The organism is Nonomuraea sp. NPDC002799 (genome assembly GCF_053592075.1).
Genome location: NZ_JBSFVA010000052.1, coordinates 1 through 56,667 on the forward strand (window position 1 = coordinate 1; position 56,667 = coordinate 56,667).

At 71.4% G+C, this 56,667-nt stretch carries 50 protein-coding genes and 1 pseudogene (1 of these 51 only partly in view); 25 read left to right on the forward strand and 26 right to left on the reverse strand.

Going from position 1 to position 56,667, the window contains the following annotated elements; all coding sequences use genetic code 11:
- Positions 1-713: 713 nt before the first annotated feature.
- Positions 714-1,157 (reverse strand): MarR family winged helix-turn-helix transcriptional regulator, encoded by a 444-nt coding sequence (locus ACWD0F_RS47070; protein WP_449888920.1) that lies wholly within the window; start codon positions 1,155-1,157, stop codon positions 714-716.
- Positions 1,158-1,251: 94 nt separating this feature from the next.
- On the opposite strand from ACWD0F_RS47070, the gene ACWD0F_RS47075 reads away from it, so the two are divergent.
- Positions 1,252-1,635: a PPOX class F420-dependent oxidoreductase gene (locus ACWD0F_RS47075; protein WP_449888922.1), complete on the forward strand. Its 384-nt coding sequence runs from the start codon at positions 1,252-1,254 to the stop codon at positions 1,633-1,635.
- An 18-nt stretch (positions 1,636-1,653) separates the two neighbouring features.
- Positions 1,654-2,061, forward strand: a complete 408-nt coding sequence (locus ACWD0F_RS47080) for a hypothetical protein (protein WP_449888924.1) — start codon at positions 1,654-1,656, stop codon at positions 2,059-2,061.
- Positions 2,062-2,105: 44 nt separating this feature from the next.
- Here ACWD0F_RS47080 and ACWD0F_RS47085 read toward each other — a convergent pair whose 3' ends face one another.
- Positions 2,106-2,261 carry a hypothetical protein gene (locus ACWD0F_RS47085; RefSeq protein WP_449888926.1) on the reverse strand — a complete coding sequence of 52 codons (156 nt, stop codon included), beginning with the start codon at positions 2,259-2,261 and terminating at the stop codon, positions 2,106-2,108.
- 124 nt (positions 2,262-2,385) lie between these two features.
- Between ACWD0F_RS47085 and ACWD0F_RS47090 the strand changes: the two genes are divergently transcribed.
- Positions 2,386-4,011, forward strand: a complete 1,626-nt coding sequence (locus tag ACWD0F_RS47090; RefSeq protein WP_449888927.1) for a glycosyltransferase family 39 protein — start codon at positions 2,386-2,388, stop codon at positions 4,009-4,011.
- Between the two features lie 90 nt (positions 4,012-4,101).
- Here ACWD0F_RS47090 and tyrS read toward each other — a convergent pair whose 3' ends face one another.
- Entirely contained in the window at positions 4,102-5,370 is a 1,269-nt protein-coding gene (tyrS, locus tag ACWD0F_RS47095; protein WP_449888928.1) for a tyrosine--tRNA ligase, read from the reverse strand.
- Positions 5,371-5,493: 123 nt separating this feature from the next.
- Between tyrS and ACWD0F_RS47100 the strand changes: the two genes are divergently transcribed.
- On the forward strand, positions 5,494-5,865 hold the full coding sequence (locus tag ACWD0F_RS47100; RefSeq protein ID WP_449888930.1) for a PH domain-containing protein: 372 nt from the start codon (positions 5,494-5,496) through the stop codon (positions 5,863-5,865).
- On the opposite strand, the gene ACWD0F_RS47105 is transcribed toward ACWD0F_RS47100, so the two are convergent.
- From ACWD0F_RS47105 to ACWD0F_RS47165, 13 genes are all read right to left on the reverse strand, one after another.
- The gene (locus ACWD0F_RS47105) at positions 5,805-6,539 is read right to left on the reverse strand and encodes a DNA-3-methyladenine glycosylase (RefSeq protein WP_449888932.1); all 735 of its coding nucleotides are present in this window, start codon (positions 6,537-6,539) and stop codon (positions 5,805-5,807) included. The genes ACWD0F_RS47100 and ACWD0F_RS47105 overlap by 61 nt on opposite strands.
- Complete coding sequence (argH, locus tag ACWD0F_RS47110; protein WP_449888934.1) at positions 6,521-7,942, reverse strand: argininosuccinate lyase; 1,422 nt, start codon at positions 7,940-7,942, stop codon at positions 6,521-6,523. Before argH ends, ACWD0F_RS47105 begins: the two co-directional genes overlap by 19 nt.
- Before the next feature lie 31 nt (positions 7,943-7,973).
- Positions 7,974-9,173 carry an argininosuccinate synthase gene (locus ACWD0F_RS47115; RefSeq protein ID WP_449888935.1) on the reverse strand — a complete coding sequence of 400 codons (1,200 nt, stop codon included), beginning with the start codon at positions 9,171-9,173 and terminating at the stop codon, positions 7,974-7,976.
- A gap of 63 nt (positions 9,174-9,236) precedes the next feature.
- The gene (locus ACWD0F_RS47120) at positions 9,237-9,743 is read right to left on the reverse strand and encodes an arginine repressor (protein WP_449888936.1); all 507 of its coding nucleotides are present in this window, start codon (positions 9,741-9,743) and stop codon (positions 9,237-9,239) included.
- Entirely contained in the window at positions 9,740-10,684 is a 945-nt protein-coding gene (argF, locus tag ACWD0F_RS47125) for an ornithine carbamoyltransferase (protein ID WP_449888938.1), read from the reverse strand. The genes ACWD0F_RS47120 and argF overlap by 4 nt, the downstream gene beginning before the upstream one ends.
- Complete coding sequence (locus ACWD0F_RS47130; protein ID WP_449888940.1) at positions 10,681-11,847, reverse strand: acetylornithine transaminase; 1,167 nt, start codon at positions 11,845-11,847, stop codon at positions 10,681-10,683. Before ACWD0F_RS47130 ends, argF begins: the two co-directional genes overlap by 4 nt.
- Positions 11,847-12,719, reverse strand: a complete 873-nt coding sequence (gene argB, locus ACWD0F_RS47135) for an acetylglutamate kinase (protein ID WP_449888942.1) — start codon at positions 12,717-12,719, stop codon at positions 11,847-11,849. Before argB ends, ACWD0F_RS47130 begins: the two co-directional genes overlap by 1 nt.
- On the reverse strand, positions 12,716-13,867 hold the full coding sequence (gene argJ / locus ACWD0F_RS47140) for a bifunctional glutamate N-acetyltransferase/amino-acid acetyltransferase ArgJ (protein WP_449888943.1): 1,152 nt from the start codon (positions 13,865-13,867) through the stop codon (positions 12,716-12,718). Before argJ ends, argB begins: the two co-directional genes overlap by 4 nt.
- Positions 13,864-14,901: an N-acetyl-gamma-glutamyl-phosphate reductase gene (gene argC / locus ACWD0F_RS47145; RefSeq protein WP_449889006.1), complete on the reverse strand. Its 1,038-nt coding sequence runs from the start codon at positions 14,899-14,901 to the stop codon at positions 13,864-13,866. Before argC ends, argJ begins: the two co-directional genes overlap by 4 nt.
- A 208-nt stretch (positions 14,902-15,109) precedes the next feature.
- Positions 15,110-17,149, reverse strand: a complete 2,040-nt coding sequence (locus ACWD0F_RS47150) for a bifunctional aldolase/short-chain dehydrogenase (RefSeq protein WP_449888945.1) — start codon at positions 17,147-17,149, stop codon at positions 15,110-15,112.
- Positions 17,150-17,155: 6 nt separating this feature from the next.
- Positions 17,156-18,313: an L-rhamnose isomerase gene (gene rhaI / locus ACWD0F_RS47155; protein WP_449888947.1), complete on the reverse strand. Its 1,158-nt coding sequence runs from the start codon at positions 18,311-18,313 to the stop codon at positions 17,156-17,158.
- Positions 18,314-18,323: 10 nt separating this feature from the next.
- Positions 18,324-18,641 (reverse strand): L-rhamnose mutarotase, encoded by a 318-nt coding sequence (locus tag ACWD0F_RS47160; protein WP_449888949.1) that lies wholly within the window; start codon positions 18,639-18,641, stop codon positions 18,324-18,326.
- Between the two features lie 119 nt (positions 18,642-18,760).
- Positions 18,761-20,704: a beta-galactosidase gene (locus ACWD0F_RS47165; RefSeq protein WP_449888951.1), complete on the reverse strand. Its 1,944-nt coding sequence runs from the start codon at positions 20,702-20,704 to the stop codon at positions 18,761-18,763.
- Between the two features lie 306 nt (positions 20,705-21,010).
- Here ACWD0F_RS47165 and ACWD0F_RS47170 point away from each other — a divergent pair, with 306 nt between their 5' ends.
- The 6 genes from ACWD0F_RS47170 (at position 21,011) to ACWD0F_RS47195 (ending at position 29,199) form a co-directional block, all read left to right on the forward strand.
- Positions 21,011-22,012, forward strand: a complete 1,002-nt coding sequence (locus ACWD0F_RS47170) for a LacI family DNA-binding transcriptional regulator (protein WP_449888953.1) — start codon at positions 21,011-21,013, stop codon at positions 22,010-22,012.
- Positions 22,009-23,418, forward strand: coding sequence for a rhamnulokinase (locus tag ACWD0F_RS47175; protein ID WP_449888955.1), 1,410 nt, complete (start codon positions 22,009-22,011; stop codon positions 23,416-23,418). The genes ACWD0F_RS47170 and ACWD0F_RS47175 overlap by 4 nt, the downstream gene beginning before the upstream one ends.
- 78 nt (positions 23,419-23,496) lie before the next feature.
- Positions 23,497-26,715: a formate dehydrogenase gene (gene fdh, locus ACWD0F_RS47180; RefSeq protein WP_449888957.1), complete on the forward strand. Its 3,219-nt coding sequence runs from the start codon at positions 23,497-23,499 to the stop codon at positions 26,713-26,715.
- 3 nt (positions 26,716-26,718) lie between these two features.
- On the forward strand, positions 26,719-27,537 hold the full coding sequence (locus tag ACWD0F_RS47185; RefSeq protein WP_449888959.1) for a 4Fe-4S dicluster domain-containing protein: 819 nt from the start codon (positions 26,719-26,721) through the stop codon (positions 27,535-27,537).
- Complete coding sequence (gene nrfD, locus ACWD0F_RS47190) at positions 27,534-28,535, forward strand: NrfD/PsrC family molybdoenzyme membrane anchor subunit (protein ID WP_449888961.1); 1,002 nt, start codon at positions 27,534-27,536, stop codon at positions 28,533-28,535. Before ACWD0F_RS47185 ends, nrfD begins: the two co-directional genes overlap by 4 nt.
- Positions 28,536-28,662: 127 nt before the next feature.
- Positions 28,663-29,199, forward strand: coding sequence for an NUDIX hydrolase family protein (locus tag ACWD0F_RS47195; protein ID WP_449888963.1), 537 nt, complete (start codon positions 28,663-28,665; stop codon positions 29,197-29,199).
- Positions 29,200-29,206: 7 nt separating this feature from the next.
- Here the strand turns inward: ACWD0F_RS47195 and ACWD0F_RS47200 are convergent, their stop codons facing one another.
- From ACWD0F_RS47200 to ACWD0F_RS47210, 3 genes are all read right to left on the reverse strand, one after another.
- Positions 29,207-29,725: a peptidoglycan recognition protein family protein gene (locus tag ACWD0F_RS47200; RefSeq protein ID WP_449888965.1), complete on the reverse strand. Its 519-nt coding sequence runs from the start codon at positions 29,723-29,725 to the stop codon at positions 29,207-29,209.
- 115 nt (positions 29,726-29,840) lie between these two features.
- On the reverse strand, positions 29,841-30,458 hold the full coding sequence (locus ACWD0F_RS47205) for a hypothetical protein (RefSeq protein WP_449888966.1): 618 nt from the start codon (positions 30,456-30,458) through the stop codon (positions 29,841-29,843).
- A 151-nt stretch (positions 30,459-30,609) separates the two neighbouring features.
- On the reverse strand, positions 30,610-31,494 hold the full coding sequence (locus ACWD0F_RS47210; protein WP_449888968.1) for a MurR/RpiR family transcriptional regulator: 885 nt from the start codon (positions 31,492-31,494) through the stop codon (positions 30,610-30,612).
- Positions 31,495-31,581: 87 nt separating this feature from the next.
- Between ACWD0F_RS47210 and ACWD0F_RS47215 the strand changes: the two genes are divergently transcribed.
- The 9 genes from ACWD0F_RS47215 to ACWD0F_RS47255 all read left to right on the forward strand — a co-directional run bounded on the left by ACWD0F_RS47215 (position 31,582) and on the right by ACWD0F_RS47255 (position 41,157).
- Complete coding sequence (locus tag ACWD0F_RS47215; RefSeq protein ID WP_449888970.1) at positions 31,582-33,123, forward strand: ABC transporter substrate-binding protein; 1,542 nt, start codon at positions 31,582-31,584, stop codon at positions 33,121-33,123.
- Positions 33,123-34,091, forward strand: a complete 969-nt coding sequence (locus ACWD0F_RS47220) for an ABC transporter permease (RefSeq protein WP_449888972.1) — start codon at positions 33,123-33,125, stop codon at positions 34,089-34,091. Before ACWD0F_RS47215 ends, ACWD0F_RS47220 begins: the two co-directional genes overlap by 1 nt.
- Positions 34,088-34,918: an ABC transporter permease gene (locus ACWD0F_RS47225; protein ID WP_449888974.1), complete on the forward strand. Its 831-nt coding sequence runs from the start codon at positions 34,088-34,090 to the stop codon at positions 34,916-34,918. Before ACWD0F_RS47220 ends, ACWD0F_RS47225 begins: the two co-directional genes overlap by 4 nt.
- Positions 34,915-35,814 carry an N-acetylmuramic acid 6-phosphate etherase gene (gene murQ, locus ACWD0F_RS47230; RefSeq protein WP_449888976.1) on the forward strand — a complete coding sequence of 300 codons (900 nt, stop codon included), beginning with the start codon at positions 34,915-34,917 and terminating at the stop codon, positions 35,812-35,814. Before ACWD0F_RS47225 ends, murQ begins: the two co-directional genes overlap by 4 nt.
- Positions 35,811-37,004, forward strand: coding sequence for an anhydro-N-acetylmuramic acid kinase (locus tag ACWD0F_RS47235; protein ID WP_449888978.1), 1,194 nt, complete (start codon positions 35,811-35,813; stop codon positions 37,002-37,004). Before murQ ends, ACWD0F_RS47235 begins: the two co-directional genes overlap by 4 nt.
- Positions 37,001-38,080 (forward strand): serine hydrolase domain-containing protein, encoded by a 1,080-nt coding sequence (locus tag ACWD0F_RS47240; RefSeq protein WP_449888980.1) that lies wholly within the window; start codon positions 37,001-37,003, stop codon positions 38,078-38,080. The genes ACWD0F_RS47235 and ACWD0F_RS47240 overlap by 4 nt, the downstream gene beginning before the upstream one ends.
- Positions 38,077-39,675, forward strand: coding sequence for an ABC transporter ATP-binding protein (locus ACWD0F_RS47245; protein ID WP_449888982.1), 1,599 nt, complete (start codon positions 38,077-38,079; stop codon positions 39,673-39,675). The genes ACWD0F_RS47240 and ACWD0F_RS47245 overlap by 4 nt, the downstream gene beginning before the upstream one ends.
- A gap of 37 nt (positions 39,676-39,712) precedes the next feature.
- Entirely contained in the window at positions 39,713-40,447 is a 735-nt protein-coding gene (locus ACWD0F_RS47250; RefSeq protein WP_449888983.1) for a carbon-nitrogen hydrolase family protein, read from the forward strand.
- Between the two features lie 71 nt (positions 40,448-40,518).
- A complete protein-coding gene (locus ACWD0F_RS47255) occupies positions 40,519-41,157 on the forward strand; it encodes a sensor domain-containing protein (RefSeq protein ID WP_449888985.1) in 639 nt (212 codons plus the stop codon).
- On the opposite strand, the gene ACWD0F_RS47260 is transcribed toward ACWD0F_RS47255, so the two are convergent.
- Entirely contained in the window at positions 41,142-44,897 is a 3,756-nt protein-coding gene (locus ACWD0F_RS47260) for a S8 family peptidase (protein ID WP_449888987.1), read from the reverse strand. The genes ACWD0F_RS47255 and ACWD0F_RS47260 overlap by 16 nt on opposite strands.
- 292 nt (positions 44,898-45,189) lie before the next feature.
- Here ACWD0F_RS47260 and ACWD0F_RS47265 point away from each other — a divergent pair, with 292 nt between their 5' ends.
- Positions 45,190-45,993: an alpha/beta hydrolase gene (locus ACWD0F_RS47265; RefSeq protein ID WP_449888989.1), complete on the forward strand. Its 804-nt coding sequence runs from the start codon at positions 45,190-45,192 to the stop codon at positions 45,991-45,993.
- On the opposite strand, the gene ACWD0F_RS47270 is transcribed toward ACWD0F_RS47265, so the two are convergent.
- Entirely contained in the window at positions 45,944-47,032 is a 1,089-nt protein-coding gene (locus ACWD0F_RS47270) for a hypothetical protein (protein WP_449888991.1), read from the reverse strand. The two genes, ACWD0F_RS47265 and ACWD0F_RS47270, sit on opposite strands and share 50 nt — an antisense overlap.
- Positions 47,029-48,018: a TOMM precursor leader peptide-binding protein gene (locus ACWD0F_RS47275; protein WP_449888993.1), complete on the reverse strand. Its 990-nt coding sequence runs from the start codon at positions 48,016-48,018 to the stop codon at positions 47,029-47,031. Before ACWD0F_RS47275 ends, ACWD0F_RS47270 begins: the two co-directional genes overlap by 4 nt.
- A gap of 528 nt (positions 48,019-48,546) precedes the next feature.
- On the opposite strand from ACWD0F_RS47275, the gene ACWD0F_RS47280 reads away from it, so the two are divergent.
- Positions 48,547-51,525 (forward strand): alpha-mannosidase, encoded by a 2,979-nt coding sequence (locus tag ACWD0F_RS47280; RefSeq protein ID WP_449888995.1) that lies wholly within the window; start codon positions 48,547-48,549, stop codon positions 51,523-51,525.
- A gap of 971 nt (positions 51,526-52,496) precedes the next feature.
- Here ACWD0F_RS47280 and ACWD0F_RS47285 read toward each other — a convergent pair.
- A complete protein-coding gene (locus tag ACWD0F_RS47285) occupies positions 52,497-53,153 on the reverse strand; it encodes a class I SAM-dependent methyltransferase (RefSeq protein ID WP_449888996.1) in 657 nt (218 codons plus the stop codon).
- A gap of 124 nt (positions 53,154-53,277) precedes the next feature.
- Here ACWD0F_RS47285 and ACWD0F_RS47290 point away from each other — a divergent pair, with 124 nt between their 5' ends.
- Entirely contained in the window at positions 53,278-53,883 is a 606-nt protein-coding gene (locus tag ACWD0F_RS47290) for a VOC family protein (RefSeq protein ID WP_449888997.1), read from the forward strand.
- 40 nt (positions 53,884-53,923) lie between these two features.
- On the opposite strand, the gene ACWD0F_RS47295 is transcribed toward ACWD0F_RS47290, so the two are convergent.
- The 3 genes from ACWD0F_RS47295 to ACWD0F_RS47305 form a co-directional block, all read right to left on the reverse strand.
- Positions 53,924-54,184 carry a hypothetical protein gene (locus ACWD0F_RS47295; RefSeq protein ID WP_449888999.1) on the reverse strand — a complete coding sequence of 87 codons (261 nt, stop codon included), beginning with the start codon at positions 54,182-54,184 and terminating at the stop codon, positions 53,924-53,926.
- A gap of 185 nt (positions 54,185-54,369) precedes the next feature.
- Positions 54,370-54,705, reverse strand: coding sequence for a hypothetical protein (locus ACWD0F_RS47300; RefSeq protein ID WP_449889001.1), 336 nt, complete (start codon positions 54,703-54,705; stop codon positions 54,370-54,372).
- Between the two features lies 1 nt (position 54,706).
- Complete coding sequence (locus tag ACWD0F_RS47305) at positions 54,707-54,961, reverse strand: hypothetical protein (RefSeq protein ID WP_449889003.1); 255 nt, start codon at positions 54,959-54,961, stop codon at positions 54,707-54,709.
- 221 nt (positions 54,962-55,182) lie between these two features.
- On the opposite strand from ACWD0F_RS47305, the pseudogene ACWD0F_RS47310 reads away from it, so the two are divergent.
- From ACWD0F_RS47310 to ACWD0F_RS47320, 3 genes and pseudogenes are all read left to right on the forward strand, one after another.
- Positions 55,183-55,392, forward strand: a pseudogene (locus tag ACWD0F_RS47310) (helix-turn-helix domain-containing protein); the annotation flags it as partial.
- Positions 55,393-55,569: 177 nt separating this feature from the next.
- Positions 55,570-56,523 (forward strand): hypothetical protein, encoded by a 954-nt coding sequence (locus ACWD0F_RS47315; RefSeq protein WP_449889008.1) that lies wholly within the window; start codon positions 55,570-55,572, stop codon positions 56,521-56,523.
- On the forward strand, positions 56,520-56,667 hold the beginning of the coding sequence (locus ACWD0F_RS47320) for an N-acetyltransferase family protein (RefSeq protein ID WP_449889005.1). The gene runs 389 nt beyond the window's last position; the window shows 148 of its 537 coding nt (coding positions 1-148); the start codon lies at positions 56,520-56,522; its stop codon lies beyond the right edge, outside the window. The genes ACWD0F_RS47315 and ACWD0F_RS47320 overlap by 4 nt, the downstream gene beginning before the upstream one ends.

Sequence of the window (56,667 nt, forward strand, 5' to 3'; positions counted from 1 at the left end):
AATGACGGGGTTTGTGCATCATGCACTGGCTTTTAACACACTGTTGAGTTCTCAAGAAACGGACGCGTACATCCTCACCAAGACCTTCAGGCCCTAGATCAGAGGCGCTATTCTCGTCTCGCTTATCTTAGCAGCTTCTCCGTTTTCCTGTCAAATCCGAGGATTTGCTGGATACTGGTGAATCTGGCTAAAATGTGTGTCCCGTTTCTGGGGCAACCCTCGTAACTTACCGTGCCATCTGGCTCTTGTCGAATCAACCGATTTTCCGGTGAGTCGAGGCGTGCCCGAAGACTACTCATGCACAGGCACGCCGAAGCGGTTGCGCCGAGTGGCTCGTTCATTCAAGGGGCTTGCCCTGGGGCCCGTCCGCCTGATCGGCGTCCGGCTCACTCCCGGGGCGAAGTGAAAGATTAGGTCGCGATCCGCGACACGTCAAATCAGGTCCCAGACGGGGACGTCAGGGCATCGTGATGGTGGCGCAGGAGCGCCTGCAGAGCGTCGATGAGAGGACATCGCGCCGGTGGAGTGGAGTACGGGCAGAGCCTCCATCGAAGCGGGAGCGAGGCGTCCCCGGGTCGAGCGGCGTCGGTGATGGAGTTGCGCCGGAGATCGGGCCTAGCCGACGATCACGTCCGTTTGGGGATCGGGGTCCATCTGGATCACGTCCGCTGGGGTCGGATCCGCCTGGGAGCGAGGTCGTACGAAGGTGGGTGTCACCACGTGGAGGTGGCGCGGGAGATGGCCTCGCCGCATCGGGCCAGGAGTGTGCGCAGCGCCTGCCGTTCGTCTTCGGTGAACTCGGCCGCGATGGAGCGTTCGATGATCACGGCTCTTTCGTCCGCCGCTTCCAGTGCCGTGCGTCCGGCTTGCGTGAGGCGGGTCTCCAGGACGCTGCGGTGCCAGGGGTGCGGTGAGCGTTCGACAAGTCCGCGTTCCTCCAGGTTCTTGAGCACCACGGTCATGGCCTGGGGCGTGACGAGACAAGTTCGGGCCAGGGCCGCGCCGGAGATTCCGGGGCTGCCGGCGAGGGCGAGCAGGGCCGCGTACTGGGGAACGGTCAGTCCCGTCGGCCTGACGGCAGCCTGTTTGGCGGTCATCAGCTCATGCTCGGCGCGCTTGATGTGCAGGCCGAGTCGTTCCTCTGCGGGCATTCCCATGTGAGAGATCGTACAAGTTGGTATGGGCATTCCAATGTTGATGGCCATCAAAGCTTTGATAGAGTGCGCCTATCTGCTCTGAAGGAGATGTGTGATGATTCCCGAAAGCCATCTGGACCTGCTCAGCCGGCCCTTGCACGCCCATCTGTCGACGATCGGGCTCGATGGGGCGCCCAACGTGAACCCGGTGTGGACGATCTGGGACGGGGAGTTCCTGCGGTTCACCACTACGACAGATCGTCGCAAGTGCCGGAACGTCATGGAAAATCCGCACGTAGCGGTCTCCATCAACGACCCCGAGCAGCCGTACCGTTATGTGGAGATCCGCGGTGTCGTCGAACGGGTGGAGCCGGATCCTTCGGGCGACTTCTTCGACGTGCTGGCCAACCGTTACGGCCTGAACTACGAGCGGCCCGTCGGCGACGCCGGGCGGCGGGTTGTGCTCGTGGTGAGACCGACACACACCACCCAGCAGTGACATGGAGGTGAGCCGGGGTTGGACGGCTCTGCGGCGCTGGGGATGAAGGAGCATTGCGGTTGGGCCGTGCTGGTGGCGTTGGGAGGCGTCCCTGACGCGCCCCGGGTGCTGCTGCGCGAGCGGGTGACGCTGCTCGACGATCCCGCGCTGCCGGATCAGCCGTACCACGCGGCCGTCGGGCTCGGGCTGGACGAGGCGGGCGGGCTGATCGCCCGGGTGGAGCGGTCCGCTCGTACGGCGGCGCGCGGGGCGGGGCTCGCGGTGAGCCGGTACGACTTCAGGGACTTGCGGCACACGGCGGCAGAGGTGCTGGGGCCAGGTGCGGCGGCACGGGTGGACGGGTTACGCGCGCAGGTCGGGGCACCGTGGACCCGCGACCACAAGAACGCCGCCCTGGGCGCGTTGCTGGTGCTGGCAGGTGGATGACGGAGTGAACGGGTGCCGCGTGCCCGGCCAGCGGGACGACGTAGTCACCGGGTGAGCAGATGCCGCGTGCCAGCCAGCGGGACGACGAAGTAACGGCGTGGGAGGGTGCCGCGTGCCGGCCATTGGGTGAAGAGGTGCCGCGACTCCCACGGCACCAGCCGGTGCCCGTGGTCGGCCAGTTCGTGCACCACGTCCGCCATGGCGGCATCTACATGGGACCAGCTCGTCAGGTCGGCGCGATAGGCACGCCCACAAGCGGGGCATAGAGATCGAACTCGATCGTATTCGCCATGCCCCCGGCCGTATGGCGCGTATTCTTCCCCGGTGACCACTGCCGCCACACTCGCTCCCCCGGTCCGTCCCGCCCAGCGTCCGCGCACATCGAGCCCTTGGTGGATGGCGCTGATCGCGGGCGCGGCGGCGTTCACGGGGACGGGCTCGGCCACCCTGAACGGCGACGAGCTGGCCACGATCAGCGCGGCCTCCCGCTCGCTGGCGGGAATGTGGGAGCTGGCCCGGCACATCGACGGACACTTCCTGCCGTACTACCTGTTCATGCACTTCTGGATGAAGGTCGGCACGGCGGAGTTGTGGTTGCGCCTGCCGTCGGCGATGGCGATCGGCGTGGCGGCCTGGCTGCTGGTCGACCTCGGAAGGCGGCTGCACAGCACCCGTGCCGGGGTCGTCGCCGCGGCGATCTTCACCATCCTGCCCTCGGTGTCCTACTACGGCGCCTTCGCCCGGTCGTACGCCTTCGCCGCCGCCGCGGTCGTCTTCGCGTTCTGGGCGCTGCACCGGGCGGTCGAGCGGCCTGACGGCAGGCGGTGGGTGGTCTACGGGGTGTCGGTGGCGCTGGTGTGCTCGACGCACCTGTTCGCGGTGCTCGTGTTGCCCGCGCACCTGTTCGCCCTGCTCATGCCAGGAGCGCCGTCGCGCCGTGAATCACCGTCAGGCCGGGCGGTGACGGCAGGTCGCGAGATGACGGCAGGTCACACGGTGGCGGCAGGTCACACGGTGGCGGCAGGTCACACGGTGGCGGCAGGTCACACGGTCACGGCAGGGCGTGAGGTGGTGACGCGCCTTGGGGTGTTGGTGCGGATGGTCGCCGCGCTCACCGCCGGCTGTGTGCCCGCCGTGGTGCTGGGGCTGATCGGGTTCGGCGAGCGGCATGCGATCAGCTGGATCCCGCAGCGGGGGCCGGAGGTGTGGCTGAAGTTCCCGAAGATGGCGGCGGGGTCGGCCGCGCTGGGGGTGTTGCTGTTCGCGATGGGAGTGGCCGGCGCCGTGTTGTTGTGGCGGGCGGCGCGCGGTGGCGCGGATCGGAGGCGGGCGCCGTGGGTTCTGGTGCTGCTGGGATGGCTGATCCTGCCGCCGGTGCTGCTCCTCGCCGTGTCGCAGCTCGTGACGCCTGTCTATGTCGACCGCTACCTGTTCGTGACGGCTCCGGCGCTGGCGCTGCTGGCGGGGGTGGCGGTGGCCTGCCTGCCCCGGCTCCAGGTGGTGGCGGCGGTGGTGGTCGTGCTGCTCGGGTGCGTTCTGTCGGTCCAGGATCACGTGGACGTACGCCAGGAGAACGGGCGTTTCGAGAACATCCCGTGGGCGCTGCGCGTGGTCAAGGCAGAGCGCGACGACGCGATCGTCTACGGCCAGAGCCCGGTGCGTACGGGCTTCGAGTACTACGCCGACTCCCTCATGCCCGTTGACGTGCTGAGAACCGGTGACGAGCCGTCGCCCGACGGCTTCGGCTACCCGGAGCGGTCCGACGTGGCCGCCGCGCTCAAGGGGCGCGACCGGGTGTGGGTGGTCTGGCGCGGGAGCAAGCAGTCGGGGCTGGCCGGCGGCGCGGTCGCCCGGGTCGGGGAGGTCGAGAAGGCGGGCTTCGAGCTCAGCTCGGCGAAGCACTCCGGTGATCTGCCGGGGCTCACGGTGGCGCTGTTCATCCGCAGGTGAGGCGAGGCCGTTCATCCGTAGGTGGGGCCAGGCCCTGGATGACGCGGAAATGGGCCCTCCCCGGGAAAGCGGGAAGGGCCCGTTCTTGGCTCAGGCGGTGACCTCGACGCCACCGATCGACTTCTTGCCGCGCCGCAACACCAGGAATCGCCCGTGCAGCAGGTCGCCGGCGGCCGGCACGTACGACTCGTCAGTGATCTTGACGTTGTTCAGGTACGCCCCGCCCTCCTTGACCGCCCGCCTGGCCGCCGACTTCGACTCGACCAGGCCGCTGTCGGCCAGCAGGTCCACGAACGACGCCCCGAGCGCGGGAACGGTGGCCTTGGGCACCTCGGCCAGCGCCGCGGCGAGGGTGGCTGCGGGCAGATCCTCCAGGGAGCCCTGCCCGAAGAGCGCCTTGGAGGCCGCGATGACGGCGTCCAGCTCCTGCTTGCCGTGCAGGAGCTCGGTGAGGTCTTCGGCCAGCGTCCGCTGCGCCTCGCGGGCGAAGGGGCGCTCGGCGACGGCCTTCTCCAGAGCCTCGATCTCCTCGCGGGTCCTGAACGTGAACACCTTGAGGTAGTGGATCACGTCACGGTCGTCGGAGTTGAGGAAGTACTGGTAGAAGGCGTAGGGCGAGGTCATCTCCGGGTCGAGCCAGAGTGCGCCGCCCGCCGTCTTGCCGAACTTGGTGCCGTCGGCCTTGGTGATCAGCGGGAGGGTGAGCGCGTGCACGTGCCCGCCCTCGGTGCGGCGGACCAGGTCCGTGCCCGCGGTGATGTTGCCCCACTGATCGCTGCCGCCGATCTGCAGGGTGCAGTCGTGGCGGCGGTACAGCTCCAGGTAGTCGTTGGCCTGCAGGATCTGGTAGCTGAACTCGGTGTAGCTCAGCCCCTCACCCTGCAGGCGGGCCGAGACCGCCTCCCTGGCCAGCATGCGGTTGACCGGGAAGTGCTTGCCGATGTCGCGCAGGAAGTCGATGGCGCTCAGCTCGCCGGTCCAGTCGAGGTTGCTGACCAAGCGGGCGGCGTTCGGCTCGGCGTCGAAGTCGAGGAAGCGGCCGACCTGGCCGCGCAGGCGTTCCACCCATTCGGCGACGACCTCGCCGGCGTTGAGCGACCGCTCGCTGTTGCGGCCGCTCGGGTCACCGATCAGGCCGGTCGCCCCGCCTACCAGCCCGATCGGGCGGTGCCCGGCGAGCTGCAGGCGGCGCAGGGTGAGCAGCGGCACGAAATGCCCGACGTGCAGCGAGGGGGCGGTGGGGTCGAAACCGGAATAGACCGTGATCGGTCCCTTGGCCATGGACGCGCGCAGGGCGTCGAGGTCGGTGGACTGAGCGATAAGCCCTCGCCACGCGAGGTCATCGAGAATGTCGGTCACGGTGCCGGCTTTCCAGTAGACGTTTCAGACGTTGAGTGATTACAGCGTGCCCGATCACGCGGGACGATCGCCACTTGGATACGCTCTGTCTCCATGTGGAGGGTCCGTCGCAAGCTGGCCGTTTTGAAGATCTTAGGGGCTGTGGTGTGCGCCGGGTTCGCCGTTTACTGGTGGCTCATCGGCGACGTGCGCGGCGTGATCCTGGCCGTCCCGGCGGCCGTGCTGATCGGCGCCATGGGGCTGCGTGACCTGATCGCCCCGGTACGACTCGCGGCCGACGAGGACGGCATCACCGTGGTGCACGGGTTCGCGGGGCGGCGGCGTGTGCCGTGGGAGGCGATCTGGGACGTCAAGGTCGACGTCCGCACGCGGTGGGGGCGGCGCAGCGAGATGCTGGAGATCGACACCGGCGACCATCTGCACATCTTCAGCGCTCACGACCTCGGCACCTCGCCGACGGAGGTGGCCGCGGTGTTGCGGCGCCGGGGCGCATGAGCGCGGTACGGCGACACGGTCGGGTCCCCGTCGATCCAGAACCGCCACGGTGTCTCCTTGGCCGTGGAGATGCCGGTGCGCGGCCCTGACCTGATCGTGGCGGGGTCGGCCGGCCGGCCTTCGAGCAGGGTGGCCGACTGGCGGGGGCGGCCCACGGGCGCGCCGTCCTGGATGGCGTCGAGGCCGTTGTGCTCGCGGAGCAGGCCGAGGGCCACCGCGAGCCGGGCGGGACCACGCGCCAGGTCACGGTCGGCGATCAGCTTGCCGGAGCGGCCGGATGAGCGGCGGGCTCGGGCCACGTCCAGGCCCGCCACCACCTCACCGGCCCGCAACAGCACGGCGGAGCCGCAGCCGTCGGGCAGGCACACCAGGTTCGCGCAGAAGTGCATGCCATAGGTGAAGTACACGTACAGGTGGCCCGGCGGGCCGAACATGACCGCGTTACGCGGCGTCTTGCCGCGATAGGTGTGCGCGGCCGGGTCCTCGCCAGGACCGCCGTACGCCTCGACCTCGGTCAGGCGCACGGCGACGGTCCCGTCCGCGCTCCCCGGCGCCGCCCTGTCCACGCCGCCGTGCACGAGGACGCGCCCGAGCAGGTCGGGCGCCACCTCGTGCGACGGCCGGTCGAAGAAGCTCCGCGGCAGCGCGGCGGAGCTCAGCTCCCGGCCGCCCATGCCGCCTGCGCGTCGACCGCCTCCCCGAGCGCGACGAGCTGGTCGCGCACGCGGTCGGGGGCGGTGCCGCCGTGGGCCTTGCGCGCGGCCAGGGCGCCGGGCACGTTGAGCACGTCGCGAACGTCGGGCGTCAGGTGCGGCGACACCTTGCTCAGCTCATCGTCGGTGAGCTCGCCGAGGTCCTTGTCGTTGACCTGGCACCACACCACGAGGTGGCCGACGGCCTCGTGCGCCTCGCGGAAGGCGACCCCGCGGCGGACGAGCAGCTCGGCCAGGTCGGTGGCGAGCGCGAAGCCGTCGGGGGCGGAGGCCTCCATGCGGGCGGTGTTGACGCGCATGGTGGCGACCAGGCCGGCCATCGCGGGCAGGACCAGCAGCAGCGTGTCGACCGAGTCGAAGACCGGCTCCTTGTCCTCCTGAAGGTCGCGGTTGTAGGTCAGCGGCAGGCCCTTGAGCGTGGTCAGCATCGCCATCAGGTTGCCGATCAGCCGGCCGGACTTGCCGCGCGCCAGCTCGGCCACGTCGGGGTTCTTCTTCTGGGGCATGATCGACGAGCCGGTGGAGTAGGCGTCGTCCATCTCGATCCAGCGGAACTCCTGCGAGGCCCACAGGACGATCTCCTCGCCCAGCCGCGACAGGTGCACGCCGATCATGGCCGCGTCGAACAGGAACTCCGCGGCGAAGTCACGGTCGGAGACGGCGTCCATGGAGTTGGGCGCGGCGGCGGAGAAGCCCAGCTCCTCGGCCACGGCCTGCGGGTCGAGCGGCAGCGAGGAGCCCGCCAGCGCGCCGGCGCCGAGCGGGGAGATCGCGGCGCGCTTGTCCCAGTCGGTGAGCCGGTCGACGTCGCGGGCGAAGGCGTGCACGTGGGCCAGGAGCTGGTGGCCGAACGAGACCGGCTGCGCGTGCTGCAGGTGGGTCATGCCGGGCGCGGCGGTCTCGGCGTGCTGCTCCGCCTGGGCCATCAGCGCCGTCTCCAGCTCGACCAGGCGCGAGACGACCGTGCGCGCGTGATCACGCAGGTAGAGGCGCAGGTCGGTGGCGATCTGGTCGTTGCGGCTGCGCCCGGCGCGCAGTTTGCCGCCGAGCGAGCCGAGCCGCTCCAGCAGTCCGCGCTCCAGCGCCGTGTGCACGTCCTCGTCGGCGACCGTCGGCCGGAACTCGCCCGCCTTGCAGGCCCGCTCCAGATCGTCGAGCGCGCCGATCATGCGCTCCAGCTCGTCGTCGCTCAGCAGCCCCGCCTTGTGCAGCACCCGGGCGTGCGCCCTGGACGCCGCCAGGTCGTAGGGCACGAGCCGCCAGTCGAAGTGCACGCTCACCGACAGCCGGGTCAGCGCGTCGGACGGGCCCCCTTCGAAACGTCCGCCCCACAGCCTCATCGGCTTGCCATCACTCACCGTCATCTCCTCCGTTTCCTCCGCGACCATAGTGCATTCAGTCCTTCTTGGCGTCGCGCGCGGCGGCGATCTTGGCCGGTAGGGAGAAAAGCTGGACGAAGCCCTTGGCCAGCGACTGGTCGAAGGTGTCGCCGGTGTCGTAGGTGGCCAGGGAGAAGTCGTACAGGGATTGCTCGGAGCGGCGGCCCGTGACGGTGGCCTTGCCGCCGTGCAGGGACATGCGGATGTCGCCGGAGACGTGCCGCTGCGCGTCGGCGATGAGCGCGTCGAGCGCGCTCCTGAGCGGGGAGAACCACAGGCCGTCGTAGACGAGCTCGCTCCAGCGCTGGTCGACGCCGCGCTTGAAGCGGGCCAGGTCGCGCTCGACGGTGACGTTCTCCAGCTCCATGTGCGCGGCGAGCAGCGCGATCGCGCCCGGCGCCTCGTAGACCTCGCGCGACTTGATGCCGACGAGGCGGTCCTCGACCATGTCGATCCGGCCGACGCCCTGGGCGCCGGCGCGCTTGTTGAGCTCGTCGATGATCTGGTACGGCGTCAGCGCCCGCCCGTCGACCTTGACCGGCACGCCCTGCTCGAAGGTGACGACGATCTCGTCGGGCTCGCGCGGCTGGGCCGGGTCGGCGGTGTAGGAGTAGACCTCCTCGGTGGGGCCGTTCCAGATGTCCTCCAGGAAGCCGGTCTCGACGGCGCGGCCCCACAGGTTCTGGTCGATGGAGAACGGGTTCTTCTTCGACGTCTCGATCGGCAGGCCCTTGGCCTCGGCGTACTCGATGGCCTTGTCGCGTGTCCAGGCGAAGTCGCGGGCGGGCGCGATGACCTGGAGGTCGGGGGCCAGCGCCGCCAGGCCGGCCTCGAAGCGGACCTGGTCGTTGCCCTTGCCGGTGCAGCCGTGGGAGACGAACGTGCCGCGGAACTGCTTGGCGGCCGACACCAGGTGCTTGACGATGAGAGGGCGCGACAATGAGGAGACCAGCGGGTAACGGTCCATGTAGAGGGCGTTGGCCCGCAGGGCCGGCACGCAGAAGTCGGCGGCGAACTCCTCCTTGGCGTCCACCACGACGGACTCGACGGCGCCGCAGTCGATGGCGCGCTTCTGGATGGCCTCCATGTCCTCGCCGCCCTGGCCGAGGTCGACGGCTACGCAGACGACCTCGGCGTTCATCTTCTCGGCGAGGTAAGGGATGGCGACCGAGGTATCAAGACCCCCGGAGTACGCGAGAACTACTCTTTCGGACATTTTTCTATCTCCATGGACGAAGTCGTGTGGTCGGCACCGAGCAGCCCGCTCCCGGGGAGCGGGCTAACTACGTCGGTCCGCCACTTTCAGCAGCGCCTCCGCGACGGCGTGGCCGCCCGCGGGGTCACGGCTGATGACGAGGATCGTGTCGTCGCCCGCCACCGTGCCGAGGATCGACTCCCAGTCGGCGTGGTCGATGGCGGAGGCCAGGAACTGGGCGGCGCCCGGCGGGGTTCGCACGATGACCAGGTTGGCCGACGCCTCGGCCGCGACCAGCAGCTCCTCGGCGATGCGGTGCAGCCGCGCCATGGGCGACTCGCCGGTGCCGAGCCTGGCGAGCGGGATCCGCCCGCCGCCCTCGCCCGGCAGCGCGTACACGAGCGAGCCGTCCTCGGCGCGCAGCTTGAGCGCGCCGAGTTCGTCGAGGTCGCGCGAGAGCGTGGCCTGGGTGACCTCGACGCCGCTCTCGGCGAGCAGCTTGGCCAGCTCGGGCTGGGAGCGCACGGCCTGGCGCAGCAGCAGGTCGGTGATCTTCGACTGCCGCGCGGCCTTGGTCATCGGGATGGTCATTCGATCGACACCAGCCAGTGCAGGAGCGCCTTCTGGGCGTGCAGCCGGTTCTCCGCCTGGTCCCACACGACGCTGCGCGGGCCGTCGAGCACGTCGGCGGTGATCTCGTACTCGCGGTAGGCGGGCAGGCAGTGCAGCACGATCGCGTCCGGCGCGGCGTGTTCGAGCAGCTCGGAGTTGACCTGGTACGGCATGAGCGCGGCCACCCGCTCCTCCTTGCCGTCCTGGCCCATCGAGACCCAGGTGTCGGTGGCGATCACGTGGGCGCCCTGGGCGGCGGCGGCCGGGTCGGTCAGCGCGACCACCGAGCCGCCGGTCCTGGCCGCGATGGCGGCGGCCTGGTCGAGGATGACGGCGTCGGGCTGGTAGCCGGCCGGGGCCGCGATCCGCACGTGCATGCCGGCCGTGGCGCAGCCGAGCAGGTAGGAACCGGCCATGTTGTTGGCGCCGTCGCCGAGGTAGGTGAGCGTGAGCCCGGCGGTCCTGCCCAGCTTCTCCTGGACGGTCTGCAGGTCGGCGAGGATCTGGCAGGGGTGGAACTCGTCGGTGAGCGCGTTGACGACCGGCACCCGCGAGTGGGCGGCCATCTCGTCGATGCGCTCCTGCCCGGTGGTCCGCCAGACGATGGCCGAGACCTGGCGGTCGAGGACCCTGGCCAGGTCCGCGGGCGGCTCGCCGCGGCCCATCAGGACCGAGACGTTGTCCACCACCAGCGGCAGGCCGCCGAGCTCGCCGATGCCGGTGTGGAAGGAGACGCGGGTGCGCGCGGACGGCTTGTCGAACAGGACCGCGACGGTCTGCGGCCCCTCGAAGGGGCGGTAGCCGTAGCGGTCCTTCTTCATGGCGGCGGCCAGATCGAGGACCTCCGCCTGCTCGGCGGGCGACAGGTCGTCGTCGCGCAGGAAATGCCTGGTGGGCGCCGAGTTCGCGCGCTGACTCACTTGCCGGCCTCCGTCAGGATCTTGGGGTAGGCGTCCACCAGCGCGTCGACCTCGTCGGCTGTCACGACGAGGGGCGGCGCGATGCGGATGGCGTCGGGCTGCAGGGCGTTGACCAGGAAGCCGGCCTCGGCGGCGGCCTTCTGGACTTCGGCCGAGCGCGGCTCGCGCAGCACGGTGGCCAGCCACAGGCCGCGCCCGCGCACGCCCTTCAGCAGCGGATGGCGGATCGACTCCAGGCCGGTGCGCAGCCGGGCGGAGACGGACTTGACGTGGTCGAGGTCGACGTTGGCGAGCACGGCCAGCGCGGCGGCGCACGAGACCGGGTTGCCGCCGAACGTCGAGCCGTGGTCGCCCTTGGCGAACAACGTGCCGGCGTCGCCGAATCCGACGCACGCACCGATCGGCAGGCCGCCGCCCAGGCCCTTGGCCAGGGTCAGGATGTCGGGGGTGACGCCGTCGGCCTGGTGGGCGAACCAGTGCCCGGTGCGGCCGATGGCGGACTGGATCTCGTCGGCCACGAGCAGCGCGCCGGTGTCGTCGCAGATCTCGCGGGCGGCCTCGAAGTAGCCCTCGGGCGGCGGCACCACGCCCGCCTCGCCCAGGGTGGGCTCCAGGAAGACCGCGATGCAGTCGCCGGTCACGGCCTCCTTGAGCGCGCCGGCGTCGCCGTAGGGGACGAAGCGCACCTCGACGGGGAACGGGCCGAACTGGTCGCGGATGGACGCCTTGCCCGTCAGGGACAGGGCGCCGATCGTGCGGCCGTGGAAGCCGTTCTCGGCGGCGACGAAGTAGGAGCGGCCCTCGCGCCGGCCGTACTTGAGCGCCAGCTTGTAGGCGGCCTCGTTGGCCTCGGTGCCGGAGTTGGCGAAGAAGATCTTGGCGGGGGCGTTCAGCAGGCCGAGGAGCTGCTCGGCGAGCAGCACTTCGGGCTCGTGCAGGAACAGGTTGCTGGTGTGGGCGATGGTGGCGACCTGCGCGGAGACGGCCTCGACCAGGGCGGGGTGGGCGTGACCGAGCGAGCTGGTCGCGATGCCGCCGATGAAGTCGAGATACTCCTTGCCGTCCACGTCCCAGACGCGGCTGCCCTCGCCTCGTGCCAGGGCGACCGGGGGGACGCCGTAGTTGGGCATGAAGGCTTTTTCGAATCTCTCGAACAGGCTCATCAGGGCATCACCATCGTTCCGATTCCCTCATTGGTGAAGATTTCCAGCAGGAGTGCGTGGGGCACCCGGCCGTCGAGCACGTGTGCCTGCGGGACGCCGCCCCGCACCGCCGTCAGGCAGGCCTCCATCTTGGGGACCATGCCGCTGGACAGCGTGGGCATCATCGTCTCAAGCGCGTCGGCGTCGAGATGGTCGATCACGTCCGTGTCGTCGGGCCAGTTCGCGTACAGGCCTTCGACGTCGGTGAGGACGATCAGTTTCTGCGCCTGGAGCGACACGGCGAGCGCGGCGGCCGCCGTGTCGGCGTTGACGTTGTAGATCTCGCCGTCGTCGCTCCTGGCCACGCTGGAGACGACGGGGATGCGGCCGTCGTCGATCAGGGCGCGCACCGCGCCGGGATCGACCTTCATGATCTCGCCGACCTGGCCGATGTCCACGGGCTCGCCGTCCACGACGGCGTGCTTGCGCACGGCGGTGAACAGGTGGGCGTCCTCGCCGGACATGCCGACCGCGAACGGGCCGTGCCGGTTGACCAGGCCCACGATGTCGCGGTTGACCTGGCCGGTGAGGACCATCCTGACGACCTGCATGGCCTCGGGCGTGGTGACCCGGAGCCCGGCGGTGAAGGTGGACTCGATGCCCGCCTTGTCCAGCGCGCTGCTGATCTGCGGGCCGCCGCCGTGCACGACCACCGGGCGCAGGCCCACGTGGTGCAGGAAGACGACGTCCTCGGCGAAGCCCTCCTTGAGGGCCTCCTCGGTCATCGCGTTGCCGCCGTACTTGATGACGACGGTCGCGCCGTGGAAGCGGGTCAGCCAGGGCAGCGCCTCGATGAGGACGCCGGCCTTGGTCTGGGCGGTGGACAACCTCATGAGGAGTAGGCCGAGTTCTCGTGGACGTATTCGGCCGTCAGGTCCGTGGTGTGGATGGTCGCGGTGTCGGGGCCCGCCGACAGGTCGATGGTGATCGTCACGTCCCTGGGGCGCATGTCCACCTTGGCGCGGTCGTCGCCGACGGCGCCGCCCCGGCAGATCCAGATGCCGTTGATGGCCACGTTGAGCCGGTCGGGCTCGAACACGGCGTCGGTGGTGCCGACGGCGGCCAGGACGCGGCCCCAGTTGGGGTCCTCGCCGTGGATGGCGCACTTGAGCAGGTTGGACCGGGCGACCGAACGGCCGACGGCGACGGCGTCCTTCTCGGAGGCGGCGCCGACGACCTCGATGGCGATGGCCTTGGTGGCGCCCTCGGCGTCGACGAGGAGCTGCCTGGCCAGGTCGGCGCAGACCTCGGTGACCTTCTGCCCGAACTCCGCGAGGTCCGGCTTGATCCCGGAGGCGCCGCTGGCGAGCAGCAGCACGGTGTCGTTGGTCGACATGCAGCCGTCGGTGTCGAGCCGGTCGAACGTGGCGGCCGTGGCACCGCGCAGCGCGGCGTCGAGCTCGTCGCTGGTCAGGTCGGCGTCGGTGGTGATCACGCAGAGCATCGTGGCCAGGGCCGGGGCCAGCATGCCCGCGCCCTTGGCCATGCCGCCGACCATGTAGCCGTCGGCGCGCTTGAAGGAGATCTTGGAGACCGTGTCGGTGGTGCGGATGGCGTCGGCCGCGGCCAGGCCGCCGTCGCGGGAGAGCTGGCCGGCGGCCGTCTCGACGCCGGACAGCAGCGCCTCCATGGGCAGCCGCTCGCCGATCAGCCCCGTGGAGCAGATCGCGACCTCGCCCGCGGAGTCCAGCAGCAGCTCGGCGGCCTTCTCGGCGGTGGCGTGGGTGTCCTGGAAGCCCTCGGGTCCTGTGCAGGCGTTGGCTCCGCCGGAGTTGAGCACCACCGCTCGCAGCCGCCCGCCCGCCAGGACCTGCTGCGACCACAACACGGGGGCGGCCTTCACGCGGTTGGCGGTGAAGACGCCCGCGGCGGCGCGGCTGGGCCCGTCGTTGACGACGACGGCCAGATCGCGGGCGCCACCGGACTTGATCCCGGCGGCGACACCCGCGGCTCTGAAGCCGAGAGGGGCGGTTACGCTCATGGTGCGACTCCTGTCAGGGGGAGGCCAAGCTCTTCCGGCAGGCCGAGGGCGAGGTTCACGCTCTGGATCGCGCCCCCGGCGGTGCCCTTGGTGAGGTTGTCGATGGCGATGACGGCGATCACGCGGCCCGCGCGCTCATCGAGCGTCACCTGCAGGGCGGCGGTGTTGGAGCCGTAGGTCATGGCGGTGGCGGGCCACAGGCCCTCCGGCAGGAGGTTGACGAAGGGCTCGTCCTTCAGCGCCACCTCGTACGCGGTGCGCAGCGACTCCTGGGTGACGCCTGGCGCGGCGGGGGCGCTGCAGGTGGCCAGGATGCCGCGGCTCATGGGGGCCAGCGTCGGGGTGAAGGAGACGCGGACCGGGGTCCGGGCGACGGCCGACAGGCCCTGCTCCATCTCGGGGGTGTGCCGGTGGACGCCGCCCACGCCGTACGCGCTGACCGAGCCCATGACCTCGCTGCCGAGCAGGCTGGTCTTGAGCGACCGGCCGGCGCCGCTGGTGCCGCTGGCGGCGACCACGACCACGTCGGGGCCGGTCAGCCCGGCGGCGAACGCGGGCGTCAGGGCCAGCAGGACCGAGGTCGGATAGCAGCCCGGAACCGCGATCCGGGTGGCGCCGGCCAGCAGCTCGCGCTGGCCGGGCAGCTCGGGCAGGCCGTAGGGCCAGGTGCCCGCGTGCTCGCCACCGTAGAACTCCTGCCAGGCGGCCGGGTCGGTGAGCCGGTGGTCGGCCCCGCAGTCGACCACGACCGTCTCCTCGCCGAGTTGCGCGGCGACCGCGGCCGAGTGGCCGTGCGGCAGGGCCAGGAAGACCACCTCGTGGCCGGCCAGGATCTCGGCGGTGGTGTCCTCGATGACGCGGTCGGCGAGTTGCGGCAGATGGGGCTGGTGGGCGCCGAGGCGGCTGCCCGCGCTGGAGGCGGCGGTGAGCGCGCCGATCTCGAACCGGGGATGGCCGAGCAGGAGGCGAAGGAGCTCACCTCCCGCGTAGCCGCTGGCTCCCGCGATCGCTGCTCTCATTCCACCCTCCTGCATGTTCATGCATAACAGCTTATGACCTTACTAGTCTGTGAAGATAATGCACTCCAGGGGATGGATATGCAACCCGAGAACCACATCGTGGAACCCCTGTTCCCCCTGTGGCCTCCGGCTGAACACCGCGCGGCGGCCTGAATGATCGGCGCCCGGAAACGCATGAGCGGGCCGCCACCCTCCGGGGTGACGGCCCGCTCACGGCCGGAACTCAGCGCAGGAAGGCGGCCGCCACCCCCGCGTCCACCGGGATGTGCAGCCCGGTGGTGTGGGTGAGGTCGCCCCCGGTGAGGGCGAAGACGGCGGCGGCCACGTGCTCGGGCAGCACCTCGCGCTTGAGCAGGGTGCGCTGGGCGTAGAACTCGCCGAGCTTGTCCTCCTCGACCCCGTACACGGCCGCGCGGTTGGCGCCCCAGCCGGAGGCGAAGATGCCGGAGCCGCGGACGACGCCGTCGGGGTTGATGCCGTTGACCCGGACGCCGTGCGCGCCCAGCTCGGCCGCGAGCAGCCGGACCTGGTGCGCCTGGTCGGCCTTGGCCGCGCCGTAGGCGACGTTGTTCGGGCCGGCGAAGACGGCGTTCTTGGAGGAGATGTAGATGATGTCGCCGCCCATGTCCTGGTCGATCATGACCCGGGCGCTCTCGCGGGAGACCAGGAACGAGCCGCGCGCCATGACGTCGTGCTGCAGGTCCCAGTCGGCCAGGGTGGTCTCCAGCAGCGCGCGCGACAACGACAGGCCGGCGTTGTTGACCACGAGGTCCACGCCGCCGAAGGCGAGCACGCCCGCGCGTACGGCCTCGGTGACCTGCTCCTCCGACGTGACGTCCACCCCGACCGCCACGGCGACGTCGGACACCCGGTAGGCGGCCGCGCCGAGCTCGGCGGCGACCTTCTCGGCGGCGCCCAGGTCGCGGTCGGCGATCACCACGCAGGCGCCCTCGGCGGCCAGGCGGCGCGCGGTGGCGGCGCCGATGCCCGAGCCGCCGCCCGTCACCAGCGCGACCCGGGTGGCCAGCGGCTTGGGCTTGGGCATGCGGCGGAGCTTGGCCTCCTCCAGCTCCCAGTACTCGATGCGGAACTTCTCCGACTCGGGGATGGGGGCGTAGGAGGAGACGGACTCGGCGCCGCGCATGACGTTGATGGCGTTGACGTAGAACTCGCCGGCCACGCGGGCGGTCTGCTTGTCCTTGCCGAAGGAGAACATACCGACGCCCGGCACCAGCACGATCGCCGGGTCCGCGCCGCGCATCGGCGGGGAGTCCGGGGTGGCGTGCCGGTCGTAGTAGGCGGTGTAGTCGGCGCGGTAGGCGGCGTGCAGCTCGCGCAGCCGGGTCACCGCCTGCTCCAGCGGCGCGTCCGGCGGCAGGTCCAGCACCAGGGGCGCGACCTTGGTGCGCAGGAAGTGGTCGGGGCAGGAGGTGCCCAGCGCGGCCAGGCGCGGATGCTCGGCCCGGGAGACGAAGTCGAGCACCTCGGGTGTGTCGGTGTAGTGGCCGACCTGCGGCCGGTCGGCGGAGGCCAGGCCGCGGACCACCGGGAACAACGCGGCGGCGCGGGCGTGCCGCGCGGCCTCCGGCAGGCTCTGGTGGATCACCGGGCCGAACGGGTCCTGGCGGCCGTGCTCGGCCAGGTACGCCTCGGCGGTGCGGATGATCTCCAGCGAGCGGGCCTCGCACTCCTCGGACGTGGCGCCCCAGGCGGTGATGCCGTGGCCGCCCAGGACGCAGCCGATGGCCTGCGGGTTGGCGTCCTTGATGGCGGCGATGTCGAGGCCGAGCTGGAAGCCGGGCCGGCGCCACGGCACCCACACCACGCGGCCGCCGAACACGCGCCCGGTCAGCTCCTCGCCGTCGGCGGCGGTGGCGATGGCGATGCCGGCGTCGGGGTGCAGGTGGTCGACGTGGGCGGCCTCGACCAGGCCGTGCATGGCCGTGTCGATCGACGGCGCGGCCCCGCCCTTGCCGTGCAGGCAGTAGTCGAACGCGGCGACCATCTCGTCCTCGCGCTCGACGCCCGGGTAGACGCCCTTGAGCGCGCGCAGCCGGTCGAGGCGGAGCACGGCCAGGCCGGACTCCTTCAGCGTGCCGAGGTCGCCGCCGGAGCCCTTGACCCAGAGCAGCTCGACCTCCTCGCCGGTGACCGGGTCGGGCGCGGCGCCCTGGGCGGAGGTGTTGCCGCCCGCGTAGTTGGTGTTGCGCGCGTCCGCTCCCAGGCGGTGAGAGCGTTCCAGCAGTTCGTTGATGACGTTCATGGTGTGTCAGGCTCCCCAGCCGGCCTGGTTGCCGCCGACGCGCTCGGTGGCGATCTTGTCGAAGTATCCGGACTTGGCGTAGGCGGCCATCGGGTCGGGCGCCAGTCCCGACTCCTGCCGCAGCTCGGCCAGCAGCGGCCGCACGTCGGTGTTGTAGGCGTCCATGACGACCGCGTTCGCGCCCAGCACGTCACCCTCGGACTGCGCGGCGGCCAGCGCCCCGGCGTCGACCAGCAGCGCCTTGGCGGTGGCCTCCTGCACGTTCATGACCGAGCGGATCTGGCCCGGGATCTTGGGCTCGATGTTGTGGCACTGGTCCAGCATGAACGCCACGTTGTTCGCGGGGTCCAGGCCGCCGCCGCGCACCACCTCGTACATGATGCGGAAGAGCTGGAACGGGTCCGCCGCCCCCACCATCAGGTCGTCGTCGGCGTAGAAGCGGGAGTTGAAGTCGAAGCCGCCGAGCTTCCCCTCGCGCAGCAGGAACGCCACGATGAACTCGATGTTGGTGCCCGGCGCGTGGTGGCCGGTGTCCACGACGACCTGCGCCTTGGGGCCGAGCTTGACGCAGTGCGCGTACGCGGTGCCCCAGTCGGGCACGTCGGTGGCGTAGAAGGCGGGCTCGAACAGCTTGTACTCCAGCAGGAAGCGCTGGTCCTCGCCGAGCCGGGCATAGACCTGCGCCAGCGACTCGGCCAGGCGGTCCTGGCGGGCGCGGATGTCGTCCTGGCCCGGGTAGTTGATGCCGTCGGAGAACCACAACTTCAGCGTGCCTGAGCCGGTGGCGTCCATGATGTCCACGCACTCCAGCAGGTGGTCGGTCGCCTTCCTGCGGACCCGCGCGTCCGGGTGGGTGACGCTGCCGAGCATGTAGTCGTCGTCCTGGAAGACGTTGGAGTTGATCGCGCCGATGCCCACGCCCAGGTCGCGGGCATGGGCGGCCAGGTCGGCGTAGTCGTCCACCTTGTCCCACGGAATGTGCAGGGCGACCGTGGGCGCGATCCCCGTGTAGGCGTGCACCTGGGCGGCGTCGGCCAGCTTCTCGTACGGGTCGCGCGGCACCCCCTTCTGGGCGAACACCTTGAACCTCGTGCCGCTGTTGCCGAACGCCCAGGATGGCGTCTCGATGTGCTGCGCCCGCAGCGCGGCCTTGATGTCTGTCATTACTCCCCGATCAATCCAGGTGGAACACTTCGTCCAGCGGGTGCATGCCCTCGTCGGGACGGCCGTCGAGACGTTCGAAGAACGGCGCCATCTCGGCCTGCCAGCGGGCGTTGACCTCGGTCTCGGCCATGGCCTTCTTGGCGGCCTCGAAGTCGTCGGTCTCCAGGTAGCCCACGAGCAGGCCGTCGTCGTTGAGGAAGAGCGAGTAGTTGTGCCAGCCGGTGCTCGCGAGCGCCTCTCGCATCTCCGGCCAGACGTCCCGGTGGCGTTCCCGGTACTCGGCCAGCCGCTCCGGGCGGACCTTCAGCAGGAAGCAGACGCGCTGCACGGGCACCTCCTTCAAAACGTTTTAATCCTTCGCCAGGAAACTACGATTCCTGGTGCTCGCTGTCAATGTGATGCCCGCCCCCGATACGGGGCGGGCTGCCGCCGGAACGGTGACACGTTTTAACGCGCTAGGGGTTGACCGACGATGACGCGGACGTCGCCCGCCGGCACCACGACCGGCTCGCCCTCGGCCGGCCGCACGACCGCGTCCTGCTCCGTGTGGTTGATCGCGAACAGGTAGGAGCGGCCGTCGGCGTGCGAGCGCCGCACCACCTCCACCCCCGGCGCGGCCTCGGCGACCGGCCAGGCGCCCGCCTCCGCGCAGACCGTGGCGAGGACCTCCGCCAGAGCGTCGTCGTCGAGCCTGGTGGTCAGGTAGTGCGCGGCCCCGTCGCCCCACTGGTTACGGGTCCAGGCGGGCTCGCCGGTGGCGTAGGTGTCGAGGACCTTGGCGCTGGTGACGTGCGCCAGCTCGCTCCAGACGCCGCCCGTCGCCCCGGATTCGAGCGCGATCGGCCCGTCCAGCGGGAAGAACTCCTCGACGCTCACGCCGAGCAGGTCGCGCCACGCGCCGGGGTAGCCGCCCAGGCGCACCCGGTCGTGCTCGTCCACGATCCCGCTGTACGGACCCACCAGCACCACCCCGCCCCGCCGGGTGAACTCCTCCAGGCCGGCCGCCCCCGCATCGCTCACCAGGTAGAGCGCGGGCACCAGCACCAGGCGGTAACCGGTCAGGTCGCCTTCGGGATGGGCCAGGTCGCAGGTGACGCCGGCCCGCCAGAGGGCGGCGTGCCAGCGCTTGGCCTCCTCCACCGGGTCCAGGTCGGCCGCCGGCTGGGCGGGATGGTCCTGGGCCCAGACACTGGCGTGGTCGAGGAGGATCGCGACCTCGGCCCGCACGGTGCTGCCGGTCACGCCGGCCAGCCCGGCCAGCTCGGCGCCGAGCGCGCTCACCTCGCGCCAGATCTTGGTGTCGGTCCCCGCGTGCGGCACCATCGCCGAGTGCCACTTCTCGGCGCCGGCCCGCGAGGCCCGCCACTGGAAGAACATGATCCCGTCGGCGCCCCTGGCCAGGTGCTGCAGGGAGTTGCGGCGCAGCTCGCCGGGGCTCTTGGCGAGGTTGCGCGGCTGCCAGTTGACCGCGCTGGTCGAGTGCTCCATGAGCAGCCAGGGCCGGCCGCCGTTCAGCGAGCGGGCGTAGTCGGCGGCGAAGGCCAGGTCGACGTGCGGCTCGGGGCGGGCGCCGATCAGGTAGTGGTCGGTGGAGACCACGTCCAGCTCGGCGGCGAAGGCCCAGCAGTCCATGTCCCAGTGCGCGCCGGCCATCAGGTTCGTGGTCGCGGGGACGCCGGGCGCGAGCCGTCTGAGCAGGTCGCGTTCGGCGGAGTAGAGCTCGACGAGCGCGTCGGAGCTGAACCGGCGGAAGTCGAGCTGCTGGCCCGGGTTGGTGAAGCTGGGGGTGGCCCGCGGCGGCACGATCTGGGCCCAGTCGCTGTAGCGCTGGGACCAGAACGCGGTGCCCCACGCCTCGTTGAGCGCGTCCAGGCCGGCGTAGTGCGCGCGCAGCCAGGCGCGGAAGGCCGCGGCCGAGGTGTCGCAGTAGCAGCGGGCGTTGTGGCAGCCGTACTCGTTGTGCACGTGCCACATGACCAGCGCCGGATGGTCGCGGTAGCGGGTGGCCACCTGCTCGGCGACGCGCAGCGCCTTCTCGCGGTAGATCGGCGAGCTGGGGCAGAAGCCCTGCCTGCTGCCGTGGTGCAGCCGCCGGCCGTCGGCGTCCACCGGCAGCGCCTGCGGGTAGGCGTCGCCGAACCAGGGTGGCGGGGCGGCGGTGGGGGTGGCCAGGTTCGCGCCGATGCCGTTGGCGGCCAGCAGATCCAGCACGCGGTCGAACCAGCCGAAGTCGAACACGCCCTCGGCCGGCTCCAGCATGGACCAGGCGAAGATGCCGACGCTGACCCGGTTGACGCCGGCCTCGCGCATCAGCGCGACGTCCTGCTCCCACGTCTCCTCGGGCCACTGCTCGGGGGTCCAGTCCCCGCCATAGGCGATGACGTCCGGCATGAGGCCTGCCTTTCGGGGTCACTGTGAGCGCTCACAGTTTGTTGCGCCAGCGTTTACCGGGGATTAAAACGTTCCCCCACCTGGCCGCACAAGTCCCGGCCGCGCCCGGCGGCGGGTTCTCGCTGACAGCGCAGACGTGGGCGTGCGCGGCGCGGCGGCGATGGCGACTCGATGCGCCCCCTAGTAGAACGTTTTACTTTCAGCGCGCCGCCAGGGTCCGTGTCTGCGGCGCGGTCACCGCGCGCCGCCCCGCCCACCGGTGCCGCGACTGGCGCGCAATGCATTAGTACGTTTTAATTGGGCCCCATGGCCATGGTCAGCATCAAGGACGTCGCCGCCCTCGCCGGCGTCTCCCCGGGCACGGTCTCCAACGTACTGAACCGGCCGGCCAAAGTCGCCCCCGCCACCAGGGAGCGGGTGGAGGCCGCCATCAGCGATCTGGGCTTCGTCCGCCATGGCTCGGCCTCCACGCTGCGCGCGGGCTACAGCAGGACGATCGGCCTGAGCGTGATCGACATCGGCAACCCGTTCTTCACCGAGGTCGCGGCCGGGGTCGAGGACGTCGCCAGCGAGCTCGGTTACGCCGTCATCCTGGGCAACTCGGCGGGCTCGCAGGACAAGGAGGACCGCAACCTGCGGGTGCTGGCCGAGCACCGGGTGCGCGGCGTGCTGATCACGCCCTCCGGCGAGGACCCGGCCCGGCTGGAGCGGCTGCGCGGCCACGGCATCAGCGTGGTCCTCGTCGACCATCCCGCGCACCGGCCCGACCAGTGCGCGGTGGCCGTGGACGACGTGGCGGGCGGCCGGGCCGCGGTCACGCACCTGCTGTCCAAGGGCGCGGCCACCATCGCCTACGTCACCGGCCCGCTGAGCATCAGGCAGTGCGCCGAGCGCAGGGAGGGCGCGAAGGCGGCGATGCGCGGCATCGGGCTCGACCCCGCCGACCTGCGGATCTCCGAGTCGAACACGATGACCGCCCGGGGCGGCGAGAAGGCGGCCGGCGACCTCATCGCCAAGGGCCTGCCCGAGGCGATCTTCTGCGCCAACGACCTGCTCGCGCTCGGCGTGCTGCGGGCGCTGCTGCGCGCCGGGGTGCGGGTGCCCGAGGACGTGGCCCTGATGGGTTACGACGACATCGACTTCGCCGCGGCCTCGACCGTGTCGCTCAGTTCCATGCGCCAGCCGACCTACCAGCTCGGCCGCATCGCCACCGAGCTGCTGCTCGACGAGTGCGACAACCCCGAGACGCACGCCCACCAGCACATCATGTTCCAGCCGGAGCTCATCGCCAGGGAGTCCACCCAATGAGCCGTTTCGCCGCCGTCGACCTGGGTGCCTCCAGCGGCCGGGTCATGCTGGCCGACCTGTCCGACGGTCTGCGGCTGACGGAGGCGCACCGCTTCCCCAACGGCCCGGTCCGCGTGTCGGGCCGCCTCCACTGGGACATCCTGGGCCTGTACCGCGAGATCCTCACCGGCCTGCGCCACGCGGGACCGGTCGCCTCCATCGGCGTGGACGCCTGGGCGGTCGACTACGGCCTGCTCGACGAGTCGGGCGCGCTGCTCGGCAACCCGGTGCACTACCGCGACGACCGCACCCGGGGCGTCTCGGACCAGGTGGCCGAGACCGTCGGCGCGGCGGCGCTGTACGAGGTCTCCGGCCTGCAGGTGCTGCCGTTCAACACCCTCTACCAGTTGCTGGCCGACCGCCTCGACGAGGCGGCGACCCTGCTGCTGATCCCCGACCTGCTCGGCTACTGGCTCACCGGCGAGGTGGGCGCCGAGGTGACCAACGCCTCGACGACGGGGCTGCTCGACGTGCGCACCAGGGCGTGGGCCACGCCGCTGATCGAGCGGCTCGGCCTGCCCGCCGGGTTGTTCCCGCCGTTGCGGCAGCCCGGCGACGCGCTCGGCGGCCTGCGGCGCGACGTGGCCGCGGAGATCGGCTGGTCGGCGCCCGTGCGGGCGGTCGCCTCCCACGACACCGCCTCGGCCGTGGCCGCGGTGCCCGCCACGGGCGCGGCCTTCGCCTACGTCTCCTGCGGCACGTGGTCGCTGGCCGGGGTGGAGCTGCCCGGCCCGGTGCTGACCCCCGAGAGCCGCGCCGCGAACTTCACCAACGAGGCCGGCATCGACGGCACCGTCCGCTACCTGCGCAACGTGATGGGCCTGTGGTTGCTGCAGGAGTGCCTGCGCGCCTGGCCGGGCTCGGACCTGGCCGACCTGTTGAAGGCCGCGGCGGGCGAGCGGCCGTTCGCCGCCGTGGTGAACCCGGACGAGCCCGTGTTCCTGCCGCCGGGCGACATGCCGGCCAGGATCGCGGCCGAGTGCCGGCGCACCGGGCAGCGCCCGCCGTCGTCGCCGGCGGCGTTCACGCGGTGTGTGCTGGAGAGCCTGGCGCTCGGGCACCGGCGGGCCGTGCGGCAGGCGATGGAGTTGTCGGGACGCGACGTCGAGGTCGTCCACCTGGTCGGCGGCGGGTCGCGGAACGAGCTGCTGTGCCAGTTGACCGCCGACGCCTGCGGGCTGCCGGTGGTGGCCGGTCCGGCCGAGGCGACGACGTTCGGCAACGTGCTGGTGCAGGCCCGCGCGGCCGGGCTGGTCTCCGGGCTGGAGGAGATGCGCTCGCTGGTCGCCGCCGCCGAGCCGCTGCGCCGCTACGAGCCGTCCGGCGACGGCGGCGCGTGGGACAAGGCCGCCTCCCGCGTCTTCTGACCCCCTCTGACCTGCGTTTTCCGGTTTTCGCCCGGCAGGGCGAGGGCAGGAAGCGGACCAGGGGCATCGGGGGGCGTCATGGATTTCGGGTGGCCGCTGCTGCGGCAGCTGACCGGCAAGGACCGTACCGGGCGGGGGCCGGCGGTGAAGTCGGCCAAGACCGCGCGGCTGCGTGCCCGTACGTCCGAGGCCGACCGGGTGGTCAAGTCGGTGTGCCCGTACTGCGCGGTGGGCTGTGCCCAGAACGTGTACGTACGGGATGAGAAAGTGGTCCAGATCGAGGGCGACCCCGACTCCCCCATCAGCCGCGGCCGGCTGTGCCCGAAGGGTTCGGCCTCCCTGCAGCTCACCACCGCCTCCGGCCGCCGCCACCAGACGCTCTACCGGCCGCCGGGCGCCGCGGACTGGCAGGAGATCGACCTGGCCACGGCCCTGGACATGGTCGCCGACCGGATCATCGCCACCCGGCGCGCGACGTGGGAGCAGGAGCACGACGGCAGGCGCGTCTCCCGGACGATGGGGATCGCCAGCCTGGGCGGCGCCACGCTGGACAACGAGGAGAACTACCTCATCAAGAAGCTGCTGACGGCGCTCGGCGTGATCCAGATCGAGAACCAGGCGCGCGTGTGCCACAGCTCGACCGTGGTGGGGCTCGGCACGTCGTTCGGCCGGGGCGGGGCGACCACGTTCATGCAGGACCTGCAGCACTCCGACTGCGTGGTCATCCAGGGCTCCAACTTCGCCGAGGCGCATCCGGTGGGCTTCCAGTGGGTGATGGAGGCCAAGGCGCGCGGCGCGGTGATCATCCACGTCGATCCGCGCTTCACCCGCACCAGCGCGCTGGCCGACCTGCACGTGCCCATCCGGGCGGGCTCCGACGTGGCCTTCCTCGGCGCGATCATCAACCACGTGCTGGCGAACGAGCTGTACTTCCGCGACTACGTGCTCCACTACACCAACGCGGCCGCCATCCTGCGCGAGGACTACCGCGACGCCGAGGACCTCGACGGCGTGTTCTCCGGCTTCGACGCCGAGACCCGCCGCTACGACGACGAGAGCTGGCAGTACCAGGGCGCGCGGGACGAGGACCACGCCCGGCAGGCCGGCCCGCAGCCGCCGGGCCCGCAGCCGCCGGGCCGCGGCGAGATGCTCGGCGGCACCGGCGTGCCGCTGGAGGGCATGCCGGAGCGCGACGAGACGCTGCGCCATCCGCGCTGCGTCCTGCAGGTCCTGCGCCGCCACTACGCCCGCTACACGCCGGAGATGGTCGAGCGGGTCTGCGGGGTGCCGCGGCACCTGTTCGAGCAGGTGTGCCGGCACCTGACGGAGAACTCCGGGCCGGACAAGACCGCCGACTTCGTGTACGCGGTGGGCTGGACGCAGCACAGCGACGGCTCGCAGTTCATCCGGGCGGCGAGCATCCTGCAGTTGCTGCTCGGCAACATCGGCCGGCCCGGCGGCGGCATCCAGGCGCTGCGCGGGCACGCCAGCATCCAGGGCTCCAGCGACATCCCGACGCTGTTCAACCTGCTGCCCGGCTACATCCCGATGCCGCACGCGCACGAGCATGAGCACCTGCGCGAGTTCCTGCGCGCCGACGCGCCGCACAAGGGCTCCTGGGACAACATGCCGTCCTACCTGGTCAGCCTGCTCAAGGCGTGGTGGGGCGAGTCCGCGCGGCCGGACAACGACTTCCGCTTCGGCTACCTGCCCAGGCTGACGGGGTCGCACAGCACCTACGACACGGTCCTGGCGCAGCTCGAAGGTACCTGCAAGGGCTACCTGCTGCTCGGTGAGAACCCGGCGGTCGGCTCGGCCAACGCCAAGATGCAGCGCCTGGGCATGGCCGCGCTCGACTGGCTGGTGGTGCGCGACTTCAACCTGATCGAGAGCGCCACCTGGTGGAAGGACGGCCCGGAGATCGAGACCGGCGAGCTGACCACCGCCGGCATCGGCACCGAGGTGTTCTTCTTCCCCGCGGCCGCGCACACCGAGAAGAACGGCAGCTTCACCAACACCAACCGGCTGCTCCAGTGGCACCACCAGGCCGTCGAGCCGACCGGTGACGCGCGCAGCGACCTGTGGTTCATGTACCACCTGGGCCGCGTCATCAGGGAGAAGCTGACGGGCTCCACGGATCCGATGGACGCGCCGGTGCTGGACCTCACCTGGGACTACCCGGTCGAGGGCGAGCTCGCCGAGCCGTCCGCCGAGTCGGTGCTGGCCGAGATCAACGGCTGGGACGCGCAGGGGCGGCCGCTGTCCGGCTACGGCGAGCTGAAGAGCGACGGCTCCACCTCCTGCGGCTGCTGGATCTACAGCGGCGTGTACGCCGGCGGCGTCAACCGGGCGGCCCGCCGCAAGCCGGCCGCCGAGCAGGACTGGATCGCCGCCGAGTGGGCGTGGGCCTGGCCGGACAACCGGCGGGTGCTCTACAACCGGGCCTCGGCCAGGCCGGACGGCGCCCCGTGGAGCGAGCGCAAGAAGCTCGTCTGGTGGGACGGCGACGCGGGCACGTGGACCGGCTTCGACGTGCCCGACTTCGAGGCGGGCAAGAGCCCCGGCTACCGGCCGCCGCCGGGCGCGACGGGCGAGGCGGCGATCTCGGGCATCGATCCGTTCATCATGCAGGCCGACGGCAAGGGCTGGCTGTTCGCGCCCTCGGGGGTGGTGGACGGGCCGCTGCCCACGCACTACGAGCCGCAGGACTCGCCGGTGGCCAACCCGGTGTACGGGCAGCAGCGCAACCCGGCCCGCAGGCTCTATCCGCACGAGAACAACCGCTACCAGCCGAGCGGGGACGAGCCGGGGGCGTCGGTCTACCCGTACGTGGTGACGACGTACCGGCTGACCGAGCACTTCACGGCGGGCGGCATGAGCCGGCACACGCCGTACCTGGCGGAGTTGCAGCCGGAGATGTTCTGCGAGGTGTCGCCCGCGCTGGCGGCCGAGCGCGGCCTGGTGCACGGCGACTGGGCCACGATCGTCACCGCGCGCAACGCCATCGAGGCCCGGGTCATGGTCACCGACCGGGTCCCGTCGCTGCACCTGAACGGGCGGGTCCTGCACCAGATCGGGCTGCCCTTCCACTACGGGCCCAACGGCCTGGCCACGGGCGACGCGGCCAACGAGCTGTCGGCCATCTCGCTGGACCCCAACTCCCACATCCAGGAGGTCAAGGCCCTGTCGGCGGACATCCGCCCAGGGCGCAGACCACGCGGGCCCGCGCTGCCCGAGCTCGTCCGGTCCTACCAGGAACGCGCCGGCGTGACCGCGCGCACCGGAACGGAGGTCTGAGCCATGGGCTTCGACCTGGACGAGAAGCTCGCTCCCGGGCGCGTCGGGTTCTTCACCGACACCAGCGTCTGCATCGGCTGCAAGGCGTGCGAGGTGGCGTGCAAGGAGTGGAACGCCGTCCCCGAGGACGGCCTGGCCTTCACCGGCATGTCCTACGACAACACGGTGGGACTGAGCGCCGACACCTGGCGGCACGTCGCCTTCGTCGAGCAGCGGCTGCCGCTCGGCCACCAGGAGCCCGGGGTCGGCGACATGGACTTCCGCTGGCTGATGGCCTCCGACGTGTGCAAGCACTGCACCCACGCCGCCTGCCTGGACGTGTGCCCGACGGGGTCGCTGTTCCGCACCGAGTTCGGTACGGTCGTCGTGCAGGAGGACGTCTGCAACGGCTGCGGCTACTGCGTGCCCGCCTGCCCGTTCGGGGTGATCGGCAAGCGGGAGAGCACCGGCACGGCGGCCAAGTGCACGATGTGCTACGACCGGCTGGAGGCCGGGCAGGAGCCCGCCTGCGCCAAGACGTGCCCGACGGACTCGATCCAGTTCGGCGACCTCGACGAGCTGCGCGAGCGGGCCGGGCGGCGGCTGGAGCAGGTGCGCGCGGCGGGTGTCACCTCCGCCCGCCTGTACGGCCACGACCCCGGCGACGGCGTGGGCGGCACGGGCGCGTTCTTCCTGCTGCTCGACCAGCCCGAGGTGTACGGCCTGCCGCCCGATCCCGTGGTGACCACCAGGGATCTGCCGTCGATGTGGCGGCACGTGGGGGTCGCGGCGCTGGGCCTGCTGGCCGGGGTGGCCGCGGTGGCGTGGCGGAGGGATCGATGAGCCAGACCGACGTCCGCATGGACGGCTCGCCGGAGCTGCGCGGCGAGCGTGCGGCCACACCGGGCTCGGCCGGGGGGCGGCGTGAGCGGCTCATGGTGCCGAAGGCGGACTTCGACTCCTACTACGGGCTGCCGGTCCTGAAGCGGCCGCCGTGGCAGGCGGCCGACATCGCCGGTTACCTGTTCCTCGGCGGCCTGGCGGGCGCCTCCTCGACGCTGGCCGCCGCGGCGGAGCTCACCGGCCGGCCGCGGCTGGCCAGGGCAGGCAAGGTCGCCGCGCTGGGCGCGGTGGGCGGCTCGCTCTACGCGCTGATCCACGACCTGGGGCGGCCGGCCCGGTTCGTCAACATGTTGCGGGTGTTCAAGGTGACCTCGCCGATGAGCGTCGGCACGTGGATTTTGACCGCGTACGGGCCGCAGGCCGGCTGCGCGGCGGTCACCGACCTGACCGGGCTGTTCCCGGGGCTGGGCCGGGCCGCCACCATCGGCGCCGGGATCGCCGGGCCCGCGCTGGCCACCTACACCGCCGCGCTGATCTGCGACACCGCCGTCCCCGCCTGGCACGACGGGTTCCGTGAGATGCCGTTCCTGTTCGCCGGCTCGGCCACCGCCGCGGCCGGCGGGCTCGGGATGCTGGCCGCGCCGCCGGCCGAGGCGGGCCCGGCCCGCCGTGCGGCGGTGCTGGGCGTGGCCGTGGAGTGCGTGGCCGCCGCCCGGATGGAGCGGCGGCTCGGCCCGGTCGCCGAGCCGCTGAAGCGCAGCCGGCTGATGCGCGCGGGCGAGGTGTTGTCGGTGGCGGGCGCGCTGGCCGGGATCACGCTCGGCCGCCGCAGCAGGATCGCCGCCGTCGCGGCGGGCGCGGCCCTGCTGGCGGGCTCGGCGTGCACCCGGTTCGGCATCTTCCGGGCCGGGATGGAGTCGGCCGACGACCCGAAGTACACCGTCCAGCCGCAGCGTAAGCGGCTGGCGACGACAAGAGCGGAGCGTGACCTCGGATGAACCGGAAAATGCTGGACTATGTGCCGTTTCTCGGCCTGGTGCTGGTGATCTGCACGGCATCGTGGCTGGCGGGCCGGACCCTTCCCGGGCGGATCCCGGCACGCCGGTAAGACTACGATCGATCACTATGACGGAACAGACCGAAACCACGCCCGGCTGGCTCGCACCCGAAGAACTGGAATCGGTGCGCGGCCAGTTGCCGATCCTCTATCTGGACGCCGTGCCGGTGCGCGTCGACGAGGCCGGCATGGTCACCCGTGTCGGCCTGCTGCTGCGCATCGCGTCGGACGGCACGGTCAGCCGGGCGCTGGTCTCGGGCCGGGTGCTGCTCAACGAGCGGATCCGCGACGCGCTGGTGCGCCATCTGGAGAAGGACCTCGGCCCCGTGGCGCTGCCCCGCATCCCCGTGTCCCCGCAGCCGTTCACCGTCGCCGAATATTTTCCCACGCCCGGCGTCACGCCTTATCACGACCCGCGCCAGCACGCCGTCTCCCTGGCCTACATCGTTCCCGTCGCGGGCGACTGCCGGCCCCGGCAGGACGCGCTGGACCTGGTCTGGTTCACGCCCGAGGAGGCGGCCTCGCCGATGGTGCAGCAGGAGATGCCCGGCGGCCAGGGAGTGCTGCTGAAGCAGGCGCTGGCCCACGTCGGCGCGCTGACGTAAGACCGTCTCAGGGGCGCTCGGCGCCCCCCTTCACCCAGCGGTAGAGCGGCTCGCCGGGGCATGAGGTGTCGTAGCCGTCGCGGTGGCCCTTCACCTCGTGCCCGGCGTCGCCGTGCTCGCGCAGATATTCGATCGCGTCGACCAGGCCGTTGAGCAGGTCGTCGTTCGGCTCGGTGAGACCCGAGTTGCCGATCAGCGCGAGCACGGCGTAGTGCCCGGAGTTGAGCCCGGCGCCGTTGGCGGCCGGCAGCGCGTGCGGGCCGCGGCCCACGAAGATGCTCCGGTGCGGGCAGCAGACCAGGTTGTAGCCCACGTCGATGTAGGTCTCGCCGCGCCCGCCCGACATGTGCATGCGCTGGATGTCACGGACCAGATCGACGCAGTGCTCGTGGTTGTCGGGTTCGGCGAGGTCGGCCGGGATCTTCCCGCCGGTGTAGTGGATCTTGATGCCCCTGGGCGCCGCCACGCGGGTGTAGCGGGCGCTCGGCTTCTTCGCGTGCCACTCGGCGCGGGTGATGAGGTTCATGGGTTCCCCTCCTGAACGGACTGGTTCGGCTACCAGAATGTCAACTTTCAGTAGCCGTGTCATCACTCTTTGTCACTAGAGTGTGATTCCGTTCAAGTAAGGTTCTTCGCCGGGCTCAGCGGGCCGGGACCGCCTTGCGGAAGACGTGCGCACGCCCGCCGGCCTCGAAGTCCGCCCGCGCCGTGACACGGCCGGCGGCGGGCAGCTCGAAGCCGGCCGAGATCGCCGTGCCCGGCTCGACCGTGCGCGCCCGCGCCCGGCCCCGTCCGCCGAGGCCCAGGCGGACCTCGCGCCAGGGCACCGACGACCCGTTGTGCAGGGTCACGACGAGCCGGCCGCCCGTGACCTCGGTTCTGAGCCCGTACGGGGTCCGCGGGTCGTCGCCGATGGCCGCGTCGAGGGTGGCCCGCAGCTCCTCGGCCAGCTCGGGCCGGGCGGCGGCCAGGTCGCGCCGCTCGCCGATGTCCGTGGCCAGGTCGTACAGCTCGATCCGGCCGTCCGGGCCCGCTCCGCCGATGTGCGGAGCCCATCTGACCAGCTTCCACCGGCCCCGGCGGATCGCCTGGGGGTCCAGCCGGAAGGAGTACCGCAGCTGCACGATCACACCCTGGCCTCCGGTGATGGCCGCCCACAGCGGTATCCGCCTGTCGGAGCTGGTGTGCGTGCGCGGCACGGCCTCCGTCATCGGCCGTCGGTCCGGGTCGGCCTCGTGCCAGGACTGCACGATGGACATCGGGTGCCACAGCAGGAAGAAAGGCCCGCAAGCGTCGCGTTGGCACGGTACTTCCAGCACATGGCCCTCAAGGTAGGGATCGACGGTGAACCCCAGGTGAATCCGGCCTGTGAACCTGCCCGTCGCGGACCGCGGGACGGGCCGGCGCGAGCTAGGTGCGCTTGCGGATGACACGGTCGTGCACGACCGCGTACGTGTCGCGCAGGGCCTGCATCGAGTCGTCGTAGGAGGCCTGCGCGACCCCCGTGAACAGGCAGTCCACCACCATGAGCTGGGCGATCCTGCTGCCCAGCGCGCCCGAGCGGAATTTCGTCTCCCGCGCGGCCGTCGTGAGCGTCACGTCGGCGGCGCGGGCCAGCGGCGAGTCGCGGAAGTTCGTGATGGCCACCGTCGAAGCGCCCGACCTGCGGGCGATGGTCAGGAACTCGACGGTGTCCACGGTGGCGCCGGTGTGCGAGACGGCCACCGCCACGCAGGTGCGGTCGAGCGTGGCGGCCGAGGTCCAGGCCGAGTGGGAGTCCGGCCAGTTGATCGCGGTACGCCCGATGCGCGACAACTTCTGCTGCAGGTCCAGCCCCACCAGGGCGCTCGCCCCGACGCCGAAGCCGTCGATCCTGCGGGCGGCCAGCAGCAGCGCCACCGCCTCGGCCAGCGCCCCCATGTCCAGCGACCTGGCCGTGTCGGCGATGGAGAGCGTCTCGTTGGTGGCCACCTTGGAGACGATGCCCTCCAGGCTGTCGTGGCGGTCGATGTCGCCGGACACCTCGGGCAGGCTCGACCTGGCCAGCTCTTCCCTGGCCACCGCCCTGGTCAGGTCGATCCTGAAGTCCTTGTAGTGGGCGTAGCCCATGCGCTGGTAGAACCGCACCACGGAGGTCGTGGAGGTCGCGCAGCGGGCGGCCAGCTCGGCGATCGACAGGTTCGCCGCGGCCGCCGGATCGCGGGTGAACTCCTCGGCGATGCGCCGCTCGGAAGGCCGCAGCGCCGGCACGGCCGCGCGGATGCGGATCAGCACGGTCTCCGCGTCTTCGCCCATCGTTTCACCCATCCCGCGTGAAGGAAAATAAGTACCCTGATGGTATGGTCTGCGTAATTTTATGACCTACTGCCCCAGGGAGACCACATGCGCCGTGGCGCGTTCTCCGCGATCGGCCTCGCCGCGGCGCTGTCCATCGCTTTGACCAGCTGTTCGTCCTCCTCCGGCCCCGCCACGAGCACCGGCGCGGCCGCTGCCAAGGGCCTGGTGGTCGGCGTGACGTCCGACCCCGACACCCTTTTCCCGTGGAAGGCCACCCAGTTCCAGGCCGTCAACGTGCTGCAGAACCTGTACGGCACGCTCACCGAGTTCGACAAGGACCTCAACGTCGTCCCGGGACTGGCCGAATCCTGGGAGAGCGCCGCGGACGGCAAGAGTCTCACATTGAAGCTCCGTCAGGGCGTGACCTTCGCCGACGGCAGCGCGTTCGACTCCGAGGACGTCAAGGCGTCGCTCGGCAAGATCATGGATGAGAAGACCGCGGCCGTCGCCAGGGCGTCGCTGTCGGCGGTGAAGTCCGTCGAGGCGCCCGACCCGGGCACCGTCGTGCTGGAGCTGACCGGCGCCGACGCCGCGCTGCCCGCGAACCTGGCCACGGTCAACATGGCGATGCTCTCCTCCGCCGACACCGAGGAGAAGCTGAACACCACGCCCAACGGGACGGGACCGTTCACCCTGAGCAAGCGCGTGCCCAGCCAGTCGATCACGCTGGTCAAGAACGACAAGTACTGGGGTGCGGAGAAGCCCAAGGTGAGCACGGTCGAGTTCCGCGTGATCCCCGACGAGTCGTCGATCGTCTCGGCGATGCAGTCGGGCAACGTGCAGCTCGCGGTCTTCAACGACCCGCTGGTGGCCCAGACCGCGCAGGGCGGCGGCACGATCACCGTCGCCAAGACGCCGCAGCTCAACTACCACGCCCTCCAGCTCAACGCGCAGAAGGGCGACCTCAAGGACGTCAACGTGCGCCTGGCCGTCCAGTGCGCGATCGACCGCAAGCAGGTGCTCGACACGGCGGCGCTCGGTGAGGGCGAGGTGACCGGGCCGATCACCGCCCCGGCGTTCAAGTCCGACCCGAACAGCCGGCCCTGCCCGGCCCGCGACCTGGCCAAGGCCGCCGAGTACCTCGGCAAGGCGGGCAAGTCCGGCGGAGTGACGATCAAGGCCATCGTCTCTCAGGGCGAGTACGCCACCTCCGTCAACGAGGCCCAGAACCTCAAGGCGCAGCTCGCCGAGGCCAAGATCAACCTGGACCTGGAGGTGCTGGAGTCGGGCGCGTTCGTCGACCGCTGGGTGGCGGCCGACTTCGAGGCCGCCGTGGCGCTGAACGGCGGCCGTCCCGAGCCCGACGGCTCCTACGCCCGCTACTTCACCAGCAAGGGCAACCTGAACAAGGTGGCCGGCTACAGCTCCCCTGAGCTGGACAAGCTGTTCGCCGAGGGCAAGGCGACGACCGACCCGGCCGCCCGCAAGGCGATCTACGGCAAGGTGTCGGACGAGCTGGAGAACAACGCCGCCTGGATCTGGCTGTTCGCCGGCTTCACCTACACCGCCACGACGTCCGACGTGCGCGGCTTCACGCCGATGGCCAGCGGCTCGCTGCAGTACCTGCGGACCACGTCCGTCGGCTGATGCGCGCACTCGTCCGCAACCGCGTGGCCCGGCGCGTGGCGGCCACGATCGGCACCCTGTTCGGGGTGGCCGTGTTCGTGTTCGTCATGCTCCGGGCCATTCCCGGTAACCAGATCACGGCCGGGCTGGGCACCGAGGCCGCGGCCCTCACCCCGGCGCAGCAGCTGGCCCTGGAGCGTTACTACGGCCTCGACCAGCCGCTGGTCACGCAGTTCTTCTCGTGGCTTGGCAACATGTTCACCGGCAACTTCGGCTACTCGGCGCGGGCCCAGCAGAGCGTCCTGGACCTGACGTTGCAGTCGCTGCCGGTGACGTTCGAGCTGGCGGTGCTCTCGATCGTGCTGGCGCTGCTGATCGGCGTGCCGCTCGGCATGGTGTCGGCCTCGAAGGCCAACTCCCCCAGGGACGCCGTCGGCCAGGTCGTGAGCCTGGCGGGGTTGTCGATCCCGGCCTTCCTGCTGGCCACCACGCTGCTGTCGATCTTCGCGGCGTCCTTCGGGTTCAACCCGAACGGCCAGGGCTTCGCCACCCTCTTCGCGGATCCGCTGCTCAACCTCGAACAGATGCTCCTGCCCGCGCTGGTGCTGGGCTTCGGCATCGCGGCGCCGATCCTGCGCACCACCCGCACGGCGGTGCTCGAGGTGCGCTCGAACGACTTCGTCCGCACCGCCCGCGCCAAGGGCGTGCCGGAGCGGCGGCTGCAGGTCCGGCACGTGCTCGGCAACGCGCTCGTGCCGATCGTGACCATGACGGGCCTGCAGTTCGGCTACCTGCTCGGCGGCGCCGTCGTGGTCGAGCAGATCTTCTCCGTGCCCGGCATCGGCCGGCAGGTGCTCCTGGGCATCCAGCAGAAGGAGTACGCGGTCGTCCAGAGCACGGTGCTGGTCATCGCGCTGGCGTTCGTGCTGGTCAACCTGCTGACCGACCTGCTCTACCGGGTGATCGACCCGCGGGTGGGGGCCTCATGACCGCGCTGCTGCGGCGCAGCCCCAGCGGGCTGGCCGGCTCGGTGATCCTCGTGCTGCTGGCCGTGGTCGCCGTGTCGTCCTTCTTCGGGCTGCTGCCCTACGACCCGATCGCCCAGCATCCGCCGTCGCGGTTCCTGCCGCCGTCGGGCGAGCACCTGTTCGGCACCGACCAGTTCGGCCGGGACGTCTTCTCGCGGGTGGCTGCGGGGGTGGGCAACTCGGCGCTCATCGCGATCGTCGCGGTGGCGTTCGCGACCGTGGTCGGCACGCTCGGCGGCCTCGTGTCCGGCTTCTACCGCGGCTTCGCCGACGGCGCGATCGGCGGGGTGACGAACGTGTTGTTCGCCTTCCCGCCGCTGCTGCTGGCGCTGTCGCTGGCGTCGGTGCTGGACCGCAACTGGTTCACCATCGCCGTCGCCATCGCCGTCGTGTACGTCCCCATCTTCATCCGCGTCACCCGGGGGCCGGTGTTGTCGCTCAGGGAGATCGAGTACGTCAGAGCGGCCGTCTCCACCGGCCAGAGCCGCTGGCAGATCATGCTCCGCCACGTCCTGCCGAACATCACCTCGATCATCGTCGTCCAGGTGGCGCTGTCCCTGTCGTGGGCGGTGCTGACCGAGGCCTCGCTGAGCTTCCTCGGCCTGGGCACCCCGCCCCCCGCGCCGTCGCTCGGCTCGATGATCTTCGAGGCGCGCAGCCTGGTCTTCGTGGCCCCGTGGACGCTGATCGCACCCGGCGCCGTCGTCGTGCTCCTGGTGGTGGGACTGAACCTGCTCGGCGACGGCCTGCGTGACACTCTCGACCCGCGAAACCGAGGCAAGCGGTGAATCTCTCAGAACTGACCACAGAATCGGCCGATCCCCGCTTCGCCGGGATCGACACCATGAGCGTGGGCGAGCTGGCCGCGACCATGAACGCGGCCGACGCCACGGTGCCCGGCGCGGTGGGCGCGGCGCTGCCGCAGATCACCGCGGCGATCGAGGCCACGGCCGCGCGCATGCGCACCGGCGGCCGGCTGGTCTACCTCGGCGCCGGCACGCCGGGGCGGCTCGGCGTGCTGGACGCCTCCGAGTGCCCGCCGACCTTCGGCACGCCGCCCGAGCAGGTCTTCGCCGTCATCGCCGGCGGCGCGAGCGCCATCGTGTCGCCGTGCGAAGGCGCGGAGGACGACGAGGCGGCCGGCATCGCGGCCGTCGACGGGGCCGGGATCGGCCCGCTCGACACCGTGGTGGGCATCGCGTCCAGCGGGCGCACGCCGTACGTGGTGGCCGCCGTGCGGCGGGCCCGCGAGCGCGGCGCGCTGACCGTGGGGTTGTCGTGCAACGCGGGCGCCCCGCTGAGCGAGGTGGCCGAGCACGCCATCGAGGTGCTCGTCGGGCCCGAGGTGATCAGCGGCTCGACCAGGCTCAAAGCGGGCACGGCGCAGAAGCTCGTGCTCAACATGTTCTCGACGATCGTCATGGTCCGGCTCGGCAAGACGTACGGGAACCTGATGGTCGACGTGAAGGCCAGCAACGGCAAGCTGCGCGAGCGGGCCGTCCGCATCGTGCGCACGATCACCGGGACCGAGCGCGACCAGGCCCTGGCCGTGTTGCGCCGGAACGGATTCAACGTCAAGCAGGCGGTCGTCGCCTCGCGCTTCGACCTGTCGCCGCAGGAGGCCGCGGCACGACTGGCCGGAGCCGGCGGGCGGCTGCGCACAGCTCTGGGGGAGCAGGCATGAGAGTTCTCGGAATGATCTCCGGCACGTCGCACGACGGGATCGACGTGGCCGCGGTGGACTTCGCCCTGGCCGGGGGCGTGCTGGAAGGGCGGGTCGGCTACACCGCGAGCACGCCGTACCCGCCGGAGCTGCGCGCGCGGCTCGTCGCGGCGCTGCCGCCCGCGCCGACCACGCTGGCGGAGGTGTGCGAGCTCGACACGCTCATCGGGCAGAGCTTCGCCGCCGCGGCGGCCGCGGCGATCTCGCTGGGCGGGCCCGTGGACCTGATCGTGTCGCACGGGCAGACGGTCTTCCACTGGGTGGAGGGCGCGCACGCGCTCGGGACGCTGCAGATCGGCCAGCCCGCGTGGATCGCGGAGCGGACCGGCGTGCCCGTGTTGTCGGACGTGCGCATCAGGGACATCACGGCGGGCGGGCACGGGGCTCCGCTGGTGTCGGTGCTGGACGGGATGTTGCTGGGGGCCCGCGAGGGCGGCGCGGCGGCGCTCAACCTGGGCGGCATCGCGAACATGACCGTGATGCGCGACGGTGAGCTGTTCGCCTATGACATCGGGCCGGCGAACGCGCTGATCGACGCCGTGGTGACCAGCCGCGGGCTGAACGATCTGGGGTTCGACGAGGGCGCGGCCATCGCGGCGTCCGGGCGGGTGGACGAGCGGCTGCTGGCGGTGCTGCTGGACGAGCCCTACTACGGGCTGGCCGCGCCGAAGAGCACCGGCAAGGAGCTGTTCCACCTGGCCTACGTGGAGTCGGCCGTCGCGGCGGCCCGCCAGAACGGCGGCACCGGGGCTGGCATGGACGGGACGATCTCCGACGCCGACCTGGTGGCGACGCTCGCCGAGCTGACCGTGCGCACGGTCGCCACCGACGTGCTGGCCGCCGGCGTGGGCACGCTCGTCGTCTCGGGCGGCGGCACCCGCAACCCGGTGATCATGCGCGGGCTGCGGGAGGCGCTGCCCGGCGTGGCGGTGACGCCGTCGGACGACTACGGCGCGCCCGCCGACGACAAGGAGGCGATCGCGTTCGCCCTGATCGGCTGGCTGACCGCGCACGGCCTGCCGGGCACCGTGACCGGCGGGACGGGCGCAGCCGCCGCCCGCGTGCTCGGCACGCTCACCCCGGGCGCCGGGCCGCTCGTCCTGCCCGCGCCGGTCGCCGAGCCGCCGAGCGCGCTGGTGCTGACCCGATGACGCAGGCCCAGCAGGCCGAGCCGGCCGAGCCGGCCGCGCGGGTGGAGCCGCCGGCCGGGATCGTCATGGCCGCGCGCACCCCGGAGTTCGATCTCACCGAGGTGGCCGGTCACCGGAGCGTGCGCTGGGCGGACGGCGTGCGGGCCGGCGAGGCGCCGATGACCCTGGACACCCACCACGACCTGGCCTCGGTCACCAAGGTCGTGGCCACCACGACGGCGCTCATCCGCCTGGTGTCCGACCGCCTGGTGGACCTGGACGCGCCGCTGCGCACGTACCTGACGCGCTCCTATGAGGCGATCACCGTCCGCGACCTGCTTCTGCACCGGGGCGGCCTGTGGGAGTGGTGGCCGCTCTACGTCAAGGCGGGCATGCCGCCGCCGCGGTACCGTCCCGGCCGCGCGCGGCACTACTCCGACCTCGGCTTCATCCTCCTGGGTCAGGTCGTCGCGGCCGTCACGGGATCGCGGCTGGACCGCGCCGTGGCCGAGCTGGTCACCAGGCCGCTCGGGCTCACCTCGACCACGTACGCCCGCCCGACCGGCGCGGAGGTCGCCACCAGCGCGCTGGACGACCGCGTCGAGATGACCATGCTCGACACCGGCAGGCCGTACCCGGTGCCCTACCGCAGCGGCGACTTCGCCCGCTGGCGCCTGGAGCCGGTCACCGGCCAGGTCGCCGACGGCAACGCCTTCCACGCGATGGACGGCGTGTCGGGGCACGCCGGGCTCTTCTCGACCGTGCCCGACCTGCTGAAGTACTGCGCCGCGATGTCCCGTTACGAGGAGTACGACCGGCTGTGGCGGCCCGAGGTCGCGCGCGAGTTCTTCGCCCCGGGCCCCGACGCCGGGCAGGCGCTCGGTTTCCGCCGCTACGACCTCACCCTCGGGGACGAGACGGTCACCGTGCTCGGCCACCCCGGCTACGTGGGCTGCGCGATCGGGTTCGTGCCGCGCCGCGACATCTCCCTGGTCCTGGCCAGCAACCGGCTCCTGGTCACCGGGACCCCGGCGTCCACCGACGCCCTCTGGCACGACCTGCTGCAGGTCACCACGCAACGATCGAGGACCGCATGAACCCCCTTCTGGAGATCCGGGACCTCTCGGTCGCCTTCCGCACCCGCCGGCAGGACGTCACCGTCGTCAAGAACGTCTCGATGCGGATCATGCCGGGCCAGACCGTGGCGGTCGTCGGCGAGTCCGGGTCGGGCAAGTCGACCACCGCCGCCGCGGTCAACCGGCTGCTGCCCGACAACGGCCGCATCACCGGCGGCGAGGTGCTGTTCGACGGCCGTGACCTGGCCAAGGCGAGCCGGCGGGAGATGACCGCGATCCGCGGCGCGGGCATCGGGCTGGTCCCGCAGGACCCGATGTCGAACCTCAACCCGCTCATGCGCATCGGCGACCAGATCGCCGAGGCCCTGGAGGTGCACGGGGTGGCCGCCGGCCGGGCGGCCCGCGCCCGCGTGACCGAACTGCTGGACATGGTGGGCATCCCGGACCCGGAGCGGCGGGCCGGGCAGTATCCGCACGAGTTCTCCGGCGGCATGCGGCAGCGCGCGCTCATCGCCATGGGCCTGGCCTGCCGGCCGAAGCTGCTCATCGCCGACGAGCCGACCTCCGCGCTGGACGTGACCGTGCAGCGGCGCATCCTCGACCAGCTCGGGCAGCTCACCGCCGAGATGGGCACGGCCGTCTTCCTCATCACCCACGACCTGGCGCTGGCGGCCGAGCGGGCCGACATGGTGGCCGTGATGTACCAGGGGGAGATCGTCGAGACGGGGCCGGCCGCCCGCATCCTGGCCGAGCCCGGCCACGAGTACACCCGGCGGCTGCTGCGGGCGGTGCCGAGCCTGTCGTCGGTCCGGGTCAGCGAGCCGCCCCGGGCGGCCGGTGACCTGGTGGTGGTCGAGAACCTGCGCAAGGTGTTCCCGATCAGGGGGACGGGCGAGGAGTTCACGGCGGTGGACGGGGTGTCGTTCAGCGTGCCGCGCGGGCGTACCGTGTCGATCGTGGGCGAGTCGGGCTCGGGCAAGTCGACCACCGCGAACCTGCTGCTCGGTCTGGACGACCCCACGTCGGGCGGCATCCGCTTCGACGGCACCGACCTGGCCGCGCTGGGGCGGCGGGAGTTGTTCGCGTTCCGCCGGCGGGTGCAGCCGGTCTTCCAGAACCCGTACGCCTCGCTCGACCCGCGCTACACGGTCGGCAAGTCGATCGCCGAGCCGCTGCGCGTGCACCGCGCCGGCACCGCGGCCGAGCGCGCGAAGACGGTGGCCGAGCTGCTGGAGAAGGTGGCGCTGCCCGCGTCGCTGGCCGAGCGGCTGCCGCACGAGTTGTCCGGCGGCCAGCGCCAGCGGGTGGCCATCGCCAGGGCCCTGGCCCTCTCGCCCGAGCTGGTCGTGCTCGACGAGGCCGTCTCCGCGCTCGACGTGCTCGTGCAGGCGCAGATCCTGGAGCTGCTCGCCGGGCTGCAGCGGGAGCTCGGCCTCAGCTACCTGTTCATCAGCCACGACCTGGCCGTGGTACGGATGATCTCGCACACGGTGCACGTCATGCGGGAGGGCCGGATCGTGGAGAGCGGCACGGCGGAGGAGATCTTCGACCGGCCGTCGGACGACTACACCCGCGAGCTGCTCGCCGCCATCCCGGGCGGCGGACAGCGGACCTGACCGCGGTCCGTGCCGCCCATCGGCCACAGTAGGAAGAGTGAAGATCCTCCTGGTTCAGCCCCCTCGCTGGTCCCCCGACGGTCACGCCAACTTCGACGCGATCGAGGAGCTCGTCCCCGGGCGGACGGGCGAGGTCATGCTCCTGCCCGAGCTGGCCGGCTCCCGCCTGTCCCGCCCCGACTACCTGGCCCGGGTCCGCGCCCTGGCCGAGGGCTCCGGGATGGCGGTCGTCGGCGGCTCGCACTACGACGGCGCGGTCAACCGGGGCGCGGTGTACGACGCGGCGGGCACGCTGCTGGCCGAGTACGACAAGGTCCACCCCTACGGCCTCGAACTGCGCTCCGGCATCGTCGCGGGGCTGCCGAGCCCGGGGTTCGAGCTGCACGGGCGGCGGCTGCACGTGCTGCTCTGCGCGGACCTGTGGTATTCGGCGAGCCTGGCCGGGCGCGACGGCCTCGACGCGGTCCTCGTGCCGGCCTTCTCCGTCACCCGGTGGGACGGCCCGGCGCCGGCCCGCGCGTTATGGCAGCACATGAGCGTGGCGCGGGCGTACGAGTTCATGACGTACGTGGCGGTGAGCGACTGGCACCACGAGACGACCTACCACGGCCATCCGTGCGCCGGGGTGACGGGCCTGGCCAATCCCTGCCCCGAGACCCACACCGGCTTCTTCACCGGCCCGCCCGACGCGCCCGTCTCCACCCACGATCTCGACTTCGCCCGCCTGGACGCCTTCCGGCGTGACCGGTCGGACCGGGGCTTCGTCCGGTAGGGCTGTCCCTACCATGGAGACGGCTGTGGGCAGGGTCGTTCGGCGACTTCAAGGCTCGTAGCGTCGTGGGCATGAGATCCCTCCAGCGTCGCCTCTTCACCGACACCCGCTACGTCCTGCTCGGCTTCCCGGCGGCGGTCATTCTCTTCGCCGCCGTCGTCGGCGGCGTCGCCGCGGGCCTCGGCAGCGCCGTCGCCTTCGTCGGCCTGCCGATCCTCGCCGCGACCGCCGCGCTGGCCAGAAATCTCGCCGACATCGAGCGCGTCATGCTCCCCGGCGTGCTCGGCTACCCGGTCGGCCACCCCGGCTACACCCGTGCCCCCGCCGGCGCGAGCTGGTTCCGCCGTGTCATGAACCCGCTGACCAGCGGCCAGGCCGTCATGGACCTGCTGCACGGGATCATCGCCTTCCCGTTCGCGGTGGCCTCCTTCGTCCTGGTGACCGTGTGGTGGGCGGGCGCCGTGGCCGGTCTGACCTTCCCCCTCTACGGCTGGGCCGTCGCCGCCATCCCCGGCTCCGAGGTCTCCCTGCCCGCGCTCTTGGGGATCGGCGACGACGACGTGCTGTTCGTGGGCTTCTACACCGTGGCCGGCCTGCTGTTCGCGCTGACGCTGGTCCCGGTCGTGCGGATGGCCGCCCTGCTGAAGGCGAGTGTGGCGCAGGTCCTGCTCACCCGCGCCACGCCCGCCGCCGTTCAGCGCACGGCGTAGGCGCGGATCACCTCCTGCGTCAGGGTGGCGCCTTCGACGTCGGAGGCCCGCAGCCGCAGCGAGACGTAACCGGACGGCGACCGGCCGAGCGTCGTCTCGTAGGACCCGCCGCCCTTGTTCCGCAGGCGGGCCGGCTTCCAGACGGCGCCGTCGTCGTAGGACACCTCCAGCGACACGTCCTTGATCGCGCTGCCCCGCGAGCCCTCCTGGTGGTAGAGGGACAGGCCCAGCTTGCGCGAGCCGGCCTGGTTCTTCAGGTCCACCGGCGCGTCGAACGTGGCCAGCAGCAGCGGGATCACCGTCGTCTCCGCGGCCCGCTCCGAGGGGAACGTCCACACGCCCCTGGTCCGGGTGGACAACCGCGCCCACGCGGCCTCGTTCGCCACGTCGTACTCGATCCGGTACGTCGCCCGCTCCGGCGCAGCCGTGCCCGCCCCGGCGGGCAGGTAGTTCGTCTGCCAGAGCAGCGTGTCGTCCTGGTAGAGCCGGAAGTCGGTCTTCAGCCCGTGCTCGAAGTCGCTGGTGTAGGCGTCGCCGTAGTTGCGGTCGGCGTCCACGAAGCCCTGCATCGACACGCGCAGCCGGTCGCCCTCCCTGCGCAGCGGGTTGCGCGGATTGATGCCGGGCAGCAGCGGCTGCTTGAACAGCGTCCTGCTGACCCGCTCCCCCGCCTCGTACGGCCGGAAGTCCGGCGACGCCATCGCGATGCGCGGCGTGTCCTGGTGCGGCCACATGTTGTTGTAGGAGCGCTCCGGAGTGATCGCCGACGAGCTCCACCGCAGGTCGGGGTCCGGGGTGACGTAGTCGACCCGGGTCCGCGGCGCCTTGGCCATGGGGAGGTTCGTGGAGATCGACAGGGTGTCCCACGGCTCGAAGACGAAGCGGGACTCGTTGACCGTCACGTCGTCGGAGAGCTGGCTGTGGTAGCCGGTCTCGATCTTGGCCTGCGACTTCGCCCTGACCACGTAGGTGAGGGAGTCGCGTACCCGGCCCTTCTCGCGCAGGTACAGGTCGTAGACGTACGGGCTGGCCACGATGCCCTTGGCCAGGATCGGCACCGGCAGGCGGCGCAGCCGCTCGACCAGCTTCAGCCCCTGCTCGTGCGACAGGCGCACGGTCGGGACGGCCAGCTTGACCGCGCTCCCGCCCGTGGTGACGTCGGCGCCCGGCTGGTCGCTGTAGACGGCCACCATCGCGGCCCCGGCCGCCGCGGCGGCGTTGGCCTGGGCCGAGACCGGCACGCCCGCGGTGCGGCGGATGACGGCCAGCCTGCCCCGCAGGTCCTTCGCCTTGATCTCCGCCGCGCTGCCCCGGCCGGCGTCGGCGGCCGGCAGCAGCCGGGTGCCGTCCAGGCGCGGATACTCCGTGGCGAAGTCGCTGAAGGAGACCGGATCGACGTACTCCGGCTCCAGTTCCAGGCCGAGCGTGGCGAAGGCGATGTCGGGGGCCTTCAGCCGCCAGCGGGTGGCGACGACGAACGTGCCCTTGGTGACCTTCCTGGTCGGCTGGACGAACAGCCGCTCCTCGACCTGCCCGCCGGGCGAGATCGTGGTGCCGCCGCGCAGCGCGGTGCCCTGCTCGCCGGCGCGGTACCACATGAGGGCGGCGGCGGCGCCGGTGTTCCGCTTGGTCTTGTGGTCCGGGGTCTCGATCTTGACCTCGACGGCCTTGCGGGCGTCCAGCACCACCTCGGTGTCCTCGGTGATCGTGATCTCCGGGTCGCCCAGCAGGCTCTCGTTGAGCGGCTTGCCGCCGGTGGTGCTGTCCTGCGTGGCGGGCATGGTGAAGAGGTGGCCGAGCACGGAGTAGGTGCCGGGGTGGACGAGCAGGCAGGTGCCGCTGCCGTACTTCTGCTCGGTGCACGGCTGCGCCGGGTCGCCCGGCAGCACGCGGCCGACCAGGGTGCCCTCGTCGAGGTTCAGCACGGTGAAGCCGCCGCGGCCGGGCCGGCCGTCCCTGGCGATGCCGCGGACCCGCAGCTCGACGCGCTTGTCGTCGACGCCGGCGGTCAGCAGCGTGCGCACGGCCGGGCCGCCCGCGACGGTGGCCGTCAGCTCCTCGCGCAGGCGGCCGGGCTCGGCGGCCTTGAGGGTGACCCTGGCCTCGGCCGTGCCCCCGGCCGGGATCGTCAGCGTGGCGGGCTCGACGGTGAAGCCGGCGCCGCTCGCCAGAGCCAGCTCGGCGGGCGCCTGGCCGAGGTTGTGATAGCCGATCGTGAGGCTCTTCTCGTCGTTCCTGACGAGCTTGCCGAAGGTGAGCGAGCCCAGCGTGGCGACGACCGAGCCCTTGAGCGCGGCGGCCACGTCGATCCGGCCCGCGCCCTGCGCGTCCACCGCGATGTCCTGGCCCGGCTTGGCGCCGGCCATCAGCAGCGACTTCAGCTCCGCGCCGGTGATGCCGGGGCGGGCCTGGCGCAGCAGCGCCGCCGCGCCCGCGACGTGCGGGGTGGCCATGGACGTACCGGACATCGCGACGTGGCCGCCGCCCGCCTTGGCGGCGTTGATGGCCACGCCGGGCGCGGTGACGTCGGGCTTGACGGCCTCGTCCGCCACGATCGGGCCCCTGCTGGAGAAGACGGCGAGCCCGTCCTGCTTGTCCACCGCGCCGACGGTCAGCGCCTCGGGGGCGTCGCCGGGGGTGCCGACGCACTGGTCGCAACCGTCGTTGCCGGCCGCGACCACGAACAGGGTCCCGTACTGCTGGGTGAGCCGGGTGACCGCCGAGGTGAGCGGGCCGCCCGCGACGTTGTCGCCGAGGCTCATGTTGACGACGTCGGCGTGCTCCTCGCCCGCCGCCCACTCCATGCCGTCGATGATCCAGGAAAGCTGGCCGTAGCCGTCGCCGGCCAGAACGCGGCCGTTGAGCAGCCTCGCGCCCGGCGCGACGCCCTTGCCGCCGCCCGGCGAACCGGCTCCGGCGATCGTGCTCGCCACGTGGGTGCCGTGGCCGTGCGGGTCGCCCGCGACGTTCTCGCCGGTGAAGTCGCGCTGACCGGCGACCTTGCCGGTGAGGTCGGGGTGCGTGGCGTCCACGCCGGTGTCGAGCACCGCCACGGTCGTGCCCGTGCCGTCGAAGCCGGCCGCCCACGCCTCGGGCGCGCCGATCCGCGGCACGCTCTCCTCCAGCACGGGCTCCACCTTGCGGTCGAGCCAGATCTTCGACACGCCCGCCAGCGGGCCGGCCGCGCGCGCCTGCGGGGCGGCCAGCCTGGTCAGCTCGGCGCCGAACGACGCCGCGTCCGCGGCGGCCACCGTCACCCCCGCGCCGCCGATGCTCTCCAGCGTGCGGACCTGCTTGACGGACGGGAGCGCGGCCTTGGGCGTGTTCCCGGCGTAGGTGAGGATCAGCGGGATGGCGGCGCCGTAGCCCTGCTCGGCCAGCGCCGTCACGTTGAACAGCTCGGTGTCGAGCCGCCCCGGCACCAGGGTGGCGACGTCGTCGGGGATGACGCTCACGCCGTCGCCGCTCTCCAGCACCTGGAACGTCGGCACGAAGCCGTCCGCCCGGGGCGCCGGAGTGACCGTGACGGTGTGGTGCCCGCCGTCGACGGCCTGGATCCGCACCTGGTCACCGGTGATGAGGGTGATCTCATCGCTCGCCGCCCCGGCGGTGAACGTCGCGGGCGGTGCGGTGGTCGCCTGCGCGGCAGGGGCCGCGAGCAGCGAGGCGGTGACGGCCACCGTGGCGGCCGTCACCGTCCCCCGCCGCCCCCGCCCCCGACGCCCTGATCCACGCAGCATGAACGACCTCCAGACAATCGGTAAGCACGAGTACCGCTTACCTAAGCCGTCCTGAGCTGCCACTGTCTATGAGGTTGCGGTGGCTAGATCCCGACTTGTCGTGAATCCGCCACGGGCCGGAGCCCAGGGGCGGCCGGAGCCGCCGCGCCGGGCCGGCCGCCCCGGCGAAAGAGGGCGGCCATTCTCCGAAGCGTCCGGCGCGGCATTCAACCGGCCGGCCGCATTTACCCGGACAACGTCAATCGAAAGAGTCACGGGAACGGCCGGGCGGGGCCTGGATAACATCACTGCAATGGACACTGGAATGCTGAAGGTTCCCGGCGCGGAGCTTTACTACGAGGTACGCGGATCAGGGCCCGCGCTGCTCGCCATTCTGGGCGGCGGCGCGGACGCGGCAATGGCGGGACCGCTGGCCGAAGCACTTTCCGGCCGCTACACGGTCATCACCTACGACCGGCGCGCGGCCACCCGCAGCCCGCTGACCGGGCCGCCGGCGGAGCAGCGCGTCGAGGAGCACGCCGACGACGCCTTCCGGCTGCTCAGCGAGGTGGACGCGCCCGGCTACGTGTTCGCCAGCCATTCGGGCGCCCTGATCGGCCTGGACCTGCTGGCCCGCCATCCCGAGCGGGTGCGGCGCCTGGTCGCGCACGAGCCGCCGGCGTTCGACCTGCTGCCCGACGCCGCCCGCTGGCGGACACTGGCGCAGGAGGTGGTGGACCTCGGCGAGCGCGAGGGCACCGGCCCCGCGATGCGCAGGCTCGGCGACGAGACCGGCGTGGCCCCGCCGCCCGGCCCCAATCCCGCGCTGCCGGCCTGGGTCCGCGACATGCTGACCAGGATGAACAGCAACATGGAGACGAGCCTGCGCTACGAGGTACGGTCGTTCGGCCGGTTCGTCCCCGACGCCGCGGCGCTGCGCGGCGCCCCGCTGGTGCTGGCGCACGGCGCGGACACCCGGGGCGCGCTGATGCACCGCTGCACCGTGGCCGTCGCCGAGCACGTCGGCGCCGAGGTCGTGGAGGTGCCGGGCGACTACGTGGGCTATCTCAGGAGTCCCGCCGAGTTCGGCGACGCGCTGCACTCCTTGCTGAGCTGATCAGGCGGCGGCCGAGCAGGCCCAGATAGAGCAGCCAGCCGGCGGCCACCAGGGCCAGCGTGGCCACGGGCTGCCAGCCGGGCGGCTCCGCCAGCGCCTGCCTGCCCACCGCGACCGTGATCGGCACCGTGTAGAGGGCGAAGAAGGCCAGGCCGAGCACCCGCCCGGCCACCACGAACCAGGCGTAGACGCGGACGCTGCGGCGGACCCGGCCCGCCGGCGCGCCCCTGAGGTACGCCTGCGCGTCGGCCATGAGGTTCTTGTTCCCGCCGGCGTTGGCGAAGGCGTAGTAGACGTCGGTGCGCATGAAGAACAGGAACTGCCAGGCGATCTGCGACAGGCAGATGAGCGTGACCAGCCGCACCAGGGGCAGGTCGGCGGCGTACAGGAGGCAGACGCCCGCGCAGAGGAGGAACCAGTCGACCCGCATGCCCGCCAGGTGGGCCCGGTACCGCGCCCGCCTGGGGACGGCCCAGATGCCGGTCATCCTGGTCTGCACGACGAGGAAGTGCAGGCGGGTGCCGAGCGACAGCTCGGCGCGCACGCCCAGGGACCTGGCGGCGGCGATGTGGCCGAGCTCGTGCACCAGCACCAGGAGCCACGAGCCTGCCAGGAACGCCAGCGTGAAGGTGAGGCCGTCGGACCACACGAGCGCGGACGGGTTCGGCAGGACGCCCGGCTCGGCCAGCGCGGCGGCCACCGCGCCCGCGGTCAGGAGCAGCAGCGCCAGGTCGGCGGGCCTGGAGAAGAACCAGGCGACGTGCCGGGGGCGGATCCGGTCCCACAGGTTCGGCGGGCGTTCCGGGCGGCGCAGCAGGCCCGCCCCCTCCAGCCCGGTGACGAACCCGGCGACGTCCACGTCCACGCCCCGTTCGGCCAGCACCCGCGCGCGGGCCTCCTCGGCGCTCCTGGTGCCGTCGAGCGCCGCGACCACGGCCGCCGCCACTCCCGGCACGTTGACGAACGTCTCGCCGTTGCCGATCACGTAGTCGTCGGGGCCGTCGGCGACCACGCTGAGGAAGGACAGGTCGGTCTTCACCCGCAGACCTCGCAACCGGGCAGCCGGTCGTACTCCCAGGCCGTGGTGGTGAGGGTGAGCAGGTCCAGCCAGACGCTCCGGCCCTCGATCGCGGGCGCGCCGGTGCCGGTCAGGTAGCGGATCACCTCGGAGGCGAGCATGCCGGACACGACGCCGCACAGCGGGCCGAACGACGGGATGATCCGGCCCGCGTTGTCGGCGACCGGCAGCTCGGCCGCGTCGTACCGCCCGGCCAGGGCGCGTTCCTGGCAGGCCAGGCAGCCGGTCTTGCCGGGCACCACGAGCGGCCCGAGCAGGCCGGTGTGCTGGTTGAAACCACCGGTGACGAACGGGGTGCCCGCCTGGACGCAGGCCAGGTTGACCCAGCGGCGGATGTGCGGCTGCGGCGTGTCCACGGTGTTCACCACCAGGTCGGCGTCCGTGACCACGTCCTCGGGGCCGGTGATGCGCCGCTCGACCTGCCGGACCTTCAGCTCGGGGCAGTGGTCGAGCAGGGTACGGGTGGCGGCCGCGGTCTTGGGCGCGCCGAGGTCGCGCACGGTGTAGAGGTGCTGGCGGTGCAGGTTGCTGAGCTCCACCCGGTCGTCGTCGAGCAGGGTCAGCCGGCCCACGCCGGAGGTGGCGAGCTGGAGGGCGACGTGGCCGCCGACCGCGCCGGCGCCGAGCACCGCGACGTGGCTGCCGGCCAGGTCCGCGAGCGCGGCGGAGGCCCGGCCGGCCGGATGGAACATCGACAACCACAGGGCGAACCTGGACCGGCCGGCGTCGGCGGTAAGCTCGTCCAGCTCGTCGCCGGTGACCAGGATCCGGGCGGCCCGCAACTGGCCGACGGCCGCGTCGATGGCCTCGGGGGGCACGTCGCCGATGAGCGCGTACAGGTCGCTCTGCTCGACGGGGGCCCGCGCGCACAACCGGATCAGGCGGCGCAGCGGCGGCGGGGCGGGCTCCAGCAGTTGGGCGGTCGGCGGGAAATCGCCGAGGCGCACCTGTTCGCGCGCCTCGTCAATGAAAAGAGGAAAGGCCGGATTCACTTGAATCCTCGGCATGAAAAGACTCCCGGGCGGTCCGGAGGCGGCCTCCTGCGGGTGGGTGTCCGCAGGAGGCCATGCGGGCGGTCAGCAGCTATTGCTGTTTCCGGTGGTCTCGACTTCTTCGACCTTCTTGATCTCGATCGTCATGCGCGATCCTCCCGTCGATCTTGATTGGCCGATGTGATCGTAAGGAGAACGCGAGAGAAAAGCGAGGCCCAAATTAAAGAAATCGCGTTATATCCGAGTGAGAGAAAAGTCGCACACCCGTTTCCACATGAGCGTCGCCATGAGCGTTGCCGACTCGCCGCTCGGCCCGCGCTCCGATCCGGCGCGAACGACGCTCGATCTCCGCCAGGCCGACGGAGGGTCACCGGCGTGCCGGCCGGACCGGCGTCGCGCCGGTCGGACCGGCGTTGCCTGGTCGCGATCAGCACCCCTAACGTGCTAAAGGCTGATTTGTCACCTTTGCTAGGGAGTTCGCTGATGCATGATGACCGCAACCTGGTCGAGGCCAGGCTCAGGCGGGTGCTGGACGAGCGTGTCCGCCCAGCCGTGTACCCCGAATCCGTGCCCCTGGAGGTGGCCGTCTGGCACGCGCCGGGCGAGCCGGTGCCGGTGGCCGAGGGGCTCGCGGCGACGCCGGGGCCGATCGCGCCCGGCGACGCGTGGGGCGCGCCGTGGGGGACGAGCTGGTTCACGGTCACCGGCACCATCCCGCCGCGGTGGGCGGGCAGGACCGTGGAGGCCCTGCTCGACCTGGGGTTCAACGACAGCGGCCCGGGTTTCCAGTGCGAGGGCCTGGTCTACCGCCCCGACGGCACCCCGGTGAAGGGTCTCAACCCCCGCAACCAATGGGTCCGCCTCGCCGCCCCCGCCCAGGGCGGCGAGCAGGTCCGCCTGCACATCGAGGCCGCCTCCAACCCGGTCATCCTCGGTCATCCCGCGTTCCGGCCGACGCCGATGGGCGACAAGGAGACGGCCGGCACGGACCCGCTGTACCGGCTGGCCCGCATGGACCTGGCCGTCTTCGACGAGAACGTGTGGCAGCTCGTGATGGACCTGGAGGTGCTGGGTGAGCTGATGCGGGAGCTGCCCGTGGACGGCGCCCGCCGCTGGGAGCTGCTGCGCGCCCTGGACCGGGCGCTGGACGCCGTCGACCTGCAGGACGTCGGCGGCACGGCGGCGGCCGCCCGCGCCGAGCTGACCGGCGTGCTCGCCTCCCCCGCGGCGCCGTCGGCGCACCGGATCAGCGCGGTCGGCCACGCGCACATCGACTCGGCCTGGTTGTGGCCGCTGCGCGAGACCGTGCGCAAGGTGGCCCGCACCGCCTCGAACATGACCGCGCTGCTGGAGGACGAGCCGGACTTCGTGTTCGCGATGTCGCAGGCCCAGCAGTGGGCGTGGATCAAGGAGCACCGGCCCGAGGTCTGGGCGAAGGTGACCAAGGCGGTGGCCTCCGGGCGGTTCGTGCCGACGGGTGGCATGTGGGTGGAGTCCGACACGAACATGCCCGGCTCCGAGGCGATGGCCCGGCAGTTCGTGCACGGCAAACGCTTCTTCATCGACGAGTTCGGCATCGACAACGAGGAGGTGTGGCTGCCGGACACGTTCGGGTTCGCGGCCGGGCTGCCGCAGATCATCAAGGCGGCGGGGTCGAAGCGGCTGCTCACCCAGAAGATCTCGTGGAGCCAGACGAACACGTTCCCGCACCACACGTTCCTGTGGGAGGGCATCGACGGGACGCGGATCTTCACGCACTTCCCGCCGGTGGACACCTACAACTGCTCGATGAGCGGCGGCGAGCTGGCGCACGCCGCCCGCAACTTCAAGGACAAGGGCGTCGCCCGGCACTCCCTGGCCCCGACCGGATACGGCGACGGGGGCGGCGGCACGACCCGCGAGATGGTGGCCAAGGCGGCCCGGCTGCGCGACCTGGAGGGCTCGCCGGCTGTCACCTGGGAGCCGCCCGCCGCCTTCTTCGCCAAGGCTGAGGCCGAATATCCCCATCCGCCCGTCTGGGTGGGTGAGCTCTACCTGGAGCTGCATCGCGCCACGCTCACCAGCCAGGCCCAGACGAAGCAGGGCAACCGGCGCAGTGAGTCGCTGTTGCGGGAGGCCGAGCTGTGGGCGGCGACGGCGGCCGTACGCGTGGGAGCGCCCTACCCGTACGCGCAGCTCGACCGGATCTGGAAGACGGTGCTGCTGCACCAGTTCCACGACATCCTGCCCGGCTCGTCGATCGCCTGGGTGCACCGGGAGGCGCGGCGGACGTACGCGGCGGTGGCCGGGGAGCTGATCGCGATCATCGGCTCCGCCCAGCGGGCCCTGGCCGGCGACGACGACGGCACGCTGGTCTTCAACGCGGCCCCGCACGCCCGCCACGGGGTCGCCGCAGGCGGCGCGGGGACGGTCGCCGCGGCTGATGGGGTGAGCGCGCGGCCGCGGCCGGAGGGCGGTTACGTGCTGGACAGCGGCCTGCTGCGGGTGGAGATCGACGACCGGGGCCTGATCGTGTCGGCCTATGACGTGACGGCGGACCGGGAGACCGTCGCCCCCGGCCAGGCGGCGAACCTGCTGCAGCTCCACCCCGACTTCCCGAACAAGTGGGACGCCTGGGACGTGGAGGAGTTCTACCGCAACACGGTCACCGACCTGGTGGCGGCCGACGAGGTGCGCCTGGCCGGGGACGCGGTCGTGATCACCCGTTCCTTCGGCTCCTCACGGGTGACCCAGACGCTCACCCTGTCCGGCCGCCGGCTGGACATCGAGACCGAGGTCGACTGGCACGAGAGCGAGAAGTTCCTCAAGCTCGCCTTCCCGCTGGACGTGCAGGCCGGCCGGTACGCCTCCGAGAGCCAGTTCGGTCACGTCTTCCGCGCCACGCACACCAACACGAGCTGGGAGGCCGCCAAGTTCGAGGCCTGCAACCACCGGTTCGTGCACGTGGCGGAGCCCGGCTGGGGCGTCGCGCTGGTCAACGACTCGACCTACGGCCACGACGTCACCCGCACGAGCACGACCACGACGCTGCGCGTGTCGCTGCTGCGTGCCCCGCGCTTCCCCGATCCGGAGACCGACCAGGGCGCGCACCGCTTCCGCCACGCGCTCGTCCCCGGCGCCACGATCGGCGACGCGGTCCGCGAGGGCCATTTCATCAACCTGCCCGAGCGCCGCGTGCCCGGCTCCACCCCGGTGGAGCCCCTGGTACGGGTGGACGACGACGCGGTCGTGGTGTCGGCGGTCAAGCTGGCCGACGACGAGAGCGGCGACGTGGTGGTCCGCTGCTACGAGTCCGGCGGCGGCCGGGCCCGCGCCACCCTCACGGCGGCCTTCCCCGTCGCCGAAGTCGTGGCCACGGATCTGCTGGAACGCCCAATCGCCCAGCCGCAGGCGCAGGGCGGCACGGTGTCCCTGACGCTGCGGCCGTTCGAGCTGGTCACGCTCCGGTTCAAGCGCGGATAGCCACCCGCGCACGCCACCCTCGGCGACCCCGGCGCGCCCGCCGCTGAGCGGCGCGCCGGTCGCCGACCTCCGGCCCATCGTCCTCAACGTGGCCGTCAACAAATACCTCGCCAGCTCCTTCGGTTTCGCCGGCTCCGTCAAGGGCTGGCCCAGAAAGCATGGGCGGGAAAGCTCAGGCCACCACGGACTGTGACACGGGACGAGATCGGGGAACGATCACAAATAAGTGATCGTCAGCTCACGTTGAGTTCATGATCTCGGGGGGCGAACATGTGTGAATTTCCACCGTCCGCGTTCATCCACAGCGCACCGACCAACCCCAGACGAGTTCGCGGGCCACTCTGCATGGTGCTCGCCTTCGCCGTAGCCACCGGATTCGGCGCCGGTCTCGGCTTTTCCGCCGGCCATGCCGTCCCACCAGAGCCTCTCCTCGCCAGACCCGCTCTGGCACAACCGGTTCCCGTCGTTTCCGCACCTGTGCCGAGGCTGGTCGCGCAATCGCAAGCGACTGTCCCGCACCAGACACCCGCCCGGCAGCTCAAGCAGCCGGCAACCCACAAGAAGAAGCGCATACGACACGCCAGAGCGCACCGGCCCGTAGCGAAACTGCACAGGCCCACGCTCAGAACGCATCAGCCCGCCGCACAAGTGCACCGGCCTGCCGTAAAAGTGCACCAGCCTGCCCTTAGAACGCACCGACCCGCCGTAAAAGTGCACCGGCCCGCCGTCACAACGCACCGACCTGCCGTAAAAGTGCACCGGCCTGCCCTCAGAACGCACCGGCCCGCAGAAGCGCACCGGCCCCCTGCCGTCAAGAAACATGCCTCTGCCGAACCTTCGCAGCGCCTGAAAATCGACAGGCTGCGAGAGCGCATCCGCCGGGAGATCTATGCACGGGTGCTGAAACACCTGCGGGCGGCCCGCCAAGTGGCCGCCTCGTCAGGGCGCCCCTCTGGCCGTGCTGCCCGCCGCTAGGTATGGGCGATGAGCGCATAACGCTCGTCATTCACCGGCCCGCCCCACAGATCGGCATCACCGCCGAGCTGTTCGACCCGCAGCCCGGCGACGAGCGGCCGCACCGCAGCGGCCAGGTCGGCGGCGCGGACGCCACCGTTCCACGGCAGCGTCTCGGCTCCCGGCACGTAGGGCGGCCCGGCCTGCTCGGTCTCACCCCAGCGTCCTTCGATGAGCACCAGCCGGCCGCCCGGGCGAAGGCGGCCGGCCCACTCGCGCAGTGCCGCCGCCGGATCGGGCAAGGTCCACACCAGGTGCCGGCACAGCAGCAGGTCGAACCTGTCCGCGCCGGTCGGCGGGTCGGCGGCGTCGCCGACGAGAAACCGCCCGGCGAGCCCGGCGGCCGTCAGCTTGACCCGGGCCCGCTCGATCATCCGCGGTGCGAGGTCCACGCCGGTCACCCGGTGCCCGGCCGCGGCCAGCAGCACGGACAGCGAGCCGGTGCCGCAGCCGACGTCCAGCACGTCGGCCGGATCGGGCGGCGCCCACGCGCGCAGGAGACGATCCCAGGCGGCGCGCGTGTGCTCGGCCCGCAGGCCGTGGTCGGGCTCCTCGTCGAAGGACGAGGCGGTGGCATCCCAGTAGCCGGCGATCGCCGTGCTGAGTTCGCTCATGGCCCGATCCTCTCAACGGCCACCGACAATGCCGCTCGGGCACGGCTCCCCGTGCCCGCGCGGCCCGGCCGCGGACAGCAATCCGTGCCTTACCGGAGATAGTTGAAAGGCGTACGGTTGGGGCATGGCTGCGACTCCGGATCGGGTGCACTGGCGCGGCGTGCACCACCTCGCCCTGGTGACCCCGGACATGGACGCCACCGTGCGCTTCTGGCACGGCGTGCTCGACGCCCGTCTGGTCACCACCATCGCCGTCCCCGCCTTCAAGCACTACTTCTTCGAGGTGGCGCCGGGCAACACCGTCGCCTTCTTCGAATACGCCGACCAACTCCTCGACAGCTTCGCCAAACCGGCCGGCGTCCCGTACGCGAAGGCGGCGCAGTTCGACCACCTGGCGCTGCACCTGCCGGACGAGGACGCCCTCATCAGGATGCGCGACCGTCTCAAGGCGCACGGCTGCGAGGTCACCGACGTCATCGACCACGGCTTCCTGCGCTCGATCTACTTCAGCGACCCGAACGGCATCGCGCTGGAGGCGTCTTTCTGGACGATCGATCCCACGGGACGGCCGGTGGACTACGCCGACGAGCGCCTGTTCGCCGACCCGGACCCGGTTCCGGCCGTACGGGAGCTGCGCGAAGAGGGCCGGCTGCGCCACACGCCCGGCACCCGGCTGGTGGACGGCATCATCGAGGACCTCGGACGCGAGGGCATCACGCTGGAACCCTGACCACGTACTTCGAGAAAGACGACGGGATCGACGACGTCACCTACGTGCGCCGACGCTCCCGTATGGCCGCCTCGAACCGCAGCGCCACGCCGATCATCGCCGTCACCAGGCAACAGAAGACCAGGGCCATCGGCGGGTGGCCCTTCTCGACCATCAGCGCCACGAAGACGACCGCGAGGCTGATGATCGACGTCCACATGCCGGCCGTACGCAAGTAGCCGAGAGAATCCTCCTCCCCGCTCGCCGGCCCTTCGTGGAGCACGGGTAATGCCGGCCCGCTCGTCTCCTCATGCTGCGACATGGCCGTGATCCTGGCATGTCCAGGCTTTTCGCGAAAGCCACCGCCCCTGCCCCACTCACAACCCAACCGCGCGGCACGTCTGGTCTGTCCCATTTCCCCGAGCACCGGGCAATCCGTGTTCACCTGGCCGCGCTGGTTGGCCCGGACCCGCCGCCTGCGACACCCGCACCAGCGAGCCCAGGAAGTCAGAGGGACGCCTTGCGGGACCGGGCGTTATGGATGAGAGCCGCCTGCCAGGCCAGCGTGGTCGCGATCGCGATCGCGTCCTGACACTGGATGAACGGCAGGACTCCGGCCGTGGCCTCCTCCAAGGTGATCTGGTGGCCGAGCCGGGCCGTCCACCACATCCGGCCGGTCGAGTCGGGCTCATATGCGATGCCCCATCCGGGGTAGGTGTTGCGCAGCACCGAGAGCTGCCTGGCTCGTACTTCGAGCTGCAGCTCCGCCTGCGTCAGAAGATGGCGGGCATGCTGGTCGGCGGCTGCAGCGAGCGCGTGCGACTCCGGGTCGAACAACGGCACGTTACACACCGCCCGCGAACACGAAGGAGCCGCTCGACCGGCGCAGCGCTCGGGTGACCGGCCGCGAGGTCAGGTAGTCAAGCGGATGCGCATGATCGAAGCGGACCGGCCGGACGTCCCCCACAGCGCCAGGCAACACGTCGAGCATCGCGGCAAAGAGCTGCACCGTGGCGCGGGGGCCGTCGTCGGTGACGCCGGAGATGCTCGGGCTGACGCCGTCCCGCGCCGTCCCGGAGAAGAACGTGCGGGAGTGCACAGGATCGCTCGAAGATGATCGCGACGTCGGATATGTATTCACTGGCCCTAACTCGCCTTTCTGATCCTGGATCTTCGATGTGATCAGCGCATCCGGGTTCTATTTCCCAGAGCGCAAACACGCGCTGGTGTCATAGTGGAGACAGGTCAGGGATCGTCGCCAGAGAGTTGGCGTGGCGCGACAGAACACGCCACGGACGCCACGGAATGCGAGGACGCGAGATGGGAATACCATCAACGCCAAGAGACGCAGACTCCGTGTGGGCCCTGTTCGGGGCCTTCATACGCCTGCATCGCGAGAAGGCTGGACTCGGGCTGCGAGCGGTCGCAGCGGCTGTCCCGGTCGACTATTCGCAGGTAGGTAAATGGGAACGGGGTGTGCACCGGCCACCCTCCAACGCCATTCGAACCATTGACGCTGCAGTCAACGCCGATGGACGGTTGACTACTCTTTACGACACTCTGGCAGAATTGACCGAATTGCGGGTGCACGACACCAAATCGAACATCTCAGCCGGTAGTGAGGAAATGGACGCAATACGGAGGCAGCTCCTCGGGGGGCTCGTAGCGCTCGGGGCAACGGGGCCCCTGGCCGGCATCCTCGGCGGCATGGACAGACTTCGGGACCTTGTGGACGACCGGTTGAGCACATCGCAGCTCGCCGACTGGGAGGACCTCGCGTGGGAGTACGCCCTCACCGTGCGGGACCGCACGGACGTCATCGAGGATCTGGCACAGGATCTGCTGGCCCTGCAGCGCCTGACCTTGACCGCACCCGGCCATGAGGCGCGCGATTGGGAGCGCGTCAACGCGCGCATGACCTTCCTGCTCGCCTTCGCGCTCGGCAGCGCGGGCAGCGCACGGGAGTCGCGCCGCTGGTGGGCCAGCGCCCGCCGGTCCGCAGCCCGTGCCGATGACACTGAGCTACTCGGCACCGTCAATGCTGTCGAGGCGGTCCAGGCGCTCTACGAGGAGCGTCCCCTGCCGGTCATCATGGCCAGGATCGAGGAAGCCCTGGCAGTGTCGAAGAATCAGCCCTGGCGCGCGCCTGTGTCGGCCTACGGCGCCAAGGCTCACCTGCTGGCCCTGCTCGGCGACCACGCAGCGGCAGCGGCAGCGCTCGACGACCAGGCCCGTGCCTTCGAGCGTCTCCCGAACCACATCGTGCAGGACACCGCCTCGCTGTACGGCTGGCCGGTCGAGCGCCTGCTGCACTCCCGTTCCCTGGTCTACACACTGGCCGGCCATCCTGAAGCGGACGCCGCTCGGCGCGAGGCGATGGCCGCCTACCCAAGGACGGAGCCGCGTCAGGCCGCGCGCGCCCGCCAGATCGCGCAGGTCGAGCTGCACCAGTCGATCGCCGAAGTACGCAGAGGCGACGTCCTCAGCGGCCTGGACCACGCCCGCGACACCCTCGCCGCGCTACCCCCAGCGGACCACAGCCGCTACGTGCGCCGCGTCGCCGCCACCGTGCTGGAGTCCCTGCCGGAGGTCGATCGGGAGCGACCGGCCGCCGTCGAATACCGCACATACCTACAGCTTCCTCCCGGGAAGAGGGCATGACCGTGGGGCTCGTGCTGCGTCACATGACCGGGGAGCACGCCAAGGCCGTCCTCGAAGCCCCGTACGTGGACATCTACCTGAACATCAGGAGCGAGCCGCCGTACAACGCGGGGCAGCTCTACTCCCGCGAGCGCTTCATCGAGC

Bases quoted from the DNA above. Each gene is read 5' to 3' on its own strand.
- ACWD0F_RS47070 (WP_449888920.1), bottom strand. From the start codon at position 1,157: ATGGGAATGCCCGCAGAGGAACGACTCGGCCTGCACATCAAGCGCGCC.
- ACWD0F_RS47075 (WP_449888922.1), top strand. From the start codon at position 1,252: ATGATTCCCGAAAGCCATCTGGACCTGCTCAGCCGGCCCTTGCACGCC.
- ACWD0F_RS47085 (WP_449888926.1), bottom strand. From the start codon at position 2,261: ATGGCGGACGTGGTGCACGAACTGGCCGACCACGGGCACCGGCTGGTG.
- ACWD0F_RS47105 (WP_449888932.1), bottom strand. From the start codon at position 6,539: ATGGGCGGCCGGGAGCTGAGCTCCGCCGCGCTGCCGCGGAGCTTCTTC.
- argH (WP_449888934.1), bottom strand. From the start codon at position 7,942: ATGACGGTGAGTGATGGCAAGCCGATGAGGCTGTGGGGCGGACGTTTC.
- ACWD0F_RS47115 (WP_449888935.1), bottom strand. From the start codon at position 9,173: ATGTCCGAAAGAGTAGTTCTCGCGTACTCCGGGGGTCTTGATACCTCG.
- ACWD0F_RS47120 (WP_449888936.1), bottom strand. From the start codon at position 9,743: ATGACCATCCCGATGACCAAGGCCGCGCGGCAGTCGAAGATCACCGAC.
- ACWD0F_RS47130 (WP_449888940.1), bottom strand. From the start codon at position 11,847: ATGAGCCTGTTCGAGAGATTCGAAAAAGCCTTCATGCCCAACTACGGC.
- argB (WP_449888942.1), bottom strand. From the start codon at position 12,719: ATGAGGTTGTCCACCGCCCAGACCAAGGCCGGCGTCCTCATCGAGGCG.
- argJ (WP_449888943.1), bottom strand. From the start codon at position 13,867: ATGAGCGTAACCGCCCCTCTCGGCTTCAGAGCCGCGGGTGTCGCCGCC.
- argC (WP_449889006.1), bottom strand. From the start codon at position 14,901: ATGCAGGAGGGTGGAATGAGAGCAGCGATCGCGGGAGCCAGCGGCTAC.
- ACWD0F_RS47150 (WP_449888945.1), bottom strand. From the start codon at position 17,149: ATGAACGTCATCAACGAACTGCTGGAACGCTCTCACCGCCTGGGAGCG.
- rhaI (WP_449888947.1), bottom strand. From the start codon at position 18,313: ATGACAGACATCAAGGCCGCGCTGCGGGCGCAGCACATCGAGACGCCA.
- ACWD0F_RS47165 (WP_449888951.1), bottom strand. From the start codon at position 20,704: ATGCCGGACGTCATCGCCTATGGCGGGGACTGGACCCCCGAGCAGTGG.
- ACWD0F_RS47170 (WP_449888953.1), top strand. From the start codon at position 21,011: ATGGCCATGGTCAGCATCAAGGACGTCGCCGCCCTCGCCGGCGTCTCC.
- ACWD0F_RS47175 (WP_449888955.1), top strand. From the start codon at position 22,009: ATGAGCCGTTTCGCCGCCGTCGACCTGGGTGCCTCCAGCGGCCGGGTC.
- fdh (WP_449888957.1), top strand. From the start codon at position 23,497: ATGGATTTCGGGTGGCCGCTGCTGCGGCAGCTGACCGGCAAGGACCGT.
- ACWD0F_RS47185 (WP_449888959.1), top strand. From the start codon at position 26,719: ATGGGCTTCGACCTGGACGAGAAGCTCGCTCCCGGGCGCGTCGGGTTC.
- nrfD (WP_449888961.1), top strand. From the start codon at position 27,534: ATGAGCCAGACCGACGTCCGCATGGACGGCTCGCCGGAGCTGCGCGGC.
- ACWD0F_RS47195 (WP_449888963.1), top strand. From the start codon at position 28,663: ATGACGGAACAGACCGAAACCACGCCCGGCTGGCTCGCACCCGAAGAA.
- ACWD0F_RS47200 (WP_449888965.1), bottom strand. From the start codon at position 29,725: ATGAACCTCATCACCCGCGCCGAGTGGCACGCGAAGAAGCCGAGCGCC.
- ACWD0F_RS47205 (WP_449888966.1), bottom strand. From the start codon at position 30,458: ATGTCCATCGTGCAGTCCTGGCACGAGGCCGACCCGGACCGACGGCCG.
- ACWD0F_RS47210 (WP_449888968.1), bottom strand. From the start codon at position 31,494: ATGGGCGAAGACGCGGAGACCGTGCTGATCCGCATCCGCGCGGCCGTG.
- ACWD0F_RS47215 (WP_449888970.1), top strand. From the start codon at position 31,582: ATGCGCCGTGGCGCGTTCTCCGCGATCGGCCTCGCCGCGGCGCTGTCC.
- ACWD0F_RS47220 (WP_449888972.1), top strand. From the start codon at position 33,123: ATGCGCGCACTCGTCCGCAACCGCGTGGCCCGGCGCGTGGCGGCCACG.
- ACWD0F_RS47225 (WP_449888974.1), top strand. From the start codon at position 34,088: ATGACCGCGCTGCTGCGGCGCAGCCCCAGCGGGCTGGCCGGCTCGGTG.
- ACWD0F_RS47235 (WP_449888978.1), top strand. From the start codon at position 35,811: ATGAGAGTTCTCGGAATGATCTCCGGCACGTCGCACGACGGGATCGAC.
- ACWD0F_RS47240 (WP_449888980.1), top strand. From the start codon at position 37,001: ATGACGCAGGCCCAGCAGGCCGAGCCGGCCGAGCCGGCCGCGCGGGTG.
- ACWD0F_RS47245 (WP_449888982.1), top strand. From the start codon at position 38,077: ATGAACCCCCTTCTGGAGATCCGGGACCTCTCGGTCGCCTTCCGCACC.
- ACWD0F_RS47255 (WP_449888985.1), top strand. From the start codon at position 40,519: ATGAGATCCCTCCAGCGTCGCCTCTTCACCGACACCCGCTACGTCCTG.
- ACWD0F_RS47260 (WP_449888987.1), bottom strand. From the start codon at position 44,897: ATGCTGCGTGGATCAGGGCGTCGGGGGCGGGGGCGGCGGGGGACGGTG.
- ACWD0F_RS47265 (WP_449888989.1), top strand. From the start codon at position 45,190: ATGGACACTGGAATGCTGAAGGTTCCCGGCGCGGAGCTTTACTACGAG.
- ACWD0F_RS47280 (WP_449888995.1), top strand. From the start codon at position 48,547: ATGCATGATGACCGCAACCTGGTCGAGGCCAGGCTCAGGCGGGTGCTG.
- ACWD0F_RS47285 (WP_449888996.1), bottom strand. From the start codon at position 53,153: ATGAGCGAACTCAGCACGGCGATCGCCGGCTACTGGGATGCCACCGCC.
- ACWD0F_RS47290 (WP_449888997.1), top strand. From the start codon at position 53,278: ATGGCTGCGACTCCGGATCGGGTGCACTGGCGCGGCGTGCACCACCTC.
- ACWD0F_RS47295 (WP_449888999.1), bottom strand. From the start codon at position 54,184: ATGTCGCAGCATGAGGAGACGAGCGGGCCGGCATTACCCGTGCTCCAC.
- ACWD0F_RS47315 (WP_449889008.1), top strand. From the start codon at position 55,570: ATGGACAGACTTCGGGACCTTGTGGACGACCGGTTGAGCACATCGCAG.